The sequence below is a fragment of the Pedobacter miscanthi genome (assembly GCF_003315595.1).
Classification (GTDB): Bacteria; Bacteroidota; Bacteroidia; order Sphingobacteriales; family Sphingobacteriaceae; genus Pedobacter; species Pedobacter miscanthi.
In genome coordinates this window covers 230,687-288,357 of sequence record NZ_QNQU01000003.1, presented here as the reverse complement: position 1 = coordinate 288,357, position 57,671 = coordinate 230,687, and the positions used below count along the sequence as shown (strand labels likewise).

The 57,671-nt window shown below is 39.0% G+C and carries 45 protein-coding genes (2 of these 45 running past the window's edge); 13 read left to right on the top strand and 32 right to left on the bottom strand.

Going from position 1 to position 57,671, the window contains the following annotated elements:
• From DRW42_RS04980 to DRW42_RS04945, 8 genes are all read right to left on the bottom strand, one after another.
• Positions 1 to 174, bottom strand: partial view of a cytochrome c oxidase subunit II gene (locus tag DRW42_RS04980; protein ID WP_113947723.1) — the start only. 1,059 nt of this gene lie to the left of the window's left edge; 174 of the gene's 1,233 nt are visible here — the first part of the coding sequence; the start codon lies at positions 172 to 174; the stop codon falls past the left edge of the window.
• 69 nt (positions 175 to 243) lie between these two features.
• Complete coding sequence (locus DRW42_RS04975) at positions 244 to 1,464, bottom strand: quinol:cytochrome C oxidoreductase (protein ID WP_113947722.1); 1,221 nt, start codon at positions 1,462 to 1,464, stop codon at positions 244 to 246.
• 16 nt (positions 1,465 to 1,480) lie between these two features.
• Entirely contained in the window at positions 1,481 to 2,086 is a 606-nt protein-coding gene (locus DRW42_RS04970) for a c-type cytochrome (protein ID WP_113947721.1), read from the bottom strand.
• Positions 2,058 to 2,594 carry a DUF3341 domain-containing protein gene (locus DRW42_RS04965; RefSeq protein WP_113947720.1) on the bottom strand — a complete coding sequence of 179 codons (537 nt, stop codon included), beginning with the start codon at positions 2,592 to 2,594 and terminating at the stop codon, positions 2,058 to 2,060. The genes DRW42_RS04970 and DRW42_RS04965 overlap by 29 nt, the downstream gene beginning before the upstream one ends.
• 2 nt (positions 2,595 to 2,596) lie before the next feature.
• Complete coding sequence (gene nrfD / locus DRW42_RS04960; protein WP_113947719.1) at positions 2,597 to 4,069, bottom strand: NrfD/PsrC family molybdoenzyme membrane anchor subunit; 1,473 nt, start codon at positions 4,067 to 4,069, stop codon at positions 2,597 to 2,599.
• 26 nt (positions 4,070 to 4,095) lie between these two features.
• Positions 4,096 to 7,137, bottom strand: coding sequence for a TAT-variant-translocated molybdopterin oxidoreductase (locus tag DRW42_RS04955; protein ID WP_113947718.1), 3,042 nt, complete (start codon positions 7,135 to 7,137; stop codon positions 4,096 to 4,098).
• 48 nt (positions 7,138 to 7,185) lie between these two features.
• Positions 7,186 to 8,484 carry a c-type cytochrome gene (locus DRW42_RS04950; protein WP_113947806.1) on the bottom strand — a complete coding sequence of 433 codons (1,299 nt, stop codon included), beginning with the start codon at positions 8,482 to 8,484 and terminating at the stop codon, positions 7,186 to 7,188.
• A gap of 255 nt (positions 8,485 to 8,739) precedes the next feature.
• Positions 8,740 to 9,720, bottom strand: coding sequence for a deoxyhypusine synthase family protein (locus DRW42_RS04945; protein WP_113947717.1), 981 nt, complete (start codon positions 9,718 to 9,720; stop codon positions 8,740 to 8,742).
• A gap of 665 nt (positions 9,721 to 10,385) precedes the next feature.
• On the opposite strand from DRW42_RS04945, the gene DRW42_RS04940 reads away from it, so the two are divergent.
• The gene (locus DRW42_RS04940; protein ID WP_113947716.1) at positions 10,386 to 11,516 is read left to right on the top strand and encodes a BamA/TamA family outer membrane protein; all 1,131 of its coding nucleotides are present in this window, start codon (positions 10,386 to 10,388) and stop codon (positions 11,514 to 11,516) included.
• Between the two features lie 263 nt (positions 11,517 to 11,779).
• Here DRW42_RS04940 and DRW42_RS04935 read toward each other — a convergent pair whose 3' ends face one another.
• The 6 genes from DRW42_RS04935 to DRW42_RS04910 all read right to left on the bottom strand — a co-directional run bounded on the left by DRW42_RS04935 (position 11,780) and on the right by DRW42_RS04910 (position 20,350).
• On the bottom strand, positions 11,780 to 14,155 hold the full coding sequence (locus DRW42_RS04935) for an outer membrane beta-barrel protein (RefSeq protein ID WP_113947715.1): 2,376 nt from the start codon (positions 14,153 to 14,155) through the stop codon (positions 11,780 to 11,782).
• The gene (locus DRW42_RS04930) at positions 14,156 to 16,330 is read right to left on the bottom strand and encodes a M56 family metallopeptidase (protein ID WP_113947714.1); all 2,175 of its coding nucleotides are present in this window, start codon (positions 16,328 to 16,330) and stop codon (positions 14,156 to 14,158) included. It lies immediately after the preceding gene.
• Between the two features lie 12 nt (positions 16,331 to 16,342).
• Positions 16,343 to 17,902, bottom strand: coding sequence for an N-acetylmuramoyl-L-alanine amidase (locus DRW42_RS04925; RefSeq protein ID WP_113947713.1), 1,560 nt, complete (start codon positions 17,900 to 17,902; stop codon positions 16,343 to 16,345).
• Positions 17,899 to 18,267: a BlaI/MecI/CopY family transcriptional regulator gene (locus DRW42_RS04920; protein ID WP_113947712.1), complete on the bottom strand. Its 369-nt coding sequence runs from the start codon at positions 18,265 to 18,267 to the stop codon at positions 17,899 to 17,901. Before DRW42_RS04920 ends, DRW42_RS04925 begins: the two co-directional genes overlap by 4 nt.
• Before the next feature lie 624 nt (positions 18,268 to 18,891).
• Complete coding sequence (locus tag DRW42_RS04915; protein WP_113947711.1) at positions 18,892 to 19,563, bottom strand: DUF1345 domain-containing protein; 672 nt, start codon at positions 19,561 to 19,563, stop codon at positions 18,892 to 18,894.
• A gap of 4 nt (positions 19,564 to 19,567) precedes the next feature.
• Positions 19,568 to 20,350: an O-methyltransferase gene (locus tag DRW42_RS04910; protein WP_113947710.1), complete on the bottom strand. Its 783-nt coding sequence runs from the start codon at positions 20,348 to 20,350 to the stop codon at positions 19,568 to 19,570.
• 44 nt (positions 20,351 to 20,394) lie between these two features.
• Here DRW42_RS04910 and DRW42_RS04905 point away from each other — a divergent pair, with 44 nt between their 5' ends.
• The gene (locus DRW42_RS04905; RefSeq protein WP_113947709.1) at positions 20,395 to 21,258 is read left to right on the top strand and encodes a transglutaminase-like domain-containing protein; all 864 of its coding nucleotides are present in this window, start codon (positions 20,395 to 20,397) and stop codon (positions 21,256 to 21,258) included.
• A gap of 82 nt (positions 21,259 to 21,340) precedes the next feature.
• On the top strand, positions 21,341 to 22,393 hold the full coding sequence (locus DRW42_RS04900) for a glycoside hydrolase family 18 protein (protein WP_244215188.1): 1,053 nt from the start codon (positions 21,341 to 21,343) through the stop codon (positions 22,391 to 22,393).
• Positions 22,394 to 22,495: 102 nt separating this feature from the next.
• Here the strand turns inward: DRW42_RS04900 and DRW42_RS04895 are convergent, their stop codons facing one another.
• The 3 genes from DRW42_RS04895 to DRW42_RS04885 all read right to left on the bottom strand — a co-directional run bounded on the left by DRW42_RS04895 (position 22,496) and on the right by DRW42_RS04885 (position 31,765).
• The gene (locus DRW42_RS04895; RefSeq protein WP_113947707.1) at positions 22,496 to 24,193 is read right to left on the bottom strand and encodes a RagB/SusD family nutrient uptake outer membrane protein; all 1,698 of its coding nucleotides are present in this window, start codon (positions 24,191 to 24,193) and stop codon (positions 22,496 to 22,498) included.
• A gap of 22 nt (positions 24,194 to 24,215) precedes the next feature.
• Entirely contained in the window at positions 24,216 to 27,317 is a 3,102-nt protein-coding gene (locus tag DRW42_RS04890) for a SusC/RagA family TonB-linked outer membrane protein (RefSeq protein ID WP_113947706.1), read from the bottom strand.
• Positions 27,318 to 27,775: 458 nt separating this feature from the next.
• The gene (locus tag DRW42_RS04885; RefSeq protein WP_244215187.1) at positions 27,776 to 31,765 is read right to left on the bottom strand and encodes a hybrid sensor histidine kinase/response regulator transcription factor; all 3,990 of its coding nucleotides are present in this window, start codon (positions 31,763 to 31,765) and stop codon (positions 27,776 to 27,778) included.
• A gap of 236 nt (positions 31,766 to 32,001) precedes the next feature.
• Here DRW42_RS04885 and DRW42_RS04880 point away from each other — a divergent pair, with 236 nt between their 5' ends.
• Complete coding sequence (locus DRW42_RS04880; RefSeq protein ID WP_113947805.1) at positions 32,002 to 32,985, top strand: glycoside hydrolase family 43 protein; 984 nt, start codon at positions 32,002 to 32,004, stop codon at positions 32,983 to 32,985.
• Positions 32,986 to 33,056: 71 nt separating this feature from the next.
• Here DRW42_RS04880 and DRW42_RS04875 read toward each other — a convergent pair whose 3' ends face one another.
• From DRW42_RS04875 to DRW42_RS04845, 7 genes are all read right to left on the bottom strand, one after another.
• Positions 33,057 to 33,548 (bottom strand): CAP domain-containing protein, encoded by a 492-nt coding sequence (locus DRW42_RS04875; RefSeq protein WP_113947704.1) that lies wholly within the window; start codon positions 33,546 to 33,548, stop codon positions 33,057 to 33,059.
• Between the two features lie 69 nt (positions 33,549 to 33,617).
• Positions 33,618 to 34,451, bottom strand: coding sequence for a LamG domain-containing protein (locus DRW42_RS04870; protein WP_113947703.1), 834 nt, complete (start codon positions 34,449 to 34,451; stop codon positions 33,618 to 33,620).
• 275 nt (positions 34,452 to 34,726) lie between these two features.
• Positions 34,727 to 35,569: a DUF4595 domain-containing protein gene (locus tag DRW42_RS04865; protein WP_113947702.1), complete on the bottom strand. Its 843-nt coding sequence runs from the start codon at positions 35,567 to 35,569 to the stop codon at positions 34,727 to 34,729.
• Between the two features lie 38 nt (positions 35,570 to 35,607).
• The gene (locus tag DRW42_RS04860) at positions 35,608 to 36,489 is read right to left on the bottom strand and encodes an alpha/beta hydrolase (protein ID WP_244215186.1); all 882 of its coding nucleotides are present in this window, start codon (positions 36,487 to 36,489) and stop codon (positions 35,608 to 35,610) included.
• 29 nt (positions 36,490 to 36,518) lie between these two features.
• Positions 36,519 to 37,037 carry a hypothetical protein gene (locus DRW42_RS04855; RefSeq protein WP_113947700.1) on the bottom strand — a complete coding sequence of 173 codons (519 nt, stop codon included), beginning with the start codon at positions 37,035 to 37,037 and terminating at the stop codon, positions 36,519 to 36,521.
• Between the two features lie 29 nt (positions 37,038 to 37,066).
• Positions 37,067 to 38,141, bottom strand: a protein-coding gene (gene prfB, locus DRW42_RS04850) for a peptide chain release factor 2 (RefSeq protein ID WP_113947699.1) whose coding sequence is annotated in 2 segments (ribosomal slippage) — positions 37,067 to 38,080 and positions 38,082 to 38,141 — 1,074 coding nt in all. Because the reading frame shifts where the segments join, the coding sequence is not laid out codon by codon here.
• A gap of 272 nt (positions 38,142 to 38,413) precedes the next feature.
• Entirely contained in the window at positions 38,414 to 39,718 is a 1,305-nt protein-coding gene (locus DRW42_RS04845; protein WP_113947698.1) for an amidohydrolase, read from the bottom strand.
• Positions 39,719 to 40,013: 295 nt separating this feature from the next.
• On the opposite strand from DRW42_RS04845, the gene pgi reads away from it, so the two are divergent.
• The 7 genes from pgi (at position 40,014) to DRW42_RS04805 (ending at position 48,053) form a co-directional block, all read left to right on the top strand.
• Entirely contained in the window at positions 40,014 to 41,660 is a 1,647-nt protein-coding gene (gene pgi, locus DRW42_RS04840; RefSeq protein WP_113947697.1) for a glucose-6-phosphate isomerase, read from the top strand.
• 178 nt (positions 41,661 to 41,838) lie between these two features.
• A complete protein-coding gene (locus DRW42_RS04835; protein WP_113947696.1) occupies positions 41,839 to 43,152 on the top strand; it encodes a M16 family metallopeptidase in 1,314 nt (437 codons plus the stop codon).
• Positions 43,153 to 43,185: 33 nt separating this feature from the next.
• A complete protein-coding gene (locus DRW42_RS04830; RefSeq protein ID WP_113947695.1) occupies positions 43,186 to 45,267 on the top strand; it encodes an insulinase family protein in 2,082 nt (693 codons plus the stop codon).
• A 378-nt stretch (positions 45,268 to 45,645) separates the two neighbouring features.
• Positions 45,646 to 46,017 (top strand): hypothetical protein, encoded by a 372-nt coding sequence (locus tag DRW42_RS04820; RefSeq protein WP_113947693.1) that lies wholly within the window; start codon positions 45,646 to 45,648, stop codon positions 46,015 to 46,017.
• 48 nt (positions 46,018 to 46,065) lie between these two features.
• On the top strand, positions 46,066 to 46,608 hold the full coding sequence (locus tag DRW42_RS04815) for a YceI family protein (protein WP_113947692.1): 543 nt from the start codon (positions 46,066 to 46,068) through the stop codon (positions 46,606 to 46,608).
• A gap of 5 nt (positions 46,609 to 46,613) precedes the next feature.
• Positions 46,614 to 47,561: a DUF5777 family beta-barrel protein gene (locus tag DRW42_RS04810; protein ID WP_113947691.1), complete on the top strand. Its 948-nt coding sequence runs from the start codon at positions 46,614 to 46,616 to the stop codon at positions 47,559 to 47,561.
• 36 nt (positions 47,562 to 47,597) lie between these two features.
• Positions 47,598 to 48,053, top strand: coding sequence for a QcrA and Rieske domain-containing protein (locus DRW42_RS04805; protein ID WP_113947690.1), 456 nt, complete (start codon positions 47,598 to 47,600; stop codon positions 48,051 to 48,053).
• A 62-nt stretch (positions 48,054 to 48,115) separates the two neighbouring features.
• On the opposite strand, the gene DRW42_RS04800 is transcribed toward DRW42_RS04805, so the two are convergent.
• Genes DRW42_RS04800 through DRW42_RS04790 form a run of 3 tightly spaced genes read right to left on the bottom strand, consistent with a single transcriptional unit; the run spans position 48,116 to position 51,349 of the window.
• Entirely contained in the window at positions 48,116 to 49,258 is a 1,143-nt protein-coding gene (locus tag DRW42_RS04800; RefSeq protein ID WP_113947689.1) for an ABC transporter permease, read from the bottom strand.
• Positions 49,258 to 50,394 (bottom strand): glycosyltransferase family 2 protein, encoded by a 1,137-nt coding sequence (locus DRW42_RS04795; RefSeq protein ID WP_113947688.1) that lies wholly within the window; start codon positions 50,392 to 50,394, stop codon positions 49,258 to 49,260. Before DRW42_RS04795 ends, DRW42_RS04800 begins: the two co-directional genes overlap by 1 nt.
• Entirely contained in the window at positions 50,372 to 51,349 is a 978-nt protein-coding gene (locus tag DRW42_RS04790) for a lysylphosphatidylglycerol synthase domain-containing protein (RefSeq protein ID WP_113947687.1), read from the bottom strand. Before DRW42_RS04790 ends, DRW42_RS04795 begins: the two co-directional genes overlap by 23 nt.
• Positions 51,350 to 51,390: 41 nt before the next feature.
• On the opposite strand from DRW42_RS04790, the gene ruvC reads away from it, so the two are divergent.
• Positions 51,391 to 51,987 carry a crossover junction endodeoxyribonuclease RuvC gene (gene ruvC / locus DRW42_RS04785; protein ID WP_113947804.1) on the top strand — a complete coding sequence of 199 codons (597 nt, stop codon included), beginning with the start codon at positions 51,391 to 51,393 and terminating at the stop codon, positions 51,985 to 51,987.
• Between the two features lie 164 nt (positions 51,988 to 52,151).
• Here the strand turns inward: ruvC and DRW42_RS04780 are convergent, their stop codons facing one another.
• From DRW42_RS04780 to DRW42_RS04770, 3 genes are all read right to left on the bottom strand, one after another.
• A complete protein-coding gene (locus DRW42_RS04780; protein ID WP_113947686.1) occupies positions 52,152 to 53,045 on the bottom strand; it encodes a DUF4349 domain-containing protein in 894 nt (297 codons plus the stop codon).
• A gap of 687 nt (positions 53,046 to 53,732) precedes the next feature.
• Positions 53,733 to 53,951: a hypothetical protein gene (locus DRW42_RS04775; protein ID WP_113947685.1), complete on the bottom strand. Its 219-nt coding sequence runs from the start codon at positions 53,949 to 53,951 to the stop codon at positions 53,733 to 53,735.
• Between the two features lie 57 nt (positions 53,952 to 54,008).
• Positions 54,009 to 54,773: a 5'-nucleotidase, lipoprotein e(P4) family gene (locus DRW42_RS04770; protein WP_113947684.1), complete on the bottom strand. Its 765-nt coding sequence runs from the start codon at positions 54,771 to 54,773 to the stop codon at positions 54,009 to 54,011.
• Between the two features lie 200 nt (positions 54,774 to 54,973).
• Between DRW42_RS04770 and DRW42_RS04765 the strand changes: the two genes are divergently transcribed.
• Positions 54,974 to 55,681, top strand: coding sequence for a hypothetical protein (locus tag DRW42_RS04765; protein WP_113947683.1), 708 nt, complete (start codon positions 54,974 to 54,976; stop codon positions 55,679 to 55,681).
• A gap of 47 nt (positions 55,682 to 55,728) precedes the next feature.
• Here DRW42_RS04765 and DRW42_RS04760 read toward each other — a convergent pair whose 3' ends face one another.
• A complete protein-coding gene (locus DRW42_RS04760) occupies positions 55,729 to 56,856 on the bottom strand; it encodes an ATP-binding protein (protein WP_113947682.1) in 1,128 nt (375 codons plus the stop codon).
• A gap of 205 nt (positions 56,857 to 57,061) precedes the next feature.
• Positions 57,062 to 57,671: the 3' portion of an ATP synthase F1 subunit gamma gene (gene atpG / locus DRW42_RS04755; protein WP_113947681.1), read on the bottom strand. 284 nt of this gene lie beyond the right edge of the window; 610 of the gene's 894 nt are visible here — the last part of the coding sequence; its start codon lies beyond the right edge, outside the window; it ends in the stop codon at positions 57,062 to 57,064.

Here is a 57,671-nt window from a genome sequence, read left to right as displayed (position 1 = left end):
AAAAACCAGAATATAAAATATTACCGATTTATAAACCTCGCCCATATCAACCTTAGGTGCCGCGGCAGCACCTGCTGCTGCATCTTGCGCAAATACGCTAGTGTTTGCAAAAGCAGTAATCAATACTGCTAAAGCTGCGGTCGTTTTATTCGTTATAAACTTTCTTAAACTCATTTTCTTAAAAGTAGTACGCTGTACTGCTAATTATAATAATAATCAAATATTTGCTCTATCTTATCACCACTACAATTGATGATGCAAACTTTCTTGTAATAATGGGTGGTTCTTTGCTATCAGTGGTTTTTTGCTCAATGCTGTTAAAACCGTAAAGGTAAACAATCCAACGAAACCCAGTGCAGTACCAATTTCAATAATACCGAAACCATTATGTGCTTCTACCGTTCCAGGCATAATCATCTGGTAGTAATCTACCCAGTGACCTAACAATACTACGATAGCCACAAATAATAGTTTGGCATCTGTTCTTTTGTTATCCCTGTCCATTAATAATAATACCGGCGCTAAGAAGTTCATTGCAAGGTTTAAGAAAAACCAGAACTTGTAATATTCAAAGCGTTTGTAGAAGTATACAGTTTCTTCAGGCATGTTTGCATAGTAAATCAATAAGAACTGGGCAAACCATACGTATGTCCAGAAGATAGAGAAACCAAAGATAAACTGACCTAAGTTGTGCAAGTGGCTGTTGTTAACCCATTGCATATAACCTGCTCTTCTTAATAAAATGATGATAATGGCAATAGTAGCTAAACTGCTCACCCACATTGCTGCGAAGTTATACCAACCGAACATGGTTGAGAACCAGTGCGCTTCTAACGACATGATCGTATCAAAAGCAAATACAGGTGTAGTAAAACCGTAAATTACCAGGAAGATACAAGCATTTTTAAAGCTTTTTCTGTATGAATTTAAACCACCAGCTAAATCTTCGTTATAAGAAAACTTAACAAACATGATCGAAAATATACTGTAGATACCTAAGAACACTACCTGGCGACCTAAGAAAAACGGCACATTTAAGAATACCGATTTACCAGCAATGATGGCATCATAGTTAGGGCTGTTCTGATCGGTTAATCCGTCAGCATGCCAGTGGTGATAAAGGTTGTGCGTATACAAACCAGCGGCTACAACTACAAAAAGTATTGCTGCTGCTATAGGCAATGTTTTTGCCATAGCTTGTGGTACACGTAAAATTGATGCAGACCAACCTGCCTGAGCTACATATTGAACAGCTAGGAAAAATGTACCCGACATACATACGCATGCAAAGTAATATGCCATAAGCAACAGGTTGGCAAAAGTACGCTCGTGCATCACTTTATCACCAGCTAAGAAACCATAAAGAATAGCAGCGGCACCTAAAGCGATACCAACTATACTTAATGTTTTTACTTTACCTGTAAACTCAAACTGTTCACTAAAATTAATATTGTGAGTTCCCATTTATATTCTGCTTTACTTATTGTTGTTTTTGTAATTCCTGAACATACATCACCACTTTCCAACGATCAATTGGTGTGATTTGCGAAGCATGCGAACCCATGTTATTTACACCGTAGGTAATGGTATGGTAGATTTTACCGGCCGTAAGTGCTTTCATCTCTCCCCCTCTTGATGAACTTCCTGAGAAGTACGAAGGTACGCCACTAAATTTCTCAATTTTAACCAAATGTCCTTGTCCGTCTCCTTTTTCTCCGTGGCACGGGCTACAGAAAACTTTGAACAGGTGCTGTCCCTGGGCTAAATTGATTGTATCTACAGGTAAAGGGTTAACCATGCTTACACCTGCAGCTTCGTATCCTTCTTTTGTGTTAGGAAACTCATCATACTCGGTAAAACCTACCGGTTTTGTATGTGCAGGTGGCAACTGTGCAGTTTTACCATCTTTAAAATTCTTGTTTGGCTGATCCGGATTGTAAGCAATCGGATCATACATGTTTCTGGCATATTCCAAGCCAGTACTGCGTTTATCTTTACAAGCAGAAAAGGTAGCTGCAAAAGCGATAGCTAAAAACGCCGTGTAAACAAATTTATTCTTATTCATAGCTAATGTACTTCCTTTCATTATACTTTACTTCTAAAGCACCTGCATCTTTTAATAAACCATCAATTACAGTATGTGCTACATTGTCTTTCGCATCCACTGCGATTACAAAGCGGTCATCGGTAGCCCTTAAATCCATCACGCGTGGTGCTCTTCCCGGAAATAAGTGTGTAGATGCATAGTAAGTTAACACCATACCGAAAGCACAGAATAATACTGTAAGCTCGAACATTATCGGAATAAAATCCGGCAATGCAAATGATGGTTTACCACCTATGTTTACTCTCCAATCGATTACTGCGCAGAAATAAATCAAAGCGAATGCACAGCAGGTACCGGTAATACCAAAGCAAAATGCCGCGATATCGATCCTTGATCTTTTAATTCCCAATTTGGCTTCTATTCCGTGTATAGGCATTGGAGTATATACATCATAAATGCTGATGTTATTTTCCTGAAGTTTTTCGATGCCGTGCATCATTTCATCAGGATCGCCAAAGCTGCCTAAAATATATTTGATATCACTCATTGTTATATTTTTGCGTAATCTTCTTGTTTAACACTATCAAATTTCTCTAAAGACTCTATGTACTCAGCTACATATTCTTTATTCTCATGTCCTTCTTTAATCTGCTTCATTTTGGCTTGCTCACTTGCAGATTTCAATAATAATTTAACCTCTGCGATAGCGATTGATGGCAATACCCTTAAGAACAATAAGAATAAAGTAAAGAACAATCCGATTGAACCTACGAATACACTGATATCAACCCAGGTTGGATAAAACATTGCCCAACTTGAAGGAATATAATCGCGGTGTAATGAAGTAACGATAATTACGAAACGCTCGAACCACATACCCACGTTTACCACGATTGATAAAATCCAGGTAGCTTTGATGCTTAAACGGATCTTTTTGAACCATAATAACTGTGGAGAGATTACGTTACAAGTCATCATCATCCAGTATGCCCACCAGTACGGACCGGTTGAACGGTTAACGAATGCGTATGATTCGTATTCAGAACCTGAATACCAGGCGATGAAAAACTCTGTTAAGTAAGCCACACCTACGATTGATCCGGTTAAGATGATGATTTTGTTCATCGACTCGATGTGGAACATGGTGATGTAATTCTCAAGGCCTAATACTTTACGTGCAACCAATAATAAGGTTAATACCATCGCAAAGCCTGAGAAGATCGCCCCAGCCACAAAGTATGGAGGGAAGATGGTAGTGTGCCATCCAGGAATTACCGATGTTGCAAAGTCCATTGATACAATGGTGTGTACCGAAAGTACAAGTGGTGTAGAGATACCGGCTAAGATTAACGACACCGCTTCGAAACGTTGCCATGTTTTAACACTTCCACTCCATCCAAAAGAGAAGATAGAATAGATTTTTCTACGTGTGCCCACTGCACGGTCGCGGATGGTAGCAATATCTGGCAATAAACCTGTGTACCAGAATAATAATGATACAGAGAAGTATGTAGAGATTGCAAACATATCCCACACCAATGGTGAGTTAAAGTTTACCCAAAGTGATCCGAACTGGTTTGGCAAAGGTAAAACCCAATAAGCTAACCACGGACGGCCCATGTGAGATACTACGTAAGTTGCGGCACAGATTACGGCGAAAATCGTCATCGCCTCTGCCGAACGGTTAATAGAGTTACGCCAGTTCTGACGGAAGAGTAATAATACTGCCGAAATTAGTGTTCCGGCGTGACCGATACCTACCCACCATACGAAACCGGTGATATCCCAAGCCCAACCTACTGTTTTATTTAAACCCCATGATCCGATACCGTTCCAGAAGGTGTAGCTTACCGCAACCACCCAAAGTAAAGCACCTAATGAAGCAAAGGTGAAACCAATCCACCAAGCCTTGTTTGGCTTGTTCTCTACCGGCATTAAAATATCATCCGTAATTTTTGCATACGTAATGTTATCGCCGGTAATTAATGGTTCTCTAAGTATTGATTCGTTATGTCCTGACATAATTTGTATTTTCTTTATGCTAAAGCTTACGCTTGTACTTTTGTATCTGTATTTCTAATTTTAGTCATATATCCGATACCTGGTTTCACATTGATTTCTTCCAATACGTAGTAGATACGCTCAGAACGCAATGCTTTTGAAACTTCTGAATTAGGATCGTTTGAATCACCAAATATGATTGCATTTGCTGAACAAGCCTCTTGACAAGCCATTTTAATATCGCCATCTTTTAATGGACGTTTTTCCATTTTAGCCTGTAATTTGCCACCCTGGATACGTTGGATACACATAGAGCATTTCTCCATAACACCACGCGAACGTGTAGTTACATCAGGATTTAATACCAGTTGGGTAAACTCGTTATTTAAATAGTTATCGAAACGCGAATCGTTCCAGTAATTGAACCAGTTGAAACGACGTACTTTGTACGGACAGTTGTTTGCACAGTAACGTGTACCTACGCAACGGTTGTAAGCCATGTGGTTTAAACCATCAGAAGAATGTACCGTAGCCAATACCGGACAAACTGTTTCGCAAGGCGCGTGATCACAGTGTTGACATAACATTGGTTGGTGAACCACAGAAACATGATCCAGATCTTCTAACTTGGCAATTTCTTTTTCTTTGGTTACGTCACCTGCAGGTGTTTCGTAGCTGTAGTAACGGTCGATACGGATCCAGTGCATCTCACGACGACGGCGAACCTCGTCACGGCCTACAACCGGAATGTTGTTTTCTACGTTACAGGCAACAATACAAGAACCACAACCTGTACAGGCATTCAGATCGATTGCCATTACCCAGTTGTTACCTGGTTTTTCGTACTGATCCCAAAGATCGTAATCTTTATGCTCGCCTTTTTCGTTACCTGCTCCAGGATTTTTTAAGAACTCTTTGAAAGTAGCTTCTTTAATCACTGCACGGCCCTCGAAAGAGTGGTGAGTTTGTGTTTGAGCCAATTCATAATAACCACCTGTTGGGGTAATGGTTACATTGCTGGCATATTGCATGGTTCCGTTTACAAAAGAAATGAAAGGGAATGCATTTTTACCTACATTATCTCCCGCTTTACCAACTTTGGTACGGCCATAACCTAAAGCGATGGAAGCTGTTCCCTGTGCTTGTCCTGGCTGGATTAACACTGGCAGATCTACTGAATATCCGTTGGCACCTTTAACAGTTACCACATCAAATTCTTTTACTTTAAATTTCTCTGCAGTTTTAGGTGCAAGGGCAACAAAGTTATCCCAAGTTACTTTCGATACCGGATCAGGTAATTCCTGTAAAAATGCGTTGTTTGCATTTTTACCATCACGCATCGGTACGTTTTCGTAAACCTGTAATTCTAACTGATCGCCACCTTTAGCTAAAGCTTTGCTGCTGGTGCTGATTGAAGTAGCAACAGCATCTAATGATAAAGTGAAACTGTAAGCTGCAGGAGTTTTAGCAGCTAAAGTAATTACACCTTTTTCTAAAACTTCGTTCCATTTTAAGCCAGCTGCCGGTAATACTTTTGCTTCCCAGTTGCTGCGTACAAACTGATAGTAATCTTTAACAGGAGCATCAGCCCAGGTTAATAAACTCTCTTCTGCCTGACGGCTATTGAAAACAGGATTAATGGTTGGCTGTACGATAGAATAATATCCCTCGTAAGCGTTTGCATCTCCCCATGATTCTAAATAATTGTGGTTAATTGCGATAACATCACAAAGCGTTGCAGTTTCATCAGCACGGTCTGAGAATGAAATCTTAGCAGGTACTTTAGCTAATGCATCCGTAAATGCTTTTGCATTTGCAGCATCGTAAGCAGGGTTACTATTCAAGAATAAAACAGCACCAACTTCGCCACGGCTCATTTCAGCAACTAAACCGTTAAATTCGGCATCGTTACCAGCATATAAGTGACTAACGTTATCTAAATCGATAGTAGTACCATAACTGCCGATAGCGGCGTTAATGGCATTTACCAAAATCTGAGTAGAAACATCGTTCGAACCGCAAACTACAAGGCCTTTACCTTTATTCTGCAACAATTCTTTAGCCGCCAGTTTAATTACTTTATCAGCTGTAGTATTGTTACCTAAAGTTCCGCCAGGTAAAGAAGCACCGGTAATTGCATTGTATAAAGCAATTAAAGCAGGACCTTCTTCCGATAATTTAACCGGAACACGGGTATCTGCATTGGTACCAGTTAAGCTCATTCCACTTTCGAACTGAATGTGGCGGCTCATTTTTTTATTTTCTAACGATTTATAGTTACGGTTAGCAGTGTATTGAGCAGTAAATTCTTCACCACTGATCCATGTACCTAAGAAATCGGCACTGAAACTTACAATTAAATCAGCCTTATCGAAATTGTATTTTGGTAAAACGGCTTTACCGAAACTATTCTGATTGGCCTGGATAATACCGGTGTAAGAAACGGCATCGTACTGAACTAATTTAGCAGCAGGATACTTAACCGCAAACTGTGCAATTACTGCATTTGTTGACGGACTGTTTACTGTTGATGATACAATACGGATTTTCTTTCCACCTGCCTGTGCTTTTGCCAACTCGCCTTTTACAAAGCTGTCGATTTTTGCCCAGGTAGTTTCTTCAACCTGTCCGCCTTTTACAGTAGCAGGTGCTTTTAGTTTAGACACGTCATATAAATCCAACACCGAGGCTTGTGCCCTGGCATCAGTACCGCAGTTAAACTGACCCGCATTCGGGTTTGGTTCAATTTTAATCGGACGTCCCTCTCTTGTTTTCACCAATATACTCTGGCCGTTGAAGCTGGATGTATAGAAGTTAGGAATACCCGGAGTTACTTCTTCAGGTTTTACCAGATAAGGGATAGATTTTTTTAACGGTGTACTTTGGCAGGCAGCTAATGTAACGGCACCTAATCCAAAACCTAACGCCTTTAAAAAGTCGCGGCGTGGGGTAACGGTACTTAACCCTGCTTCATTTAAAACATCTTCTATTGGAAGTGGCTCGGCGAATTCGTTTTTGTTATTTTTAACAAAATCGGGTGTATTGTTATACTCCTCTAAGCCTTTCCAGTATTTTTTATTGCTTTCCATTTAAGCTATATTACTGTTTATCGAACGTTCTTACTAAACTCTAATCTATTAATAGTGGCATTTACCACACTCTAAACCACCCAATAAAGCTGGTGTGATTTTCTCGCCTTTTTTAATCTTCTCGTGCGCTTCGATAACCTTAGCGTAGAAAGCATTGTTTTTCTGACCAGAAATATCTGTTTCTTTATGGCAGTTAATACACCATTTCATGGTTAACGGAGAATATTGATAAATTTCTTCCATTGTATTAACCGGACCGTGACAAGCGAAACATACAGGTTCGTTTGGTTGTAATCCTTTTGCTTTACGGATTGCATCTTCGGCAACAACTACGTGCTGAGAGTGGTTGAAGTAAGCAAAATCAGGTAGATTGTGTACACGTACCCACTCCATTGGTTTCGCTTTGCTCTCATCATATTTCTGTGTTTCAGGATCGTAACCCAAAGAAGCATAGATTTTTTTGATCTCCGGAGAAATCTCACCATCATATTTATCACGTGCCTGTACCGCTTTGTGGCAGTTCATACAAACGTTTAATGATGGGATGGTTGCATTTTTAGATTTGAATGCACCGTTGTGGCAATACTGACAATCGATCTGATTGATACCAGCATGCAATTCGTGCGAGAATTTAATTGGCTGAACTGGTTGATAGCCGGTGTGAACACCAGTTTCCCACATGCCCATCCAACCGAATGAACCTAAGCAGATGATCAAACACAAGATAAAGAACATAACGAACTTCTTGTTTTTGAACATTTTGCGCACACCAACTTTTAATGGCACATCTTCTTCGATTTCGATACCTTGTTTCTGCAGGATCAAACGCTCCAGCAATTTAGAAGCACGACCCAAGATTACCAGGATTACGATCGCTAATACTACAATAGCAACGATACCCGCAATTGATAAACCTGAAGTACCGCTATCCTGAGCACCGGTTTTAGGTGCATTCGGATCTACAGCAGCTTTTGGCTCACCTTCTTTAATGTATGCTAAGATATCTTTTACTTTTGCCTCATCTAACTCAGGGAAGGTAGTCATAGCTACTTTACCGTTATCGTTAAATAATTTAACAGCAGCAGGATCTCCGGCAGCAATCATAGCTGCGTTGTTCGGGATCCATTTTAACAGGAACGCTTCAGGGTGACGATCGCTTACTCCTTCTAATGCCGGACCAACAACTTTGTGATCTAACGCATGGCACGAAGAACATTTTGCTTTGAAAAGCGTTCTTCCCTCTTTAGCATCCTGCGCATTTACGGTAGAAACCGCTATTACGGAAATTGCTGAAAATACGAATAACGACTTCCAAACGCTTTTTAAAATCATCGAGATATCTCTCATAATGAACACTTTATACTTATTTAATTTACTTTTTGTTGTGAAATTGATGATTGAACCCAGATAGCCCCACCAAAACTTGAACAAAAGTATAACTTATTAATAAATCCCATGACATAATAGTGACTGGAAATACAATTTATAATCATTCTAAACAAATGTCGTTTCAAGCCATTCAGAGCATAAAAATGCCCATTTTTGATATAAAATCTCAAATGGGCATACCAGAAACCAATTTGGTTTATTAAAATGTTATGATTATTGTTTTAATATCCAGGCAAACATTAACGGTGCTACAATTGTTGCATCACTTTCTACGATAAACTTAGGCGTGTGGATATCCAGCTTGCCCCAGGTAATCTTTTCGTTCGGTACCGCACCAGAATATGAGCCATACGAAGTGGTCGAATCAGAGATCTGGCAGAAATAACTCCAGAAAGGAATATTCTCCATTTCCATATCCTGATATAACATCGGTACCACACAGATCGGGAAATCGCCGGCAATACCACCACCAATCTGGAAGAAGCCGATTCCTTTACCACCACTGTTTGCGATATACCAATCGGCCAGCCAACCCATGTATTCGATACCGCTTTTCATGGTGGTTGCCTTTAACTCTTGTTTCATTACATAAGAAGCAAAGATGTTACCCATGGTAGAATCTTCCCATCCCGGAACAACAATTGGCAAATTCTTTTCTGCCGCAGCAAGCATCCATGAGTTTTTCGGGTCGATTTCGTAGTATTGTTTTAAATCGCCACTCAAAAGCATTTTGTACATAAACTCGTGCGGAAAATATCTTTCACCGGCATCATCCGCATCTTTCCAGATTTTGTGGATGTGTTTCTGCAAACGGCGGAAAGCTTCTTCTTCAGGAATACAGGTATCGGTAACACGGTTATAATGGTTTTCTAAAAGATCCCACTCATCCTGCGGACTTAAATCGCGGTAGTTCGGTACACGTTTATAATGTGAGTGTGCAACCAGGTTCATAATATCCTCTTCAAGGTTGGCACCAGTACAAGAAATAATAGCCACTTTATCCTGGCGGATCATCTCTGCAAGTGAAATACCCAATTCTGCAGTACTCATTGCACCGGCAAGTGTGATCATCATTTTACCACCCTCATCTAAATGCGTTTCGTAACCTTTAGCAGCATCCATCATTGCCGCAGCATTAAAATGGAGGTAATTACGCTCCATAAACTGAGATATTGGTCCTCTTGTATTGCTCATTTCGTTTTGTATTGTTTGCCGCAAAAATAGGTATTTAGGCCGAAAGGTAAAAGCGTAATTGCGTTTAGCGTTTGGAGCATGGTGTTTCGCGCATGGAGCTGAGGGCATAGCGCCAATTAAGCAGAACAAATTATTACTGTATAACTTCGCGATCGTCATCCTGAATTTATTTCATGATCTTTCATGCAGAACAGTCATGAATATCTATTTTTATTTGAAAAGCAGTTACAGTAGCATTTATTAAAGGTAGTCCGGCTTTCCGGTACAAGTCCGCACTCGTACCTCGCTTTCGGGCTTTCCCTTTCAATCCGGTTTAGATGGCGGCAGGCATTGCTTCGAATCCTAGCGATCGTCATCTCGACTGAAGCGCAGCGGAACGGAGAGATCTAAATCAATATCGTTCCCGGGGTAGATCTCTCGGCTACGTTACACCACGCTCGAGATGACGGTTTGGGTGTATGGGAGTCGCTAGCGCAATTAACCTCCTGAGCGTAGTCGAAGGATAAACAATTAACAGATTAACCAATAATACAGTTCTCAATTAGCAGTTTATAGTTAACAATTAAGCAATCCGATAATAAAACAATATCAAGCCTTACGCTCACCAATCAACAAATGACCAGTGAACCAATAAACTATTACTAAATTTCCTTTTCTTTGCGGTAATGAAAAAATATTATCTAATTATTTTACTTGCTTTTGTTTCTGGAAGTTCTTTTGCACAGATGAAACTAATCAGGAAGATGCTCTCCAACGAAAAAGATACTACCCGTAAAGCCAGTTTTTTACCATTGCCGGCTTTTGGCTATAGTCAGGAAACCGGATTTGAATTTGGTGTTGGCGCCATTTATTCATTTTATATCGATCGTAAAGACACGCTGAACCGCAGTTCCAATTTCGCCTTAAACACCACCTATTCCACTAAAAAAACAGCTAATTTTATGCTGAAAGGTGATATGTGGACAAAAGGGAACAAATACCACTTTATTGGTGATATCCGTTTCAAAAACCAGCCATTTAATTTTTATGGCATCGGCAACAATGCTAAAAAGGTAGATGAGGATAAATTAGACCAAAGGGTTTTTAAAACACTTTTTGATGCCGAAATGAACACCTTGCCCAAAGCCTACACCGGTATTTCGCTAGGTTTTGAGAATTATAACTTCATTGATAAAGTACCCGGAGGCATTTACAGCACCAATCCACAGATTTTGGATAAAGACGGTGGATCAGTAGCCTGGATCGGTGCATCTCAGAGTTATGATACCCGCAACAGTAATAACTACCCAACAAAAGGTTTCTTTGGTAGGGCAACCTATCAATACGCACCCGATTTTTTTGGAGGCGAAAGCTTTAATGGCTCACAGATTAAACTAGACCTTCGCGGTTTTTTTAGTCTGGCACCCAAAGTGGTATTAGGAGTACAGGGAATATTTTATACCATCCAAAGTAAAAGCACGCCATTTTATTTATTGCAGCAACTGGGTAACGACCAAATGATGCGTGGTTATTACAGCGGCCGCTACCGCGACGAGAACCTGATGGCTGCACAGGCAGAACTCCGCTACCGTTTTATGAATCGCTTTGGCATTGTGGCTTTTGCCGGAACAGGTAAAGTATTTGCAAACGGCCAGTTTAATGGCGATGGATTAAAACCAAACTTTGGTGTAGGTGGCCGCTACTTTTTCGATCCGGCTAAAGGATTAAGCGTTCGTTTGGATTATGGTATAGGCGAAAAATTACCAAACGAAAAACGCCAGGCAGGATTTTACATCAGTTTAGCGGAAGCGTTTTAGAAGGACGGATGATGTAAGAGGGAAAAGGGATAATGGATTTAACTCGATCATCCATTCATTTTGTCATTCTGAGCGTAGTCGAAGAATCCTTAACCACAGATATACACAAATCAACTTAGATAACTTTATTGCCACGGAGGCACAGAAAGCACAAAGAATAACTCCAAATTAGAATACTACCTAAGTTTATCACCAACGCCCCTCTCCCCCATCATCCATCTCACATCTTCCATCATACATTTTCCATCATCCATCTTCCATCCCTAATTATTCCTCCTCCGCTCCTCTTCATTGCCCGGCTTCCGCTCCTGTTGTTTAATCTTTTCGTTTCCAAAATTGTAACGGAAGGTAATCCGCAGCTGACGGCTATCGTAATAATTATTATATTCCTGTCTGATATTGTTCACCAGACTACTAAAACGATATCTTTTTGTTTTTAAAACATCGCTGGCGGTAATGGCCAGTTGTATTTTCTTATTAAGCAATAAAGTTTTGATACCCAGATCGAGGTTATACTGATTTTTATTCTTATTCAGCCCCTCCGTTGTTGGAAACTGGTACCAGAAACTTACCTCGCCCAAAATGGTTTTCGATGGGTTAAATACAAACTGGTTCAGCGTAGAAAAATAAGCGCCAAATCCTTGTAAACTGCCCAGTGTTTGGGGGATGCCGGAATGGGATGAATTATAAAAAATATCCAGCTGATTGATGCTTTCCCAACCCTTCACAACATTAAGCGTAATGGAATTACTCAGTTGATAATGATATCCTGTTATAAAGTTAACCGGCTTGGCCGCCTGAACGTTTGTTGCAGCATCAATAAAATTCACATCATTAAATCCGTTTGTGGTTTTGCTGAAAGACAGTGAAGTGCTATATATATTATAGGTATGCGAAAGTTCGATATTATCGTTATAAGAGGGCTGTAAGAACGGATTGCCTTCGGCATAGACATACTGATTGCTATACCAACGGAAAGGATTCAGTTTACGGTAAGGAGGACGGTTAATGCGGCGGCCATAGTTTAGTGAAAAAGTATTTTTAGCATTTCCCCTGTAAACAATATACAAAGTTGGAAAAAGCCGGAAATATTCATTTTTATTCTCTTCATTAACTGATATTCCGTCAATTTGTGTATACTCTCCCCTTAATCCCGCCTGGAAATCCCATTTTTTTAACGTTTTGTTGAAATTTACATAAATTGCCTGCGTATTTTCGTGATAATTGAAAACATTGCTTTGCGTTGTATCAATTTTATAAATATTGTTACGGGATTTATAAAAAGCAAGATCACTCCGATTACTGATAAAGCTCAGTTTCGCCCCTGCAGATAATTTAAAGATTTTATAAGGAAGATCTACATCTGCCTTTAAAGTATATAAATCGATACTTTGTTTACTAGTAGAGAGGTATTCAGCAAAAGAATCGGGAATCATATCCCCATTTTGAAAATAACTGCTTTTGTTGAAAAACCGGTTTTTATCGTCGCTGTATTTAAACCAATCGCCATTAATGCTTAATTGTTTTCCGGCAGAATCCAAATTCTGTTTCAAATAAATATTTGCAGCATGGTAATTCGATCGGATTTTAGCGTTCGCATCAGAATTGAGCACCGAATCTAAATCCTTCCTCTGGTTGTAAACTTGCGTTTTAATGTTTTCTTCCGAATGAAAATTGGTTAGTCCGCCATTATAGGATAAACCCAACAAGGTACTGTTGGAAGATTGATAATCAATGCCCACCTGTCCGCTGGGTACTGTTCTGAAATTACGGTCTTTATTTACAATATTCCAGGTTTGCGCGGGATAAAAAACGTTGCTTTGCTCAAATGGAACAACAGATCCTTTTCTGATATTAAAATTCGAAGAAAGTGTAATTTTGTTTTTCCGGTAACTTAAATTTCCGCCTCCAGATGTGGTGAAATGGCTGGCTTGTGTTGCAGCTAAATTGACCGAACCTTTAAAACCTTCGGCAGTTATATTTTTGAGTACAATATTGATTAAGCCGTTATTTCCCTGTGCATCATATTTTGACGGTGGGTTAGTAATGACCTCAATTTTAGCAATGTTATCAGATGAAACCGACTTTAAATAATTCGCAAGTTCATCAACTGATAAGGGCACCAGTTTATCATTGATCATCACATTAACGCCACCTTTGCCTACCAGCGAAACCTGATCATTTAAAACCCTAACCCCGGGCACTTTCGAAAGCAGTTCTAATGCATCTGTTCCGATGGCAGAAACACTATTTTCTACATTAAAAACTGTGCGGTCGATTTTTCTTTCGATCAGCGCTTTTTTAGCATTTACCTCAACTTCGTTTAAACTTTTAACGTTTTCCTGTAGTTGAAAATCGATTATCGTATCCCGGTTTAAAGTCAATGATCGATTTAGGTTCTTAAAATCGATCGCCGAAAAAACAATTGAATATCTGCCAGCAGGAAGCTTATTAAAATAGTATCTCCCCAAACTATCGGTTTGAGTATAATTTACCGTATGGTTAGCACCAGAAATTTTAACCGTAATAAAAGGCAAAACCTTGGCATTTTCATCAGTTATCTTACCCGAAAGATTAAACTGTGCTTTAGATGATAACACAGAGAAAAATGCAATCAGGAAAAAAAGAGATCTGAACATTTAACGGTTTAAATCTGCGCCAAATAATTTCGCTTTTTTCGTTTTTACATCAAAAGATAAGCTATCTGCTTTCACTTTATTATCACCCGAACTCATGGTTGCATCATTCACGAGTACGGTATTGGTATTTTTATTGTAAACAATTTTAGATCCTGATAACTTGATCTCATTATAGAATAACCTTGCATTTCCGAATAAAGATACAACAGATTTATCTTTGCTCATTTTTACCGAATCGTTAGCTACATATTCTACTTTATTATCCAGTTTCGATAATAAATCCTTTTCGCGCCTTATTTCCTGCAAATCCTTCCTAATCTTGCCACTACCATTTTCTGCTGTATAGCTCCCTTTGTTCAGGTCGAAATTGAATAGAGTTGACTTCATTGTTGCTTTTCCATCCAAACTTCTAAGCGTGCCATTTTTGGCCATTACTTTATTGTTGACTTGATCGAACGCTACATATTCTGCTTCCAACCTGCAATTGAATAGTTCCATTACCGCATTATCCATATAAGAGATTTTATTTCTCACATCACCTTTTATTCTTGAAAACGAAATAATTTTTGGTATAGCCGTTTCTGAAACCTCAACAGGTTTATTTTTTACAGCAGTCGTTTTCTGCTTACCATCGCTGAAATAAAAACGATTATAAAGTGCCTCATTTTTGATCAGGTATTTTTTAGGCTGAGCATACAGCACAATCATTTTATCGGTGGTATAGGTATTTCCCGACACCAATTTTTCGCCGATAAATTTAACCAGCACCTCGTCTCCTACCTTTAAGTTTTTATCTGTAATATTCTGTGCTTTAATATTTAAATTGATCGTAAATAAACCATCATTTAAAACAATTTTTTCGATCTTACCATTTTCCGATTTTTGTATGGATTTGATTTTGGATGAAGCAGAACGCGCTTTATTAGCTTCGTATATAAAGGCATGTTTTTCTATCTTTTGCTCATAAATCAATGTCCCATTCGAAGTGGTAATCTTTGTTGGAAAGTAAATGGGTTTATCCGTTTGTGCTATTACCTTACCACTTTTATCCGTCTTTTTAAAATTAATAGCTTTGGCTGTTATGTAAGCCGCAAGCTCATCGCCGATCTTAATTTTATCTTTAAAACCGGTTGCATCAATAAGATAAACCTTGCCATCGCTCAACAAATCGAAAGTATAACCACCAATAACGCCCTTTTCTATTTTGATTACTTTTCCTTTTAAAGTTCCTTCATAAAAATCTTTCGAAGGTTTGCCCTGATCTTTTATATTCTGTGCATAAACCACCTGAACAGCGAATAGCCAAAACAATCCCAGGGCAACAGGCAGGGCAAGTAAGTACATTAATTTTTTCATGTTTTCAGATTTTGAGTGAAACAACATTTTAATCCGGGCTTTAACCGGGCTTTTAACAAAATTGTGGATCAGCGGCATATCGCTTTTACTGATGGCCAGTTTCAATAAAAGACCGGCATACATCTGGCTTCCAAAATCGCCTGAGGTAATTTCGTCTGCCTCATATTCGTGTACCTGTTCCAGAGCCTTATCATACAGGTAAACTATCGGATTAAACCATAAGATGGATTTAAAAACCATCAGAATAATTTTATCTACAGAATGGTATTGCTTTGCATGTACCTGTTCGTGCCTGAGCAGAACGGATAAATCGGCTGCATTTAAAGCATCACCATCTATAAATACATAGTTAAAGAAGGAGCAGTTGGTAAAGCCCTTGGTTTTCGGTACCAGCTTTAAGCCATCGTTATTTTTGGTATATCCCCTTGTATGTTTAAGCAAGCTAAATAACCGATACAAGCAGATGAGCAATAAAAGTGAAGCAACACCAACATAGGCATACGAAACCGTTGCCGACCAATCTACCTGAGAGGTAACCTGGGGATCATACATTATCATTACAGGTTGAATAAGCTGAACCGGCCCGGGATTTATTGGTTTTATTTCAGGTATTTCTGTATAAGCTTCCGTATTTACCGCTACCACTTCACGTTTTACCTCAAACTGTAACGCCGGAATAATAAAACTTAGCAACAGCGTAGCCAAAAGGTAAAACCGGTTAATTTTAAAGAAAGTCAGTTTTCTTAAAACCAGCAGGTAAAATCCGAAAAACAATACCGTGCAGGCAGTAACTTTAAGTAAATAGATTAAGCTTTCCATAGTTTAAATTAATTAGCATCCACGTTTTGAGAATCGTACAAAACCATCCAGGATCAGGTTGCTTATCCTTCGGATATTCTTTTCCTGATTAATATAATCCAGAGTTTTAGCATCCGAAACGTTTCCCATTTCGATTAAAATTGCCGGCACTTTCGATTCTCTTAGTAATAGAAGACTTGCATCTTTTAAAGATTCCTTTACGGCTAAGCCATTTTGTTGTTTTAGCTCGCTTAGAATGCCAGCGCCTAATTCTTCATTAATCCTGATGTTAGGATTAAGTTTAGAAACATAAACCTCTATCCCACTAAAAGGTGCCTCAGCAGCAGGAGATGCAGTATTGTGATGAATGGAAATAAATGCTGTTGCACCCTGTTTTGGCAAGCGATCGCGAAGGGATAAAAATTGATCGTTTTTTCTTGTTAAGATCACCTTAATCCCCCTCCTGGCAGCTTCTTCAGCAAGTATTTTTACCGCCCTTAAATTCAGGTCTTTTTCCTTTTGCCCATTAAACGCTGTAGAAGCATCATCTTTTCCGCCATGTCCGGCATCAATAATCAATGCTGGCTCTACCTCCTTAAAAGCAGCCCTTTCATTTGGGTTAACTTTTATGCTGCTGTTTAAATAATTTATAGCGTACACATCGGGCTTTTTTGGTGCATCGGCCGAAGGTTGATTTTGGCCGGTTGTTTTCTCCACTACAACTTCTTTTCGGTTGATAAAAGCCATACAACAGATTAATAAAACCGGTAATATTGCTACATAAGCAAGCTTTTTTGATTTTAGATTGGGTTCTTTATACATCATCATGATCCTGTTTTTTAGTGGGAGTTTACTAAAACTATTGACGGCTAAATTGTTAGCAGGCATGGCCAGGTTTAAAAGCAGCGAAGCATATTCCTTTTTATCTGCAAGCTTAGCGGTTTGCCGGTCGGCCAGAAATTCGTGGTTATGATCAATTGCATTGCGCCAGAAATAAATGACTGGATTAAACCAAAGGACGGCGGTTATTAAATTGACCAAAAGTTTATCAACGGCATGCAATTGCTCCACATGTACTGATTCGTGCTTGATTACCAAATTTCTTTGATCTGTTTGCAAGGAAGAATCGACAATAATCCGGTTAAAAAATGAACAGTTTTTAATAGTCGATTGCCCATCAACCAAAATTATTGCACCATTCACTTCTAAAGTATGTTTATGCAGTTGTATCCTGATCCTCAGCATCATCAAAAGCATCCTACCAACAAGAATGGATAAAATGCCAAAGTAAGTATAAAGCAAAAGCTGGTTCCAGTTTATGGTATTGTTAATGGCTTTTCCACCATCTACGTAATCCTGTTCTGCAAAACCGCCGTTGCTATACCCAATTTTCAAAGGAACCTGCTGATTGGTCATTAAAACCTCATGCCTGTTTTCGATAGTTATTGCCGGGATACTAAAACTAAATACCAGCATCAGTAAAAGATAAACACGGTTAAGATTAAAAAAAGTGAGTTTGGCCAGTAATAACCGATAAACAGCAAAAAATATCAGTGTACAGGCCGAAACCTTTAACAAATAGATTAAAATCATGATTTCGAACCCTGGTTAATGATCTTTTTTATTTCTTCTATATCTTTTTCACTTAGTTTTTCTTCTTTTACCATAAATGATAAGAGACTGGTTGGAGAATTATCAAAATAACCTGAAAACAATTTGGAGAAGGTAGTTTTGGCGTATTCATCTTTACCAATGGCCGGATAGTATTCGTAAGTTTTGCCATAAGCCTTATAGTTAACATAACCTTTTTTCTCCAACAACCTAACAATCGACGAGATGGTATTGTACGGAGGCTTGGGTTCGTCATCCAGCTCATCGATAATATCTTTTACAAATGCCTTTTGCAGTTTCCATAAAACCTGCATAATACGTTCTTCTGCTTTGGTTAATTCTTCCATACCCAAATCTATAACTTACTTTTCAGTTTTACAACTACAAAACAAGTTATATTACTGAAAAATCAGTTTAAAAACGTAATTAACTGAATATCAATTAAATAAAATCATTACATTGTTAATTTAAAGATCCTTAACCGTATTCAGGAAGACAAAGAAAAGAATGGAATGATAGATCTCTCCACGGCGGTGGAGATGACGGTTTTGTTTGGAATGACAGAAAGCGTGTTTTGGAAATGATTGTGCAGTGGTACTTGGCAATTGTAGTCCTGCCATTCGCTTTATCCGATTTTACATCGGGATGCCCGCTGCTGTCAGGTTTATGATGAAAGGTCTGCTCCCAGCAGGGTGCCAAAGGTGCCTAACTGTTGTTAATAAACCCGATTGGAGTGGTAGCTGCCGGTTTCACGCCGGCACTACAAACGGAATGCGGGACTGAAAACCGCCAAAAGAACAGAACTGTAGGTTTTCAAAAAAAATAATTGTTAGAGAAAAATATAAAAGCACTCCTCATGCATATTAAAGATCCTTCACTGCGTTCAGGATGACAAAAGGGAAGAATGGCATGATAGATCTCTCCGCTCCACTGCGTTCCGGTCGAGAGGACGACCCCGTGTAAAACGATAATTAGTTACTCAACCCAGCAATGGCATTGATGGTTAAGGCTACAATTACTGTGTTAAAAATAAATGCGATTAAACTGTGTAAAAGCGAAAGCCGCCTGATTTTACGATCTGAGATTTCTACATCCGAAACCTGAAAAGTCATGCCGAGCACAAACGAAAAATAGGCAAAATCGATAAAATCAGGCTCATCATCACCCGGAAATTCCAATCCGGAGCCTTTTTTATCCTTATTACCATCCTGGTCATCCCCATAGTACAGGTGTGCATAACGCATACTAAAGGTGGTATGTACCAAAAACCACGATAAGAACATACCGGCAATGGCCACAATCAGATCGAGCGGTTCGATATCTTTATTAATTAACAGCAAAACCACCGCAAGCAGCCCTGCAAAGGTTGAAACCAGTACAATGGCAAAAATTTCGCCACGGGTTTCATCCTGCATCCTGGCCTTAAGGTGTGTTTCGGCAACAGAGGTATGAAAAAACATGTACCAGTGCAAACTGATCAGGATTAAACAAAATACATCCCAACCGAACATAATATGAGCCAGCACACTCATTTCGATAAAAAGTGAAACCAGGTAAACTACGATCCCCGAAAACAGACTGATCAGCAGGATAAACAATGCTGATTTTTTTTGAATACCTGCTAATTCCGGTTCAACTTTCATGTTCTTAAAATTTAAGCTTAAAGTGTTCTTTTGCCTGCCCTTTTTTAAAATAAACCAGTCCGATCCAGAACAAATCTACCGTAACGGTAACATCAGGATGGTTTTTAATTTCTGCCCAGGCTTCTTTCATGCCCTGACTCCAATAAATATCGTCAAAAATCAGCAATGAATTTTCATTTACTTTTGGCAGGCACCATTTAAAGTAATTCAGGGTAGCATCTTTGCGGTGGTTACCATCAATATAAACGAAATCCAAACTGGGTTGCTTCGCAATAATATCGGGCAAAATCAGGTCGAAATTACCTACATGAAGCTCAATATTATCAAGCTTTAAATCTTCAAAATTCTTTTTTGCCACTTCGGCGGTTTGCGGACAACCTTCTATGGTAATAATTTCGGTTTCAGGATCTGTTTTGGCCAGGTAAGCTGTGGTAATCCCCAAGCAGGTCCCCAGTTCTATAGCACTTTTAGGTTTGGTGTTTTTTGCCAAACGGTAAATGAGTTTGGCCAGGCGTGGACTTTTTAATGCATTTTTCGCAATCTGACTTACCTTTTTGGTACGGTTTTTATTCAGGTGAGAACCCGCTCCAAGGTCTGTAACGGTGATTATGGAATCGTCATTAAAAAGTTTTTTTCGCTGGTCTTCTATATTTTTGTATTCAGATTTGTCGGTAAAATCGTAAATTACCTCATCAGCTAACTTGTACACGAACGGCGAATGCGTTCCATGTCGGCTTTTTGCTGTTAAACGGTGTTTCAGGTAATCAGTAATAAATTGAAATAACATAATATTGCAAAAGTAATTAAACACCGCAAACGTATGTATGTTTTATGGAAAATAACGCAGAGATAAGTGCTTTAGTAAAATTATTGGATGATCCGGATGAGGAAGTGTTCCACCATGTAGAGCAAAAACTGCTTGAATATGGTGGCGAGGTTGTCCACTTTTTAGAAAATGCCTGGGAACAATCATTTGATGGTTTGTTACAGGAACGTATTGAAAATATTGTTCACCAGATACAGTTTAAAACCGTTAAGGAAGATTTAAATTTATGGTATTTAAGTGGTGCTTTCGATTTATTGCAGGGTGCATTGATTATTAACCGCTATCAGTACCCTGACCTGGATGAGCAGAAAGTAATTAACCAGATTGAAGAAATTAAACGCGATATCTGGTTGGGCCTGCAATATGAAATGAGTTCGGTTGAAAAAGTGAAACTGATTAACCATGTGCTTTACCAGCAATATGGTTTCGGGGGAAATACTAAAAACCATCACGATCCACAAAATTCTTATTTAAACCAGGTTCTGGAAAGTAAAAAAGGCAACCAGATCTCTCTGGCCATTATTTATTCTACTTTGGCACAAAAGCTTGATTTACCTGTGTATGGCATTAACCTGCCGCAGCACTTTATTTTAGGCTATATTGATGACAGCCGGCAGGAAGGGACAGAATACGGCGTACTTTTTTACATCAATGCTTTTAACCGTGGCAATATTTTCGGCAAACATGATGTAGATCAGTTTTTGCGCCAGCTTAACTTAGAAGCTTTACCCGAATATTACAGGCCATGCAGCAATACCGACATTATCCGCCGCGTAATAAGAAACCTGATTTCGGCTTACGAAAATGCCGGCGCAACAGATAAAGTAGCCGAACTAAATGAACTACAGGATATTATTGCCGAAAAATAGTTGATCCCAGCTTATGTATAAAAAAACGCTTATTCCACCTGCTGTTCTGCTCCGCATAACGGTTATAATTTTGTTGTCGATTTTGAGCATTCAGTTAAAAGCTCAGAAAACAGTTAAACCCAATGTTATTGCCTATTACTCGGGCCATAATTCGGTGATAGATAGCTTTCCGATCGAAAAATTAAGTCATTTGATTTATAGTTTCGGGCATTTAAAAGGTGATAGTTTAAATATTAAATCGGCAAAAGATTCGGCCCTGATTACCAAAATGGTTGAACTAAAAAAACGTAATCCCGATTTAAAGGTAATGATTGCCCTTGGCGGCTGGAGTGGTTGCGCACCATGTTCGGAAGTTTTCAGCCGTGCAGACGGAAGGAAAACCTTTGCCAAAACCACAAAAGAAATCCTTGACTTTTTCCACGCCGATGGTATCGATCTTGACTGGGAATATCCGGCAGTGGTGGGCTATCCCGGACATCGGTATACATTGGATGATAAACATAATTTTACTTTACTGGTAAAAGAACTCCGCCAAAAGCTGGGTAAAAAAGCCGAAATCAGTTTCGCGGCAGGTGGCACTAAAAACTGTATCGATTCTTGCTTCGAATGGGACAAGGTGATGCCATTGGTAAATCGCGTTAATTTGATGAGTTATGATCTGGTAAGTGGTTATGCGGTTAAAAGTGGTCACCATTCGCCGCTGTATTCTACCAGCGAGCAGGATTTATCAGGCGATTATGGCGTAAAAGCATTGATAAAATTAGGTGTACCCGCACAAAAAATAGCTTTAGGTGCCGCATTTTATGCCCGCATTTTCGAAAATAGCACCGATGCCAACCAGGGTTTGTATCAGCCAACCAAATTTCTTAGCGGGGTATCTTTCAAAAACTTTAAACAACAGTTTTCTACTGAAAATGGTTATAGTTATTATTGGGATGATACTGCCAAGGCGCCATATTATTACAATCCGCAGAAAAAATATCTGGCCACTTTTGATGATCCTAAATCGATCTCATTAAAAACCAGATATGTAATCGATCAAAAATTAAATGGTATCATGTTTTGGGAACTTACCGACGATGCCTATACGGACGGATTATTGGATGTGATCGATAAAACCATAAAGGGGATTTAAACTGTACTTCACCTTCATCTTTTTTAAATCGTAAAAAAGCGGCAGTTTTCTATCCGAAAACTGCCACCGATTAACAATTAAACCTGAGCGCACTATTTATGATCAATAACCCGGGTTTTGAACCAATAATTTATTCTGGCTGATAGCACTTTGTGGTATAGGGAGCAGGTAATTTTTACTGGCATCAAAAGTTCTCTGACCGCGTGGTGCATTAATAATTTTATACGTTTTGGTACTTCCTGATGCATCGACCAACATGGCATGCTCAGTCCGGTTTAAATTTACTTCAGCAATTTTCCACCTGATCAGGTCCCAATAGCGTTTATCCTCGAAAGCCAGTTCAACCCGTCTTTCTTTTCTGATTACAGTACGCATTTGATCCTGACTGAGGCCCGGATAAACAGCGCTGATCGTTGGAATACCTGCACGGTTTCTGATCAGATCTAAAGCGGCATATACAGAAGCGTCGGGACCAGCCGCTTCATTCTGGGCTTCGGCATAATTTAACAACACCTCAGCATAGCGGAAAAAATAATAATTCTGTCCGCTCGCACCAGATTGAAAAATGTTAACGGTGGTATCGAGCTTTTTGCGCATCGAATAACCTGTGTTTGTATTATCGTTAGCATCAGATAAATCGATGGTTTGATTTGCAGAAACACCGTTAAATTTACCTGTATAAGTATTGTATATCTGGCCTGCAAAGGTAGAACCATCGCATACGATAGATTTATAAAAACGCGGCTCACGGCTGGCATTTGGATTGGCCGGATCGTAACCTGAACCGCTTTCGTTTATTCCTAAACCATTGGCCATGGCATAATCATCCACCAGATCCTGTGTAGGGTTCATCCCACCCCATGAAAGTACGGTAGAACCGATACTCTGAGGCCCCTGATAGCCTATTACGTTGCTACCTTTAATTACAGCCAGATATTCGCGGTATAAAATACCTTCATTATTATTATTACCTGTTTGCAAAAACAATTCATCATATTTTGGATACAGGCTATAACCTAAAGCCATTACCTTTTTTGCGTCGGCAGCCGCAGCAGCCCAGCGGCTAAGGTCATTTGAAGGGTTATTCTGTTTACTCGCATAAAACAATTCTACCCAGCTTTTTAAGGTCAGTGCAGCGCCAAGGGTAATCCGGCCATGACCAGAGTTACCATTATTTGTGGGCAATGTCTTTATTGCTGCATCCAAATCTGCGATTATAAATTTATAGGTATCATCAAAACTGGCCCTCGGATGGTTTACATCAGCATCTGTTGCGGTATTATCAGGTTTACTGATCAATGGAATACCACCATACAACATCCACAAATAATGATAATTAAAGGCCCGAAAAAAATAGGCTTCACCCAAACGTTTATCTTTATAGGCTTGAGATAATGCCGGAGCATCTGCTACATTGGTAATATAGATATTGGTTTTTCTGATATTCCGATATAAATTATTCCAGTACATCCATTGTCCACCCGGGCCATTCCAGTTGATCCCTAATTCAGCAGTAGGTGTTAAAGTATTTAAGGTTCGCATGGCATTGGCTGTTGTGGTCCAGTTAAAACCGCACATCGAGTTATCAGACCAATTTTCTATGGGGTCGAACACACCATTATAGAGATCGGGGAGGGTGCCATAAATATCATTTAAGAAAAGGTCGGCGGTTGATTCAGAAGCCCAGGTAGTTTCGTTGGATACTGCCGAAAGATTTTCTACATTAAGCGAATCGTCGCGTTTGCAGGCGTTTAACATGGCAAACAGCCCGAATATTAAAGTAATTTTAACTAATTTCATCGTATTTATGTTTTATAATCGATTAAAATTGTGCGTTTAAACCAATTGTAATTGATCTCATCGTCGGAAAATAACCTCCTCTGTTGTTGCTGATTTCGGGATCGAAGTTTTCTAAAGGTGTCCAGGTAATCAAATTCTGACCTGATACATAGATTTTGGTTAAACTCATGCCAATTTTTTTAGAAACAAGCGAGGGCAATGTATAACTGAAATTCCCGGTTCTAAGCCTCAAATAAGCGGTGCTGCGCTGCCACCAGGATGAGGTTTGCATATTATTATTGGCTGGTGAACTGGTTATTCTCGGACTTGCCGCATTAGGATTATCGGGTGTCCAATAATCGATTGCCGTGATTGGAGCACTTCTGCCGTTAAAGAAAGGCCAAACCGCATCCTGACCTAGTTGTATGCTTTTTTGTGCCGCTCCCTGAAATAAAAGAGATAACTGGAAATTTTTATAGGTAATGGTTGGTGAAAAACCATAAACTATTGCCGGATAATTTGGCTTTCCGATCTCTACCTGGTCATCTACATCTATTTTGCCGTTTCCATTGGTATCCTGATAACGCAGGTCTCCGGGATGAACGGTTCCCCATGGCTGAGTAGCGATCCCAGGTTTTAAATTACCCGATCCATCAAAATCTGCAGCGGTGAAATATCCGAGCGCCTGATAACCAAACTGGGTATCTAATGCCCTGCCTGTTTTTCTCCTGTTAGGATTGTTAAAGGTATCGTTGGTTTCAAATACCTGTTCCAATTTGTTTTTAGCATAGGTGAAATTGCCATCAATAGCGATATTAAGGTCTTTTGCCGGGCTAAAATTAGTTCCGATGCTAAATTCAAATCCCTTATTACTCATGGCACCAGCATTTACCTGCGAAATACCGATACCATATTCTACAGGCACTGTTAAATTAGGCGTAACCAGCATATTATTTCTTTTTTCCGAGAAATAATCAAATTCGAAGGTAAAAAGACCTTTCAGAATACTGGTTTCAATAGCTATATCCATTTTTTTGGCCTTTTCCCAGGTAATATTAGGATTGGCCTGGGTATTTTCGAATAAACCCTGCGTGCCCAATCCACCCAATATAGCCGCATTGCCATAAATACTATAGGCAGACTGGTATTGGAAAGGACTACCGGCCAACTGACCTGATATGCCGTAAGATGCTCTTAGTTTTAAGTTGCTCAGCCAGGTGATGTTTTTCATGAAACTTTCTTCAGACAAGCGCCAACCCACAGAAACTGCAGGAAAAAACCCAAAACGATGTCCTGGTGCAAAGTAATAGTGACCATCGTAACGGCCACCAGCCTCAAACAGGTACTTATTATCATAAGCATAGGTGGCCCTGTATACCAAAGAACGTTGTTTGGTTTGCCCCGAACTTCCATCGTTCGATAAATCTGTGGCTACACTGCTGCCTGCAAATAATTCGGGAATGGGAACATTATAATTATTTCTACCGGCACTAAATGCTAAAGATTTACTATTTCTCAGTTCGAATACCAATAAGCCCGTAACAGCACTTTTGCCAAAATTGTTGGCATAATTTACGTATCCCTGGTAGGTAAAAGCCTGGGTTTGGTGATATTCTTCAGAAAAGGAAGGCAGCGTTGTAGGCGTAAACTTTTCATATACCAGTGGCCTTTGGGTTAAATTAAGTGTATAATAGGAATAAGGTTTATTCCATGAACGCCTAAAACTCTGGATAATGCTCGATCCCCGGTTAGGATTGTCATTAGTGTTACTATAAGGATCGGTAGGGTTAAAATCATAAGCAGCAACAGCCTTTACACTCAAACCTTTTAGGGGCAGTTTCTGCTCGATAGAAAACTGACTTAATAAAACATTGCCCGTAATTTTCTGGTAACTTTCATTATCATAAAACCTGGCATAAGTTTTTGTATGTAAGCCATTGCTATACACCAAAGCTTCCTGAGGATCGTTCGGTCTGATAATAGCCATGGAGTTAAAGGCATCAGTAGTGTTCAAACCATCAGCCGTAAGGTTACGGTCTTCAACACGGCCATTTAAAGCAAGCTCTACCTTAGTGGTTTTAGTAGCTTCTACCTGTAAATTACCCGAAACGTTATAACGTTTATAATTTAGGTTCGGCAATGCGCCATCCTGATAATAATAACCCAAACCCATTGCATAGGTTACTTTATCCGAACCTCCTGAGAGTGATAAGCTATGACTGGATTGTAAAGTATTTGTTTTAAGGATATCTCTAAAAGCATTCGTATTTGGATAAGCATCAGGGTCGCTTCCATCCTGATATTTTCTCAGTTCATCGGCAGTATATGGAGGAGTAAGTCCATCATTTACCGCTGCTGCATTTTTCATCGTGGCAAACTGATAAGAATTAACCAGTTCGGTAATTACCGTTGGAGACTGCCAGCCTACCCAACCGTCGTAACTTAATTTTGGAGTACCAATTTTACCGCGTTTGGTGGTCACCAAAATTACACCATTAGCACCTGCCAAGCCATAAGGTGCAACCGCAGCTGCATCCTTTAGCAAGGTAATCGATTCAATATCAGACGGATTTAGCTGGTTGTAATTTCGGGGAATACCATCAACAATATAAAGAGCCTGTTGGTTACCGGTTGTTGCAGCTCCCCTGATCCTGATAGTAGCCGCATCGTTACCGGCCTGGCCACTGGGCTGGGTAAATATTACGCCGGGTGCCCTGCCTGCCAAAACGCTTGATAAATCGCCAACAGGCTGTTTGGCAATAGCATCACCTTTTATGGTGGAAATTGCTGCGGTTAAAGAAGCTTTTTTCGCTGTACCATAACCCACAACCACTACCTCATCTAACTTGGTATGATCATCCTCTAAAATTACCATACCAACATCACCACTTTGGGTAAAGTTGATTTCTTTGGTTACAAAACCGCTGTAAGAAATAGTTAAAGTACCTGCAGAAGTAGCGTTGATCTTAAACTCCCCTGTTTTATTGGTTATTGTAGCAACATTTGTACCCTTTAACCGTATGGTTGCCCCTTCTAAGGGCAATTTATTTGTATCTACAACTTTTCCACTCAGCAAAATGCCCGTTTGGGCAAACGTGTAAGCGGCCAAAAGCAGTAGAATACTTAAAAAGTAAATTTTCTTCATTTTGTTATCATTTAGTTTGGTTGGTTTAATTATTTAGAGATTCTACCCTCACTTATCGTTTTAAGGAACTGATATCCCCTTACTTTATTTCCGGTTATTGCAGGCAGGAATATGGCAGGTTCTGAACGGTGTTTTTAAACTAAAAACCACAGTGAGCATACGGGTGCCGGAAAAATAAGCGTAGTGAGATTTTAGGACTGCTGAAAAGCTTTGCAGTGATACCTGTTTTCATAAAGTGTTAAATTTGGTTATTTGCTGATCGTAAAACTGATAGCGCCATTACAGATAAGCGCTATCTTGTCTAAAATACTTTACAAATAAGCAAACAAAAAGAAAAGCAGAGGTGGTACAAATTGATATTAAAAGGGGTCAAATTCTTATATTTTATTCCTTTTAGGGCTAAAAAACAGGTTTTTATATCTATTTGTTGAAATTTCAGCAGCGAATAAACATACAAATTAGTTTGAGCCGTTGGTTATTGATTGCAGATTGGGATTAAGCTTACCTTTGTATTTTTTTACGTAAGCGGAAGGGTTAAGGCCAAATACTTTTTTAAACTGGGTACGGAAATGTTTAATATCATTTATACCTACCTGAAAGGCAACCTCGTTAATATTGGCATCGCTGGTTAACAATATTACTGCTGCGCGGCGCAAACGGATATAGCGGATAAAAGCGTTAATCGATAATCCGGAAATACGTTTGATTTTCCGGTACAAACCCGAATGGCTGAGGCCCGTTTCGTAAGCCAATGCATTAATGGATAATTCGCTGTCGTTAATGTGTTTTTCTACAAATTTAATGCATTGATCTAAAAAGGAACTAAAATCGGCAGGCACTTTGCCCGGACTATTATTCAGCGTAATGGTATCAAGAAAATATTTTTGAAGTTTACTCCGGTTTTTAAGGATATTTTCAATACGGGCCAACAAAAGTTTATTTTCAAACGGCTTTGTAATGTAATCATCCGCCCCGCATTCTATCCCTGTTAATTTAGAATCGGCCGATGTTGTAGCAGTTAACAATATTACCGGAATATGCTCTAATGCGCTGTCACTTTTAACATGCTGGCAAAGCTCCACACCGTTCATGTTTTTCATAAAAATATCAGAAATCACCAGGTCGGGTATACATTCTTTAATTATCTGCAAACCACTTGAACCGTCCTCTGCTACTTTAACAGTATATTGATCCTGAAGTAATCTTTTAAGGTAATCCCTGATTTCCTGATCATCATCAACCACCACGATTGTTTTTTTGTCGGTTACGAAACTGGCTGAAGTTAGCTGAAAATCGATGATTGCAGCATTTTCTTTTTCTTCTACTACTTCACCATCAAAAACCAGGCTGGATAAATCAGGTTTAGCAGGTGGGGCATCTACAAGCGTTCCGATTTCTATATGGGCCAATCCTTTTTTAAGTGTAAGGGTAAAAATGGTCTGCCTGTTTTCACGCAGGTAAGAAACCCGACCCTGATGTGCAGATACAAGCTCTTTTACCAGGTATAACCCGATACCAAACCCCGATCCGGTAAATTTATTTTCAGCCTGGAAATATTTGTCGAATATTTTTCCGGTATTTTCATCTGATATGCCTTCCCCGCTATCTATAACCTTAACCGCTACTTCTGTTTCGAGTTCAACTACTTCAAGCCAGATCTCACCATTTACCGGTGTATACTTAAAGGCATTTGAAAGCAGGTTAAAAATGCAGATTTCTATTTTTTCGTAGTCTACATATAAAATAAGATTGGGATTATGGGAAATGAAGTGGTAGTTTATATTTTTTGAAGATGCAGCCCCCTCGAAACATTTAAATACCTCTTCACATAAGGCGTGAAAATTAACTGGGTAGATTTTTTGTTTCTGACTTTCATTTTCCAGTTTTCTAAAGCCCAGTAACTGATCGATTAAATTTAACAAACGCTTAGAATTCCTCAACATGGTATTCAGTTCCCTTTTTACATCCAACTGGTCGAAATTTTCGAGCAGTTCTTTAATCGGGTTGATAATGAGGGTGAGGGGCGTTCTAAACTCATGCGATATATTGGTAAAAAAAGTGAGTTTTTTCTCATTAAGTTCTTTTTCCTGTTTTACCTGGAGTTTAGCAAAATCGACTTCATAAGCCATGCGGATCTGCCGCGAACGGTACCGGATATAGACATAAATTAACCCGCTTATACAAGCAAGATAAAAAAGATAGGCCCACCAGGTACGGTAAAATGGAGGCATTACCACAATGGTTAACAAGGTTGTGGTATTATCGGCAATATTTCCCTGCTCACCAAGCCTAACCTTAAAGTAATAAGTACCCTCAGCCAAACGGTTATACACCGCACCTGTATTTTTATTATTTAAACTCCAGGTTTTATCCCATCCCTGTAGATAATATGCGTAAGACCAGCCGGTTTGGTTGGCATATTTTGGCGAAATAAAATTTAATGCCACCGTGGCTTCATTATAGGGTATTTTTATGGCTAAAATCTTATCTGCGGTTTTTCCGGTAATGTACTGCTGTTGTTCGGCAATAGGTAGGTTATTAATCGTAATATCGGTTAAATAGATATTGCGGTGCTTCTTATAATCTTTAAAATGGCCCGGATTGATCATATTTAAACCTTTTATACTCCCGTATGCCATTTCGCCCGAACTGAGATTTAGGGCTGCGTTATATGAAAGTTCGTTACTGAGCAGGCCTGTTTCTGCATTAACCGTTTTAAACCTGTTGGTTGAGGGATTATATATAGATATCCCTCCCAACGTGCTGATCCACAAATTGGCCTGTTTATCTTCGATTATTTTTAGCACGGCATTATTTGCCAGGCCTTCGGTTTCTGTATAGCGGGTAAAACTATGCTTTTGTGTATCAAACAGCTGTAATCCTGCTCCTTCGGTAGCAATCCATAATTTTTGTTTTCCATTGCTCCGGATATCCCTTACAGCAAAACCAGTAAAAAAATATTGATGTGCTTTATTTACCCTATCCACCTTAATCAGGGCATGATACGTTCCGGCCCATAACTGACCAGTGGGATCTTCGAAAAAACAGAGGACATTAATGAGTTTAGGATCGAAACACAGCATTTTGTTCTTAGCAACATCATAAGTATATGTAGCACCATCTAAACAGGTTCCTATCCAAAGGGTATTTTTCTTATCGAGAAAGAGTTTCCAGGTATTACGGTCCTCCTTTCCTGTTTGGGGGTTAATACAGCTGTAATGCTCAAATCTGTTTTCAGAAGGATTATAGTGCAGCACACCGCCACCCCAGGTGGTTAACCAAACCTTTTCATCAGCAGTAGTCAGAATAGAAGTTACATAATTGCTCGTAATGGCCGGATTGGTTTTTGTGGTAAAATTTTTAACCTGGTGCGTTTTGAGGTTGAAATTACAAAGGCCATAACCATCGGTACCAATCCACAGGTTATGGTTTTTATCTTCGCTAAGCGAAAGAACCTCTTTATTAACCATTGCATTGGCCAGGCCCGGCAACTGTTTAAAGTTCCAGATGCCGGTTGCAGCAGGCTCTTCTATAATACCACCACGGCGAAGGGTGCCCACCCACATGCGGCCATCCCTATCATGAAAAACAGAAAAAATAGACTTACTCAAATTTTCTGCACCTATCTGAAAAACATGTTCTTCCGGCGGGTTTAAATCTGTGGTATTTTTTGTTAAAACGCCATCACCATCCGAAGCTATCCAAAGGATATTACCCCTGATGGAAAGATTAACAATGCGGTTTTTGCTGGCGTAAACCTGTTTTAATTTTTTATCGGTATAACAATAGAGGCCGTCATCATTGCCCAGCCAAAGTTTACCCTGCTGATCTATAGCCAATGCATTGTTATTGTTTAGCTGTTTATCAACCTGGTAAAGTACATTTTTTTTAAAATCGTAACTTAAAAAGCCAACGCTCCTGCCGGTGATCCACATCTCTTTTTTACTGATACCAATTGCCGATGTCTGAAAGTTATATTGCGGAGCAGATTTAGAGGTTATCAATGGAATTCTTTGTCCAATCAGTTCTCCTTTATTACATTTCAACAGGCCGTAGTTAGTGGTTGTAATAAAGATATTTCCATAACTGTCTATTTTAATGTCGGTAACATTCGATACAAGCTGTTTTACCTGATGCCCGTCATCAACACTTAAATGGTTAAAGGAATCGGAAATGGGGTCATAAACATTGGCGCCATGGCTGCTGCCAATCCATATCCTGCCTTCAGTATCTCCATTTATGCAAACAATCCAATTTCCATCAATTGAGTTGGGCTGGCTAAACTGATGGCGGTATACTTTAAAATCGTGTCCGTTGTAACGGTTTAATCCATCCTGTGTGCCCATCCACATAAAACCCGATTTATCCTGGTATATAGCATTAACCGAACTATTGGATAAACCCTGATCTACACCGATTAACTTTTCCAGCGTGGGCTGCTGGGCCATTAGTTTAATCGTTAAAATACAGCACAATAACAAAAGATAACGGCGCATAGTATTACAAAAATCTATTAGGTATCTATAAATTTACAAATTAAATTGTACGCCGTAAACAATTAATTTTAGCCACTGGTCCCAGAAATGCGATAATCAGCATTTGACCCTAAAGTAGACGAATTTACCCACTATTTATGATTATGCTTAATGCTATAATTGTAAGTTTTAAATCCTCAAATTATAACATGCGAAACTTACTCTTATTTCTTTTGCTGTTTTTACCAACTACCTTTTGTATCAGTCAACCCTACAAAGAAGCAGGATCTGCATTTAAAGATACCGATGGCAATCCGATCAATGCACATGGTGGAGGAGTTTTATATCACAATGGCACCTATTACTGGTATGGCGAAATAAAACGTGGCAAAACGCATAAAGTTCCGGGTTCTACCTGGGAAAACTACAGGGTTAATGCAGGCGGTGTTTCCTGTTATACATCAAATGACCTAAAAAAATGGAAATTTAGTGGCGTGGTATTACCTGCCAATAAAACAGATAAAACTAGCGACCTCCATATTTCTAAGGTAATTGAAAGGCCCAAGGTAATTTATAACAAAAAAACAAAGCAGTTTGTAATGTGGATGCACATCGATTCTGAAGATTATGCTTATGCGAGGTCGGGCGTAGCGGTGAGTAACTCGCCAACAGGTCCGTTTAAGTACCTGGGCAGTGAAAGACCCAATGGCAACATGGCACGCGATATGACTGTTTTTGTTGATGACGACGGCAAAGCCTATCATTTTTATTCTTCGGAGGAAAATGCCACAATGCATATTGCCCTTTTAACGGATGATTATTTAAAACATACCACAACAGACAAGCGAATCCTTATTGGGTTAAGCAGAGAAGCGCCAGCTGTATTTAAATATCAGAAGAAATATTACCTGATCAGCTCGGGATGTACAGGATGGTCGCCGAATGAGGCCAATTATGCAGTAGCTGATGATATATTGGGTGAATGGAAAGCTTATGGTAATCCCTGCCTTGGTAAAGATGCAGATAAAACCTATTATGCACAGAGTACTTTTGTACTTCCCATACCCGGTAAATCTGGTAAGTACATATTTATGGCCGACCAATGGAATAAACTGGATCTTGAAAAATCGAAATATTTATGGCTGCCCCTAACTATAAACTCCAGAGGAATTCCCGAAATCAAACCAAATTAAACATACTCTCTATCTAAACAATTAATGCCTCTTATCATACAGCATATTAATTTATGCTGTATGATTAATTTTTAGTGGCTGCCAAAGCTTACCACCCAGTAATTTTGTGCTTCACCTCCGCCGGCTTCGCTACTTATTGCATCCATCATGGCCTTACAATGGCTAATACTGGTTTTCCAGGCGGCAATTACCTGATTCGCATTGCCATAACCCCTGGCTAAATTTTCAGATATAAAAACACCTGTGTATCCTGCAGAAACTGCACGTTCATTTGGGCTTGTTCCTTCTGGTGATAAATGGTCAAAATAGTTTCTTTGGGCCATATCTTTTGCATGGGCAAGGGCAGCGTGCTGCAAAAAAATATTTAAGGTTAAATCGGGTACAGGCGGCATGTAATCGCTACCACAATTGCAACCGCTCTGCCTCAGCAGATTAATTTTATTAATGAGAAGGTTTAAGTCATTATCAGGCACAGGCAATGTTTCCTTTTTACATTGTATCATTAAAGCACAAAGTATTATCCCTGTAAAAGTGACCTTTATTTTAAGTAAATATTTTTCCATATCAATTTATACCACAAAAGGAGGTAGCTATTAAGCTACCCCCATTAATCCTTTTTTTAACTGCAGAAATTAAAATGCCCTCTCTCTTCCCATAGTAACATTTTTACCGGTATAAAAGGTATTTCCAGAAGGACCAGGCGAACCACTATCGCGTTCCATCTGTAAGTTAATGATTAACCACATTGGTTTATTTACGGCATTACTCATTGTATGTTTTGCTTTCCATACATTATCAATGTAATAATGACATTCTACATCAGTGGCGTTTATTTTATTGTACCAGCATTTATAATTATGGTACGAACCAGCATTAGAAACCGTTGTAAGGGTGTTTTCCCAGGCACCATCGTAAGTATTTTGCCAGTTCCTGCTATCGCCCTTAAATTCCATAATATCGCTTTCAGGTGGCCACGAATTTACACCGGTAATCCAGAATGCAGGCCATGTTCCCCTGGCTGTTGGCACGGCAAAATCGCCTGATATGGTATAACTTGGAAACTGATCGTTAATTAAAACCTGCTGCTTTGCATGACAGGTTCCTGAATAATACCAGATTGGAACATTGGTAAAACCATTAGCGGTACTGTTGCCTGGAGATGAAGATAAGCGCGTAGCTTTAATAGTCAATATATTGCTGCTTAAATAAATCTGGTTATGATTGGTACTGCTACCTACCATACGTGCAGTACCATTATGATCAGTACCCCAGGGATAATTGTAATTCCACTTAGCTTGAAAATTTGTATAATTGGCAAAAGATGTACCATCTATCAGGGTTTCCCACGCCTTCACTTTTCCATTTTCTGATTGAACTTCGTTTTTGCTCTGATCCTTTTTACAGGATATAAGTGCAGCAGACATGCATACAAACAGCATACACCATTTCATGGTTTGATTTCTCATTTTTCGATCTTGTTTAATATTTGGTTAGTATTTAGTTAATAATTGCCCTCGGCAAATCATTATTATCTAATGCTTCCGATAGGGCAATAAGCAAAGCTATCGAGCTATTTTTCAAAATCAGAGGGGAGAAATCGGATAAAAAGAGTGGTAAAATGGGACTTCCGGTGATTTATATGTAGAATATATTTTTGTGTTTTTAATACCTGGCAAAAAATGCATAACACAAAGAGCCTGATCATGGGTTATGACCAGGCTCTTTGCTTAAATTTAACCCGTTATTTACAGGTATAGCTTAATGCATATTTAGCACTGTAAGTTTCAGTAGTGGGAGCACCTCCAAATGGATAAAAAGTAGAAACATCTGAAAAATTAATGGACGTGGCATTGCCCTTTGCATCGTACTGCGAGGTAACGGTGATGATGTCGTCACTAAAAGGATCGCCGTTTTCATCAACAGTTTTGGATACACTTTTTATCAGCACATTTTTAGATTGTTTACCAAAATAACCACCGGGGAAATAATCAACATGGTAAGATAGAGGATCAGCTATTTCGTAGGTATTAACGGCAATTTCATTAGAATACAAATAAGTGGCTGTTTCGGTATAACGCAGATCTGCACTAACTGACACAGCTTTAACCAAATTCCCGTTAGCATAGGTTAGATCATCGGTAGTACTTAATTCTTTATTCAGATAATTTTTAACCTGTATTAAATAACCATCACTATTATAAGTATATTTTTTGGTATAATCATAATAAACTCCTCCAACCATAATTGTACCCGCACTTCCGCTTGATACGGCCCTCCCATTTTCGAGAATAATTTCGGCCATATAACCGCTCTCATCCACTGCAGTAATCTTATTGGTAGAATAAGTATAGGTATTAGTTTCGGAACCCGTAGTTGCTTTTGAAATTCTGCCCTGCGTATCGTAAGAAAAATTTACGGTATAGCTGTAATTACCTAAAAGGTCGAGATCTGCTTTTAAACTTGTTAGTTTACAACCATTGCCTTTAGCGAGAAGCTGTTCGTTCCAATTGATTTCCTTTTTGCAGCTGGCAATAGAAATGATAGCCACTAGCGCTACCATGGCCAATTTGATTATTCTTTGCATTAACTTAGAATTAAGAGGTTAAAATATCAGCAAAGATATTAAAATTTCTCTTTTTTCATCCAATCAGCCAGCAAGTTAAACCAATCTACATCCGAAGTTTTATTTATTAAACCGAAACCATGACCACCGTTTTCATAAAGATAGAGATCGGTATCTACCCCATGTTTCTTTAGTGCTTCATTCATCAGCACACTGTTTTCGTAAGGAACAGTTTTATCGTCCTTTGCATGCACCAAAAATGTTGGAGGTGTTTTTTTGGTTACATTTTTATTGGCAGAAAAATAGTGTTTGAGATCCTCTGGCGGATTTGGTCCCAATAGATTCTTCATCGTTCCGGTATGTACCGACTGTTCAAAGCTGATAACAGGATAAATCAATGCACCGAAATTTGGCTTTAAATCTATTTTTTCAGGATTGGCAATTTTTAAATCGTTATAATGGACAATTAAGGTTGAGGCAAAATGCCCACCGGCTGAAAAGCCCATAATCCCGATTTTGTTGGTTTTAATACCGTATTTTTTGGCATTTTTTCTGACAAGATATATTGCCTGCTGCGCATCCTGCAAAGGGCCGTAAGTTTTATCAATCATGATTGCGTCACTTGGCAGGCGGTATTTCAATACAAAAGCGGTAACTCCGATGGCATTAAATCTCTTGGCTACATCAGTTCCTTCATGACTAAAAGCGAGGCCACTGTATCCTCCGCCCGGGCAGATAATTACTGCCGTTCCTGTAGCGATATTTTTAGGTGCCTCGAAAACCGTAAATCTAGGTACCGATACTTTGGTTACGCTTAGTGTACCGTTTGAGCGGACTTCGGTATTTTCTATATAATCTGAAGGAGTTGGTTTTGCCCCAGGGATTTCGCCTGAATAAATTGGGATTATTTCTTGCGCTTTTGCTGTAACTAAAAATGACATTAATGCTAGGATTAAAATGGCCTTCATATTTATCTGCTTTCTTTTTTGTTAGTTCTAAGATAATATAATAATGACTTATATTCTTCAGCTGTCATTAAGTTAATTGGGATAAAAAAAGGCGTTTGCATTATCAAATTTGTTATGCTGATATAGTTGTCATAAACTTTGAACGATGTGAGGATATTCCATTTTGCAAAAGACCGGTAATTATCGGTAATGCCTTCGATGCCTTCATCGGTGATTATAATCTTACGCGTGTTTGAATGAAATGCCAGATTCGAAGTAGTTTCAAATCTGGTCCAAAAGCTCTGTTTTGTCCTTAACAGTCTAATAAAAGCAGATAAAGCAACAACCCAACAAAAAATTAATGCAGTTAAGTCTAGCTCTTCATTCTTTACAATGTAGTGCAGATAACCATAAGTAATAATTCCCAGCATAGAAAAGATCAATGAAACAAGCTTAAGCCTCTTACTAAAGGTTTTCCAAATTAACTGGTTTGCTTCTAACAAGCTTTTTTTTAAGTTGTGGTCTTCAATGACGATATTCATACGTTACTTCTCCTAATAAGGGTTGTTGGCTAAAACTCCATTAAATAAGCTTTTAAAAAATCGTTGATATCACCATTTAAAACTGCATCGGGGTTTGAGGTTTGATAATTGGTACGGTGATCTTTCACACGCCTGTCATCAAGCACATAACTCCTGATCTGCGAACCCCATTCAATTTTCTTTTTCGATCCTTCAATAAGGGCGGTAGCTTCGTTACGTTTCCGTTCTTCAATTTCGTATAACTGCGACTTCAATAAACGGATGGCGTTTTCTTTATTCTGCAACTGCGATCTCGACTCCTGGTTTTTAATAATAATGCCTGATGGTTTGTGATATAAACGCACTGCAGTTTCTACCTTGTTTACATTTTGTCCACCGGCACCGCCAGCCCTAAAAGTTTCGAATTCTATATCGGCAGGGTTAATGTCAATTTCTATCGTATCATCAACCAATGGGTAAACATATACCGAAGCAAAAGAAGTATGCCTGCGGGCATTCGAATCGAACGGAGAGATCCGTACCAACCGGTGTACGCCATTTTCGCCCTTAAGATAACCGTAAGAGAAATCGCCATCGAATTGGAGCGTTACCGATTTTATACCTGCAACTTCTCCTTCCTGACTATCCTGTTCGGTAATTTTATAGCCGTTTTTCTCACCCCACATCATGTACATGCGCATAAGCATATAAGCCCAATCGCAGCTTTCTGTTCCACCGGCCCCGGCTGTAATCTGTAATACTGCCGAAAGCTGGTCTTCTTTACTACGGAGCATATTTTTAAGTTCCAGCTCTTCTACAGCAGTTTTGCCAATTTCAAACTGGTCTTTTAATTCTGCTTCCGAAGCATCGCCTGATTGGAAAAACTCAAACATCACTGCGGTATCTTCTACAGCATTGTTGGTTTGATTAAAACCTTCAGTCCATTTTTTCTTTGAACTGATTTCGGCAAGAATTTTTTCTGCTTTTTTTGGATCGTCCCAGAAATCGGGCGCCATTGTTAATTTTTCTTCTTCGCGAATGGCGTAAAGTAGCTCATCAACGTCAAAGATACCTCCTCAGCGACGTTACCCTGTCCCTTAAATCCTGAATTTGTTCTTTGGTCATGCAACAAATATATAAAATTAAAGCTCCCGTTTGCATAAGGTGATATGGTAAAATGACCACGCGATCGTCATTTCGAGCGCAGTGCAACGCAATCGGGAACCACGAAGTGCTCTGCGAAGCAAAATCTATCGAGATAGATCTCTCCCTGCCCGAAGCAGGCGGGCATTAAGCTATGCTCCAGTTGAGATGATTGCTTTTATTTCAGATCCCGCATGCAAACAATTGAACCAGTGAACAAATGACCAATAAACCAATGACTAATGAACTACCACCTATTTCTTCATCGACATGTAATCCAGCGTAAGGTTAGATAGCAATTTAACGCCCAGTACAAAACCACTTTCATCGAGATAAAAATCTGGCGTATGGTGCGAGGGAGCCTTTAAAGGATCCTTACCTTTGGGCATCCCTCCTAAAAATACAAATAAGCCAGGTACTTTTTCCTGAAAGAAAGAAAAATCTTCGGCACCGGTAACAGGAGGTTTCAATTTCACATGATCTGCTCCCGCAGTAGCCTGCATACTCGGCAGCATTTTTTCGGTAAGCGTTATATTATTGAAGGTAACGGGGTAGTGATTGCTGTAAGGGATTTTTACTTCTGCAATTGCACCACCTGCCTCTGCTGTTTTGGTTACGATTGTTTTAATCCGCTCGATAAACATGGCCTCATCTTCTTTACTGAAATTGCGCACTGTGCCCAGCATCTCAACCTTTTCGGGGATAATATTAGAACGTACACCACCGTTAATGGCCCCTATGGTAACTACCCCCGGATTTTCGGTCACGTTTAAGTTTCTGCTTACGATGGTTTGCAGGCTATTGATGATCTGTGCCGAAATCACCACGGGATCGATACTGCTCCATGGATAAGCACCATGTGCCTGTCTGCCGGTAACCGTAATTTTCATATCGTTTACCGCAGCCATGGTTCCACCCGGGCGGTAAGTTACATTGCCAACCTCGGTTTGGGAATTAATATGCAGACCAAAAATTACATCAACTTTTGGGTTCTCCAGTACACCTTCTTTTATCATCAATGCTGCACCACCTTCATCGCCGGCAGGCACTCCTTCTTCGGCAGGCTGAAAAATGAATTTGACTGTTCCCTGAATGTCTTTTTGCATAGAAGCCAGCACTTCTGCAACGCCCATCAAAATGGCCACATGGCTATCGTGTCCGCAGGCATGCATTACACCAACTTCCTGTCCGTTATACTGTGTTTTCACTTTCGAAGCAAATGGTACATCTACCCTTTCGGTTACAGGTAAACCATCCATATCAGCACGCAGGGCCACTACCGGACCGGCTTTACCACCTTTCAAAATCCCTACAACACCGGTTTTGGCCACACCTGTTGTTACTTTTATGCCCAACAATTCGAGGTGTTTTGCAATAATGTCCGCTGTTCTTACCTCGGTATTGCCCAGTTCGGGGTGTTCATGAAAATCGCGTCTCCAGCTAATTACTTTCTGTTCAATGGCATCAGCTTTTTTGGAAACTTCTGCCCGTAAAGGCGATTTCTGCGCAAAGGCATTTAGTCCCAGAAGGGAAAAACCAATCAGGTATATTTTCTTCATAAAATGGTTATTTAGTTTAGGTTCGGTAATTTAAACAATTTTAGATTGAATCTAGCCACCTACAAGCTAGTGATTCAATTTAACGAATTTTTTTAAAGCAAGTTTCAACGAAATGCTCCCTTTCAACCTTTCTAAACATCGCTGTAGAATTGAAAGATCAAAATAATTAAAGCTAAAAGCAATATTATACTAATTCGCGATATTTATACCGGATTAAAAATTCTTAACGTTTTTTGAACATTAAAAAGACCGTTTTAAATTTTTGCTTTATTACTTTTACAAAAAAACAAAGATTATGTTACCTAAAATAAATTTTACAGAAACAGAGGCTTACAAATATTTAGCCGATCATTTTATAGATATTAATCAAAAAAGCATTAAGGACCTTTTTGCTGAAGATGCAGATCGTTTCAATAAGTTTTCTGTTTTTTTTGAGGATATTTTATTGGATTACAGTAAAAACCGCATCAGTGATGAAACACTGGCTTTGTTGATCCAACTGGCAAGGGAATGTAAGTTGGACGAGGCCATCAAATCGATGTACAATGGCGATAAAATCAACGAAACGGAAGATCGTTCGGTACTGCACATTGCCTTACGTAATTTAAGCAATACGCCGGTTTTGGTTGATGGCAAGGATGTAATGCCTGAAGTAAATGCGGTACTGGCTAAAATGGAGAAATTTAGCAACAGCATTATCAGCGGCGATTGGAAAGGTTATACCGGCAAAGTCATCACTGATATTGTAAACATTGGCATTGGTGGTTCTGATTTAGGACCGGTAATGGTTACGGAAGCTTTAAAACATTATAAAAACCACCTGAATATTCACTTCGTTTCCAATATTGACGGTACACACATCGCAGAAACATTAGCAGGTCTAAATGCCGAAACCACTTTATTTTTAGTGGCATCGAAAACATTTACTACGCAGGAAACCATGACGAATGCGCACTCTGCACGTACCTGGTTTTTAGAAAAAGGCGGTAAAGAAGACGATATTGCCAAACACTTTGCGGCGTTATCTACCAACGCGAAGGATGTTTCTGCCTTTGGTATCGATACGGAAAACATGTTCGAGTTTTGGGACTGGGTTGGCGGCCGTTATTCGCTATGGAGCGCTATCGGTTTATCCATCTCGTTAAGTATCGGTTTCGATAACTTTAAACAATTGCTTGCCGGTGCACACGCAACCGACGAGCATTTTAAAACTGCCGAATTCGAAAACAATTTACCCGTAATTTTAGGCTTACTAGGCGTTTGGTATATTAATTTCTATAATGCCGAAACACAGGTTATTTTACCTTACGACCAATACATGCATCGTTTTGCAGCTTATTTCCAACAGGGAGATATGGAAAGTAACGGTAAACATGTGGATAGAAACGGAAATGAAGTTGATTACGAAACCGGACCGATTATCTGGGGCGAGCCGGGCACAAATGGCCAGCATGCTTTTTACCAGTTAATTCACCAGGGAACCAGGATTATCCCTGCCGATTTTATTGCTCCGGCACAGAGTTTAAATCCATTGGGCGATCACCATCCGATTTTGCTATCTAATTTCTTTGCGCAAACCGAAGCTTTAATGAACGGCAAAACCGAAGAAGAAGTTACTGCTGAATTGAAAAAAGAAGGTAAATCGGATGCAGAAATTCAAAAAATCGCACCATTTAAAGTTTTTGAAGGCAACCGCCCAACAAACTCTATCTTATTGAAAAAAGTAACACCTTATACTTTGGGCAGTTTGGTAGCCATTTATGAGCACAAAATATTTGTTCAGGGTGTGATCTGGAATATTTTTAGTTTCGACCAATGGGGAGTTGAACTGGGCAAGCAACTGGCAAAAAAAATCCTTCCAGAATTGGCTGGAAGCGAAAAAGTGTCGAGTCACGACAGTTCAACAAACGGTCTGATCAATCAGTACAAAGATTGGAGATAGTTTTTTATCATATTTTTAAAAAAAGCGGATTTAATATCCGCTTTTTTTGTTTAAAACAATATCTTCGTACATCCTTAGTTCTTGTACCGCTCAAAAAAATCCCAAATTAACTTATTTATCAGAAGATAATCATTTGCCTTCGCATCTGATTTTTCGCTTTTTAAACCAAATTAACTAAATGAAAAAAAGAATTCTTTTTGCTTTGGCTATTTTATGCTTCAGCTTAAGTGCTTCCGCTCAAAAGGTACAGTTTACCGAATTTGACCTCGATAATGGACTGCACGTTATTTTGCACCAGGATAAAACTGCCCCGGTAGTTGCCGTTTCGGTGATGTACCACGTTGGATCAAAAGACGAAGAAACCCAACGTACCGGTTTTGCTCACTTTTTCGAACATTTATTGTTCGAAGGCTCAAATAACATTAAACGTGGCGATTTCTTTAAGCTGGTGAGCAGTAACGGTGGCCAGAACAATGCGAATACTACGTATGACCGCACTTTTTATTTTGAAATTTTTCCATCAAATCAGTTAGAATTAGGCTTATGGCTGGAAAGTGAAAGAATGTTACACCCGGTTATTAACGAAGTTGGTGTAAAAACGCAAAACGAAGTAGTAAAAGAGGAAAAACGTTTACGTATCGACAATGCACCTTATGGAAAATTTACTGAAAAAATCTTCTCTCATTTGTTTGATGGCCATCCTTACCGCTGGCAGCCTATAGGTTCGATGGAACATTTAGATGCAGCAAAATTAGACGAGTTTATTGCTTTCTTCAAAAAGTATTATGCACCCAATAATGCTGTTCTAACCATTGTCGGTGATCTGGATATCGATAAAACCAAAGCTTTGGTAAAATCATACTTTGCCGAAGTACCTAAAGGTGCACCTATTGTACGTAAAGATGTCAAATTACCAGAAATTACCAAAGAAATTATCGATACCGCTTACGATGCCAACATCCAGATCCCTGCAATTTTTGCTGCTTACCGCGTACCGGGTATGAAAACCAGAGAAAGCAAAGTTTTAGGAATGATCAGTTCTATTCTTTCAGAAGGTGGAAGCTCGAGGTTAAGCACTAAAATGGTCGACCAGAAGAAAACCGCATTACAGGTTGCCGCCTTTAACTATTCGTTAGAAGATTATGGTGCTTATATTACCCTGGCATTACCTAATAAAAATACCCCGCTAAATGATCTGTTAAAAGATATTGATGAAGAAGTTTTACGCCTTCAAACTGATCTGATCAGTGAAAGTGATTATAAGAAACTACAAAACAAGTTCGAAAACAATTATGTAAGTGCAAACAGTAAAATGATTGGAATTGCAGAAAACCTGGCAGATGGTTATACTTTCCATGATAAGGATACAAATGATATCAACAAGGAATTAGAGGTAATCAGATCCATTACACGTGAAGAAATCAGGGATGTTGCGAAAAAATACCTGAACAAAAACCAGAGAGTTGTATTGTATTACTTACCTAAAAAATAAGCAGACCGCTTTTTCATTTTAATAATTAAAAACATGAAGAAATTATTTATTATAGCTGCAGTTTCCTTATTTACCCAAGGTATTTCAGCACAAACCATAGATCGTAGTCATAAACCAAAACCTGGTCCCGCACCAGTTATTACCATTGGCGACCCAGTTATCTATAAAATGGCCAATGGCATCACCGTTTTAGTGGTCGAAAACCATAAATTGCCACAAGTCTCTGCCAGTTACAGTATCGATGCCGGCCCGATTACAGAAGGTGCAAAAGCAGGTACAATAGGTTTAATGGGCAGTATGCTTAACGAAGGTACAACAACTAAAACAAAAGCTCAGTTTGATGAAGCTGTTGACCAATTGGGTGCCAAAGTAAGAGCAGGTGCAAGTGGTGGTGCAGTATCGGCCTTAACACGTTATTTTCCAGAGGCATTTAATTTAATGGCCGAAAGTATCCGCAAACCAGCTTTTCCGGCCGAATCTTTCGAGAAATTGAAATCCAAAACAATTACCGGTTTAAAATCCTACGAAAAAAGTGCAAAAGCCATCTCGGCACGTGTAGTAAATGCTTTGGCTTATGGCAAAAACCATCCTAACGGAGAATTCGAAACAAAAACTTCGATTAACGCCACTACTTTGGCGGATGTTAAGGCTGCTTATCAAAAGTACATTACTCCATCAAGAGGTTATTTAACTTTTGTTGGTGATATAAAACCCGAAGCCGCAAAAGCTTTGGCCGAAAAAGCATTTGGCGATTGGAAAGGCAGCACATTAACGCTACCAGTATTGGCCAAAGTTGCTAATCCCGCTAAAACAGAAGTTGATATCATCAATGTTAGTAATGCCGTTCAGTCTGAAATTACAGTGGTTAACTTAATCGACCTGCCAATGAGCAGTCCGGATTATTTCCCGGTTTTATTGGCCAATCAGATTTTAGGTGGTGGTTCTGAGTCCAGATTGTTCAACAACCTGCGCGAAAAACACGGTTTTACCTATGGTGCATATTCGAACACCGGTTCTGGCCGTTTTCAAACAGAATTTTCTGCCAATGCAGCCGTTAGAAACGAGAAAGTTGATAGCGCAGTAGTAGAATTTTTGAACGAAATCAATATCATCCGTACCACAAAGGTTACCGCAGATGAATTACAAAATGCTAAAAACCTGTTTAACGGATCATTTGCATTAGGCTTAGAAAATCCTGAACGTACGGCAGCTTTTGCCAGTAATATCCTGATTAACGGCTTGCCAAAAGATTTTTACCGTACCTATTTACAAAAAGTAAATGCGGTAACAACTGATGACATTTTAAGGGTAGCTAAAAAATATTACAACCATGATAACACCCGGATTGTTATCGTAGGAAAAATAGATGCGTTTGGCGTCGGCCTGGTACAAAAGGGGTTTAAAACACAGGTTTTTGATAGCTTCGCCAATCCTGTTAAACCGCTTGAAGTGACACTTGCTCCCCCACCGCCAGTACCGGCACAAATTATCAGCAACTACATTAAAGCCATTGGCGGTGAAGAAGCCATCAAAAAAATAACTTCGTTACAACAAACCGGCGAAATGGAAGTACAAGGGCAGAAACTGGCGGTTAACATCAAAAACATGGCTCCAAATTTAAGCAGCATGGAAATGACTACCATGGGACAGACTTTTGTAAAACAAGTTTATAATGGCAAAACTGGCTACTCGATGCAAATGGGGCAAAAAGCCGAATTAACCGGTGATGACCTCGCCGAAAAGAAAGACGATAAGGGTTATGGTACCCAATTGTATTACGCAACCGACGGAACTAAAATCGAATCGGCAGGCACAGCAAAAGTAGGTACTGCAGACGCATTTAAGCTCAATATCACTTCACCATCAGGCAAGAAGAAAACTGAGTATTATGATGCAAAATCGGGTTTACTTTTAAAAGAAGAAAGTACAAGCAAAAAAGGTACCGTCGAAATGAGTCAGTCAACTGAATATTCGAATTACAAAAAAGTTGGTGAGGTATTGTTTCCTTTTACTTTAACACAATCTGTTTCTACCCCACAGGGTTCGCAGGAATTTTCGATAGTGATTAAAGACATTAAAATTAATCCACCGCTAAAAGCTGAGGATTTCAATTAGAATTTAAACAGAATTTAATGCTGAAGCCGTTCCGATGTAAAATCGGAACGGCTTTTTTTATGTTTTTTTCTTCCAAAGGCAACCAATTCTCAAAAGCCTACGTATCGACTAAGATTTTGATAAAAACATCATCTAAAAATCAACGCCATGATAAAAAGCGTGAAGATTTTTAAGTGAACAAAACATAAATCCTAAAAAAACCGGACATGACAGCAAAAAACCAGGTTATTGCAATTTTATTTGCCGTTTTTCTGATCATGTTATACATATCAGCAAAAGCAGGAGATAATTCAAGTCTAAACTCAACAGTAATGGCCACCAAGTAAATAAATTCATAAAAATCAATTAAATGTCTACCCAATCCATTAAAAATTACTTATGAAAAAACAGATTTCCTTTTTTTTATTAGCAACTTTTGCCGTGTTACTTTTTGCCTGCTCTAAAAGACAGGCAGAAGAATTAAAACCAACGGTACCCACAGGCCCAAATGGTCCAACACCTGTAACCACTGCCAACGTAACCTATACCAATTTCGCAGGCGCACTTTTCCAAACTAAATGTAATAGCTGCCATGGCCCGAATGGTGCACTTAAATCAATCTGGTTATTTAATGGTCTGGCTTCTGTTAAGAACGATACCCGTGTAGCCAATAGCGTATTGGTTACGAAAACGATGCCTAAAGGAGGCACCTTAACGGTAAGCGAAAGAGAACTGCTGCAGGCATGGTTTGATAAAGGCATGCCAGAATAACCCATTGAAATTAACGCCGGTTTTATTAAGGACTTAAATACATTACAGATGCAAAAATTATTTTTCACATTAACAGCCCTGTTTTTATGCACAGGCATAAAGGCTCAGATCTGGGTAAGCAAAAGCGTTAATTCTTCTTTCTTTTCTTCAACACCTGTAGAAGATATTGATGCACAAAGCAAAACAGGTGCTTCGGCCATTAACACCAAAACCAACGATATTATTTTCAAGATTAATAATACTTCCTTTCAGTTTAAGAAAAAACTGATGCAAGAGCATTTTAACGAAAATTATATGGAGAGCGATAAATTTCCCACTTCTGATTTTAAAGGAAAAATTGTAGAACAGATCGACTTTTCGAAACCAGGCACCTATCCAATTACAGTTAAAGGAAACCTGCAGATCCATGGGGTAACGAAAGAATACACAGCAAAAGGATCGTTGGTGATTACCGGCGATGAAGCGAAGGCAAGCTCTGCCTTTAATGTAAAACTGGCCGATCATGATATTAAAATCCCTACAATCGTTTTTAAGCAGATTGCAGAAACCATACAGGTAAAAATGACCGCTATTTATCAACCCAAAAAATAAAATTTATGAAATTTCATCTAAAATCTCTTTTATACCTATCTGTTACGCTCCTGCCAACCCTGGCTTTTGCCCAGGATTCGCTCGAAAAAGCATTGCAGATGCCCACTGAAAAAAAGAATGTACAAGCTACTTTTAAGGCCACCAAACTGATTAACATCCAAACCAATGAAACCATTTACAAAAATGAACTGGACTTTAGGGTAGATCACCGTTTTGGCGATATTGCAGGTAGTGCAGGCGGTATCAAAAACTTTTTCGGACTGGATCAATCGACTGATATCCGTATCGGTTTTGAATACGGGATCAGCGACAGACTTTCGGTAGGGCTATCAAGGGCAAAAGGCGCCGGTGTGGTAACCCAGCTTTACGAAGGGAATTTAAAATACCGTTTACTAGAGCAAACTGCTGATGATAAGATACCAGTTGCCGTAACATTATTTGGTAGCACAACCATTTCGGCGGCAAAAGCTTCAACCGACCCTACCGCCGCAAATGCATTCAGCGAGTTTCAGGACCGCTTAACATACGTGGTGCAGGCCGTAATTGCCCGCAAATTTAATTCGAACTTCTCGGTGCTGGTAATGCCATCGTATGTACACCGTAACTTTACTGTTTTTGGTGATCAGAACGACATGCTTGCACTTTCAGTGGGCGGCCGTATCAAAATTACCAAACGCATGGCTTTTGTGGCCGATTACACCATCCCATTCAGGGATAAAAACAAAGAAGCTTATCTGGAAAGCACGCTGGGAACGCAGTATTACAAAACACTTGGTGCCGGATTGGAGTTTGAAACCGGTGGACATATTTTTCACCTCAATTTCACCAATGCCACCGCAATACAGGAATCGCAGTTTATTACCGATACGAATACTTCTTGGCTTAAAGGACAATACCGTTGGGGCTTTAGTATAGCACGAAGGTTTTCTTTTGATAAGAAAAAAGCAAAGTAAACCAAATTCAACCAAAAATAAACCAACAAAATAATTATGGAACGTAACGAATTTCTTAAATCATTAGGCCTTGGCGTAGCCATGGTATGTACCGGGGCCTGTTTTTCGGCCTGTGGCAAAAAAAGTGATTCACCTGAACCCAGCAAACCAAATGGCGGCGGTGGTGTACCCTCAGGTACTACAGCAAGTGTAGATCTGGGTACGCAGTTATTAGCGGTAGGTTCATCAGTTGTGGTAAACAGTATTCTGTTTATCCGTACTGCCGCCGGTAATGCAACTACCTCATTTGCAGCTACGCAGGCTATATGCCCACATCAGGGTGGTGCGTTAAGTTTTATCCAGGCCAGCAATTATATCCAATGTGGATTGCATAGTTCGAGATACAGTACTTCGGGAAGTATTTTGGCACAACCAAATGATGGTGGCACCACAAGCGCTTTAAAAGTTTATCCACTTACGGTTTCAGGCAATACGCTAACCGCAACGGCTTAGAATTTTGTTTTTTTAGGGTTGAGCAGTATCGTAATGGGTACTGCTTTTTTATTGAAAGATTTTTAAATGCTTACATTCTGTCCCTTTACATCAAAAGCATCGCGTAAGCCAATGGCCAGCACATTAAAAGCATAAACTGTAAGCATAATGGCTACGCCAGGCAAAACAGCCAAATAAGCGGCATCCATAATAATATAACCATAATGTTCTTTAATCATGCTTCCCCAGCTAGGCATAGGTGGTTGCGCACCAAAGCCTAAAAAGCTTAGTCCGGTTTCGAGCAATATGGCCGAAGCAAAATTAGATGAGGCTACAACCAAAATAGGTCCGGCGATATTTGGTAGAATGTGTTTGATGATGGTTCTCGCTGTGCTAAAACCTAATGCCCGCGCTGCTTCTACAAACTCCACTTCTTTTAAAGCCATTACCTGCCCGCGTACCAACCGGGCTACATCTACCCAGGTTGATAAACCAACAGCAATAAATATTTGCCAGAATCCCTTACCGAGCGCAAACGAAATGGCAATAACCAGTAAAAGCGATGGCAACGACCAAACCACATTCATAAACCAACTAATGGCAGCATCTATCCTTCCGCCAAAATAACCTGCAATAGCACCTAAACTTACCCCGATAAAAAGAGAAATGAGAACGGCCATTAAACCCACCGATAATGAAACGCGTATGCCCAAAATTAACCGGCTTAATAAATCGCGACCATAAATATCAGTTCCAAGAATATAGGTTTGCTTATAGATATTGTTTTTCTCAAAAAGTACTTGCCGGGAATCAGCTTTTGAGGGTAAAACACAATCGGGACATAAATCTTTTAAGGCATATTTGGTTTCTTTGGCTTTTTCATCATCTCCAATATATTCCTGCACAAAAACAGCATCACCTTTTATTTTGTACGAGGTAATCGGGATACTTTTAAAAGCTGGTGTCTGCCCATTGAGCATCCTTTCGAAAAAGTTCACTTTTTCAACCTTAGGGTTCCGGCTGATGATTAAAAAAGTAAAGGTGCTTCCGGGCTTCTTTTTATTTAACTGGAGCGTTTGCACGTTTGCATTCGGAGAATGATCGGGCATAATTAAATAGCCCAAAATGCCCATCAGCATTAACAACAGGATAAAGACTAACCCACCGAATGCCAGTTTATTCCGTTTAAACTTTATCCATACTTTTTTTGATGGGCTATTATCCATTATCTAACCATTCTGCCTTTCCAATTGTATTTTCCGCTGTTTCCGGCAATGCCGATGTACACCATGTAAATGACATGCAACACATTTAAAACAGGTATTAAAATGAGTAAACTACGCCTTTTGGCAAAGCCGGTTACATCCCATAAAAATAAGGTTTCTAAAACCATTTTAAACAACAGTTGATAGAAAACAAGCGTTAAAAAGCTCGGAATAAACAATCCCGTTATAAAGTTTGACAGTATGCTGAGATTGAAGATCCAGATGAGTACCCCCAGAACAATAATGGCTTTATTTTTATAACGGGTACTTTTAGAAGCCCAGCGTTTACGCTGCTGGATAAAGGCACCCAACGTTTCCTTTGCATGGGTATATACAATGGCCTCCCTGTTTTTCAAAAAACCAATATGATCAGGATATTTAGCGGCAATTTTGTGCAGTAACAATTCATCATCGCCTGATGCCAGGTCGTCAATCCCCTGAAAGCCGCCAACCTCATAGAAAGTTTTCTTTTCATAGGCTAAATTGGCACCATTACAGGTAGATGGTTTCTGGTTCCCGATTGTAGAGGCACCCAAACCGATCAGATACAAAAATTCTAAAGATTGTAAACGTTCGAAAAAGCTTTTCTCCTGAAAATAAGCAACCGGCGAAGAAATCATTTTATAGTTTTTCTCTTCGTATAGGTTAACAATAGTAGCCAGCCAATCTGGTCCCATTCGGCAATCGGCATCTGTGGTAATAATCAGGTCGCCAGAGCAGGTTCCAATAGCCGTTTGTATTGCTTTTTTCTTGTAAGAGTTTAATGCCCGGTCTTCATTTAACTTAATCAGTTTTACATTGCGGTCGGCATAACTTAACACAATTTCTGCGGTTTTATCGGTAGAGTGGTCATCGATTATGATCATCTCCGTTAAGGCCTTAGGATATTGCTGTGCAATCAGGTCATCAATTGTTTTGTTGATATTCGCTTCCTCGTCCCTTGCGGCAACTATTATTGAAACTTTGGTTTTTGGATCTGATTTTTCGGGGTTAAAATAAATCAACCTATGCCATCCCCTGATAAAATAAAGGACTAAAAAACCATAGATTAAGGTTAAAGCAGCGGAAAATAGACTAATTAGATTTAAGATTTCCAAAAAAATTGAGTTTAAAAACGAAATAAGTGCCTAAGATAGCAGGAATTATGATATTTATGAGCCAAATACTGGCAGTACATGCGATAACCGCCACGTGTTGATCGGTTACATGCTTAAAAAGCTCAACAGCGGTAACACTTCTGATGCCTACATCAAAAAGATCAAGCGAAGGCAATGCCGATTGCACTAAAAAGAGCAAACAGGTCATCATCACAATATCAGCATAACGTAATCCGGGCACCAGCCAAATAAAGAGAATAAAATATTGCGAACTGAATACCAGGTAACGGGCAAAACAGTAGGTAATGATTTTCAATAATTCCCTTTTCCGGTAACGGGCTAAAATGCTGTAAAATTTCTTGTATTTCCTGGTAAATTTAAAGGATAATAAAATCCCGTTCAACCACCGGATGTTAAAGTAAAAGATCAGGAAAAAAAGACTAAAAATCACCGCAAAAAATACAACTGCAATAAACAGCACCTGATTTATAGGAATAAAGCGGTATACAAAAAAGCAGGCTGCGATGGCACCGAAAACATTGGTTAAAACCAATTGACCGATACTGCCCACACTCATGGCCACTATCCCCACTATTCTCCGTCTTGGCGAGAGGAAAAAAACCCTGCCTCCGTATTCCCCCAACCTATTGGGCGTAAAAATAGCCAATGTTAAGCCACAAAAAACAGATTCGATGGCCCTGTAAAAACTAATGGGTTCGATGTGGCTCATCAGGTATTTCCATTTTCCGGCTTCCAGGAACCAGTTTACCAGCATCAGTATGACTACAATGCCAATTACAGTAATAATTTCTGTATGGGGGATGTCTTTTAATAGTGCGCTAAAATCGCGGAGGTTTTTATTGGCGATGAGTTTATGGTAAATAAACCAAAAGGCAAATAGTACAATTGCTACTTTGATAAAAAGTGATAATATTTTTTTGTGCTTGCCTGTCAAGATTATCTTTTTAGTTTGCAAATATGCTTAATATTGCTGTAATGTTGAACGAAAAAAAGGAACGGGTAATTATGGGCATCGATCCAGGCACTGCGGTGATGGGTTATGGCGTAATTTTAGAGAAGGGAAATAAAACGGAATTGATTAGTTTAGGGGTGGTTAAAATGACCCATTTAGACGATCCTTTTCTTAAACTTCAACGGATATTCGAAAAAACGGTGGTGCTGATGGAACAATATAAACCCGACGTACTCGCTATCGAAGCACCTTTTTATGGTAAAAACATCCAGGTACTACTAAAATTGGGGCGGGCGCAGGGCATTGCTATTGCCGCTGCATTATCCAGAAATGTACCCGTAACCGAATATTCCCCACGTAAAATCAAACAATCCATTACAGGCAGCGGAAACGCGACCAAAGAGCAGGTAGCAGCCATGTTGCAGCGCCTATTAAACTTTAAAGAAACACCCGAGTTTTTAGATGCTACTGATGGCTTAGCCGTTGCGGTTTGCCATTCTTTCCAAAAAATTACAGCTGGCGGAAAATCCAAAACCTATTCGGGCTGGGAATCTTTCGTGAGCGATAATAAAACCAAGGTAACTGGAGTTAAAAAAGCGAATACCAAACTCAAAGGTTAATTTACAATTTAATTCGTTATTGCGAACCGAAGCGTTGGGATTAAGCAAAGGTGTGAAGCAATCTTTTATTAGAAAACAAAAATGGTCCGTGCGGACACGAACCATCGAATACGAATTTTGTTTTTGAGAATGGTCCGTGCAGACACGGACCATGGGGCAGAAATTTATACCTGATTATTTTCGATCAGGTTTTTGGTTGCCAGGTCTCTGGCCAATTTATCTTTTCTGATGAAATGCCTGATCACAAAAAACACTACAACGCCAATCAAAATTAACATCCAGAGGTTAGAAACAGCAATAATTATTTCTTTAAAAATCGTCCACCCGTTTACAATACCTAGCCACAACCTGTTTATAAATGGCGGACGGTAATCGTACAGGTTATCATTGCCAACAACCATTGTTTTAACTGTATTGTCCTGATAAAAATTAAGTGTAATGGTGCTAAACTTTACACGGCTATCGATTCGTATATTATCGATTCGTTTATCCACGTAATCATCTTTGATGTAAAGCGAAGATTCTACGTTGGCACTCTTTTTAGAGGCTACTTTATTGATCTTTTCAATGGCATCAATCCGGTTCTGTGCCTTTAGCTTATTTGATAAATATGCAATGCTCTGATCGTCCATTTTCATCGATTGATGATCAACAAAAACTGCCATTTTTGCGATGGTGTTTGTAAATTCATCCAGTTTATCGGATGGTACTTTCGCTATCAGGTAACCTTGTGTTCTGTAAGAAGTAATTTCTTTTAGCGAATCGGTTGATTGTTTAACCTTATCAGTTTCCTGTATGGTGCTTTCGATTGAGAATTCGGCAACCGTGCCGCCTTCGGCCTTGATGGTTTTGCTAAGTTGTTCTTTCGTTTTCTGAACATCTTTTACCCTAAACCGCATATCGGCAGTTTTGATTATTTTTTCTGTTAGTGTGCTATCTGAGATTTCCTTATTTAACTCATTCGACTCAACAACATCGGCACTTGCGTATTTTTTGTTTTCACTTTGGCAGCCAAAAATTGTTAAAACTATGGCTATAGCAATAATATTCCTTTTCATGATTGTGTGGTTCTAAATAAAAAATCATTTTAAATATTTGCTTCAAATGGCCATCAGAAGTTCAGCCCCTCTGGTTAGTTTTAACGCTGTATTTACTCTTAATACAAGAATTGTATTTAGGTAACCCAACGTTGAATTTGAAGTGCTGAGGTGGGAGTTTGGAGTAGTTACTTTAACCTTGCAGGTTTTAAAACGGCGCATCCCTCAATAGGCAATTAAAAATATACAATACGAATTACCTCTGCTAGGTTAAAATAGAAAAGCTTAAAGAATAATTTTTTCAGAAAATGTATGGTTCTGTTTTAATGGCAGAAGGCAGTCCCGCTATCCCTCCAAGTCCTCACTCGTACCTCGCTCCGGGCTTTTCGTTCTATCGGGTTTATTTAACAAAGCTGGTGATTCTTGGTATTTAAAAGAACCCGATTAAACCCGTGAGGTTAAAACGGTGGGTTTTGCGTTAGGGATTGTAAGGGTTTAGTACCGACCCTTCATCGGTACCGGAGCGAAGCGCAGCCCTGTAAAGCCCGACCTTTGCGAAGCTTAGGTAACGCCCAAATAAATCGGAAGTTGATAATCTACAGTTTTCGACTTTAAGTTTTTTTTCCAAACCTGTCAGGTTTGGGCAGTAAACAAAAAAGCCGTCCCGATGTGGTATCGGGACGGCTTTATATCTTAATAGCAAATTGTTTATGCGTCTAATATTTTGAATACACCTTTGATGGAAATAATCGCACCGATGAACAAAACAATCCATGACGCCAATGATACCTGCCATGAATCGTAAGCGAAACGAGCATAAGTACCGATCATGCAAACCACTACACCAAAAATTATCAATTTATAAATTCCTGGCTGGTTAGCCGCTTTCATACTTTCTGTATTGTGCTTTAATTCGTTGTTCTCCATAATATTTATTTTTATGATGCTGCAAAAGTAATACTTATTGCTGAATAATTATAAAACTTAATAACTTTTTAATCTTTCTAAACGCTGTTTTGCTTTATCCTGATCGTTAAGCTTTTCGCCCTTGTACAAAGACTTTTCCCAATCGCCGTACATGGGGTTTGGCAGCACGATATATTTTGTGCCAAACAACTGCTGGTTACTGTTTACCTGCTCGAAAGTATTCTTCTGTTCGCGGTAGAAAATATTGCTGAAATCGCTTAGATTATCACCGCAAAGCATTAAAATATTGTGTGTTTCCGTTATTTTTTGCCTGCGGGGTTCTTTATCGGATGTTCCTTTCGAAACCACTAAATGCGCATCATCGGCAAAAGGGAAACCAAAGTGTTGCAGGTTTTTTAATGTAGCTGCATAATCCTTTTCATCACGATTGCTCACGTAAAAGGTTTCAATGTTTTTTGATGCCGCAAATTTTAAAAAAGCCAGTGCTCCCGGTACAGTATCGGCTTGGGCTAAGCTCGTCCATGCTGTCCAGTCTGCTGGTAAATAACTTTGCCCTTTTTTGATTTCATGCCCCTGAAAGGCCGAATTATCCAAAACCGTTTCGTCTATATCAACAATCACACAGTTTGGTTTTTTGCTGGTATCGGCCCATAGAGCTTCTTTTAATGATAAACGGGCGAAATTATAAGCCTGGAAACATAATGCACGGTACTCGCCCGAGTTTTGCTGCCACAGTACTGCATTGGTATAATCCCTTGCAGGGTTTTGGGCTTGAACAAAAAAAGGAGCAAACAATAAAATGCTGAGGATGTATTTTTTCATAATGTGATATTACCCTGCAAAGATATTAAAACCGATAACTAACCGGCCCTTAAAATTTCAGTAAAAAATAGAACAAAACATATTTTCGTAAAACAATAATTACAGATCAGTATCTATAATCAGGATAAATTTTTATCAATTAAGATTTTAGTTAGAAAAAATAATTATTTTTGGGCACACACAAATAAAACCAATTTAATATGAAATCTAAAAGCTTACTCGGGGTAGCTATTGCCCTGTTTTTTCTTGCCGCCTGCAAGAAAGAGAATCCGATTATTGAATCTCCGATAGTTATCGAAAAAGAAGACCCTTTGGAATATGCGCATGATAGTATTTCTTACAGCATCGATGGGATCACTCATAAGGTATCTAAATACTCCAGTTTCTACAGTGCCGAAAATAGACAACCATACTCAAAAGTAGATTCAATTGTTAAAAGCACTTATTATATATCCGGTATCAAAGATTCAGTTTTATATACAAGGAAATATGGCATCTCCAATAACGGACAAAATGTTAATGTAATATTTATTAAAACCTATAAGAAAGCATTGATGTTACAATCACTGGTTTTGAGGCCAAAAGATATTATGGATTTGTTTACAGTTGGAACGAGAAATTACGCCCTTGATTATGAAAGAGATAATATACAAAATGGCATAGCAATAAACATTTCTGATGGATTTAAAACCTATGGTTCAGATTCGTTTAGAACACCCCCACAATTAAATGCTGATGCTCAGAAGAATTCAAAATTTGAAATTACAAGTTTAAAGAAATTAAAGTCTGGTACATATATTTTAGAAGCTAAATTTAATGCCAGGGTTTATAACGAAAAGAATGAGAGTAAAAACTTAGAAAATGGATATTTGAGACTGGTTATGGATAAATATGACCTGATCTTATAAAAAGAAAGCCCGTTCCTTAACAGAAACGGGCATTTTTATACTTAAAATCAGGTATTCAAAAAACTTCCCCTATCATTTTTTGATAGCAACAATGTTTCTGCATCGGGATAAGCCTGCGTAAAAGTAAGCGGGATTTTATTTTTCCCTCTTTCGCTCCATTTAAACTCCACGGCCAGAAATTTATCTTTTGTTTTTTCTATATAATCTATTTCCTGTTGCTGCGTGGTACGCCAAAAAAAACATTCGGCTTCCATCTGGTTCTGGTGTAAGAACTTTATCCGTTCGGCAATCATATAGTTTTCGAACAGTGCACCCACATCGTTTCTATTGGCCAAAGGACTGAAATTTCGCGTAATGGCATTTACAATACCTGTATCGTAGAAGTAAATTTTTTTATTCTTTTTGATCTCGTTGCGTACATTACCAGAAAAGGCAGGCAGGCTAAAAACCACGAAAGATTTTTCGAGTAAACTGATGTATTTATCAACGGTTTTCTGGTCGGCTTTTACCAGCTGTGCCAGTTCAGAAAAATTAACTTCGCTGCCCACCTGTAAGGCCAGGGCTTTTACAATCTTTTCGAACAATAAGGGCTTTTTAACATCTTCTAAAGTGAAAAGATCTTTATACAGATAACTATCAGCTAGTAATTTTAAATGTTCTTCTGCATTTTGTGGATCGTTGATAATTTCGGGATAAGAACCATAAATTAAACGTTGCTCCAACGATCGTTCTTCGGTTATAAAATCAGTATCGCTTACCAGTTCTGCATACGAAAAAGGCAAAAGCATCATCTCATATTTTCTACCCGTTAAAGGCTCGTTAATCTTGCCTGATAACTCAAATGCAGATGAGCCGGTAGCAATAACCTGAACAGGTTTAAAGCGATCTACAATGATTTTAATTAATAAACCTACATCATTTATACGTTGTGCCTCATCAATAAAAAGCACCTCGTATCCAGCGAGCAATTGTGCTATTTGTGCTGCATTGGGTTTTGCCAAAGTTTCCCTTACATCTGCATCATCTCCGTTTAGATATAATGTCTTTTTATCAACTTTTGCCAATAATTGTTCTACAAAGGTGGTTTTACCGGTTTGCCTTGGCCCGAAGATGATAAAGGCCTTCCCTTTAAAAAGCCTTGCAAAAGCATAATCCAACTGTTTACGAACTATCATAACTATTAATACCTATACAAAAGTATAATAATTTCGGAATACAATCCATAAAAAACATAATAATTTTGGATTACAATCCATAAATATTATAATAATTTTGGATTACAAAATTAATAGAGCACAAAAAAGCCCATTTCAATTAAGAAACAGGCTTTATATTTTTACAATCGTTACTGCAAACTCAAAACTGAGAACTGCAAATTAATTATCCGTTCAATGCTGCTGCACCACTTACAATTTCCGTTAACTCGGTTGTAATTGCGGCCTGACGTGCCTGGTTGTACGAAAGTTTTAAAGCTTTCAATAACTCACCCGCATTTTCAGTTGCTTTATCCATTGATGTCATACGTGCGCCATGCTCAGAAGCATGAGAATCCAACACTGCTTTGTACAACTGGATTTTGATTGATTTAGGGATCAGCTGTTCTACAATTTCTTCCTGAGAAGGCTCTAAAATATAATCAACATTTGTTGTTTTCTTATCTTTCAGATCAGCTGCTGTTTCTTCTGCTTTAGGCAAAGGCAACAATTGTTCAGTAGTGATAAACTGTACAGCTGCGTTTCTGAAACGGTTATAAACCACTTCTACTTTATCAAACTCACCTTTAATAAACCCGGCCATAATCGCATCCGTAATTTTGGTTACGTTTTCGAAAGTTAAGGCAGAAAACACCTCATTATTGTTTCCAATAACATTGTATTTACGTTTTTCGTAAAAATCCTGGGTTTTCTTACCGATAGAAATAATGCTTACATTCCCGTTTTTCAACTGTTCGCTATATTTCTCAGCAATTAAATTATTGGCCGCTTTAATT

Excerpts from the sequence above, each read along its gene's own strand:
- DRW42_RS04910 (WP_113947710.1), bottom strand. The coding sequence starts at position 20,350 with ATGTTATTTCAATTTATTACTGATTACCTGAAACACCGTTTAACAGCA.
- nrfD (WP_113947719.1), bottom strand. The coding sequence starts at position 4,069 with ATGTCAGGACATAACGAATCAATACTTAGAGAACCATTAATTACCGGC.
- DRW42_RS04815 (WP_113947692.1), top strand. The coding sequence starts at position 46,066 with ATGCAAAAATTATTTTTCACATTAACAGCCCTGTTTTTATGCACAGGC.
- DRW42_RS04870 (WP_113947703.1), bottom strand. The coding sequence starts at position 34,451 with ATGAGAAATCAAACCATGAAATGGTGTATGCTGTTTGTATGCATGTCT.
- DRW42_RS04875 (WP_113947704.1), bottom strand. The coding sequence starts at position 33,548 with ATGGAAAAATATTTACTTAAAATAAAGGTCACTTTTACAGGGATAATA.
- DRW42_RS04905 (WP_113947709.1), top strand. The coding sequence starts at position 20,395 with ATGGAAAATAACGCAGAGATAAGTGCTTTAGTAAAATTATTGGATGAT.
- DRW42_RS04880 (WP_113947805.1), top strand. The coding sequence starts at position 32,002 with ATGCGAAACTTACTCTTATTTCTTTTGCTGTTTTTACCAACTACCTTT.
- DRW42_RS04890 (WP_113947706.1), bottom strand. The coding sequence starts at position 27,317 with ATGAAGAAAATTTACTTTTTAAGTATTCTACTGCTTTTGGCCGCTTAC.
- DRW42_RS04775 (WP_113947685.1), bottom strand. The coding sequence starts at position 53,951 with ATGGAGAACAACGAATTAAAGCACAATACAGAAAGTATGAAAGCGGCT.
- DRW42_RS04780 (WP_113947686.1), bottom strand. The coding sequence starts at position 53,045 with ATGAAAAGGAATATTATTGCTATAGCCATAGTTTTAACAATTTTTGGC.
- DRW42_RS04820 (WP_113947693.1), top strand. The coding sequence starts at position 45,646 with ATGAAAAAACAGATTTCCTTTTTTTTATTAGCAACTTTTGCCGTGTTA.
- DRW42_RS04800 (WP_113947689.1), bottom strand. The coding sequence starts at position 49,258 with ATGGATAATAGCCCATCAAAAAAAGTATGGATAAAGTTTAAACGGAAT.
- DRW42_RS04860 (WP_244215186.1), bottom strand. The coding sequence starts at position 36,489 with ATGTCATTTTTAGTTACAGCAAAAGCGCAAGAAATAATCCCAATTTAT.
- DRW42_RS04915 (WP_113947711.1), bottom strand. The coding sequence starts at position 19,563 with ATGAAAGTTGAACCGGAATTAGCAGGTATTCAAAAAAAATCAGCATTG.
- DRW42_RS04855 (WP_113947700.1), bottom strand. The coding sequence starts at position 37,037 with ATGAATATCGTCATTGAAGACCACAACTTAAAAAAAAGCTTGTTAGAA.
- ruvC (WP_113947804.1), top strand. The coding sequence starts at position 51,391 with ATGTTGAACGAAAAAAAGGAACGGGTAATTATGGGCATCGATCCAGGC.
- DRW42_RS04765 (WP_113947683.1), top strand. The coding sequence starts at position 54,974 with ATGAAATCTAAAAGCTTACTCGGGGTAGCTATTGCCCTGTTTTTTCTT.
- DRW42_RS04940 (WP_113947716.1), top strand. The coding sequence starts at position 10,386 with ATGAAAAAATATTATCTAATTATTTTACTTGCTTTTGTTTCTGGAAGT.
- DRW42_RS04965 (WP_113947720.1), bottom strand. The coding sequence starts at position 2,594 with ATGAGTGATATCAAATATATTTTAGGCAGCTTTGGCGATCCTGATGAA.
- DRW42_RS04835 (WP_113947696.1), top strand. The coding sequence starts at position 41,839 with ATGAAAAAAAGAATTCTTTTTGCTTTGGCTATTTTATGCTTCAGCTTA.
- DRW42_RS04970 (WP_113947721.1), bottom strand. The coding sequence starts at position 2,086 with ATGAAAGGAAGTACATTAGCTATGAATAAGAATAAATTTGTTTACACG.
- DRW42_RS04865 (WP_113947702.1), bottom strand. The coding sequence starts at position 35,569 with ATGCAAAGAATAATCAAATTGGCCATGGTAGCGCTAGTGGCTATCATT.
- DRW42_RS04930 (WP_113947714.1), bottom strand. The coding sequence starts at position 16,330 with ATGGAAAGCTTAATCTATTTACTTAAAGTTACTGCCTGCACGGTATTG.
- DRW42_RS04845 (WP_113947698.1), bottom strand. The coding sequence starts at position 39,718 with ATGAAGAAAATATACCTGATTGGTTTTTCCCTTCTGGGACTAAATGCC.
- DRW42_RS04920 (WP_113947712.1), bottom strand. The coding sequence starts at position 18,267 with ATGGAAGAATTAACCAAAGCAGAAGAACGTATTATGCAGGTTTTATGG.
- DRW42_RS04925 (WP_113947713.1), bottom strand. The coding sequence starts at position 17,902 with ATGATTTTAATCTATTTGTTAAAGGTTTCGGCCTGTACACTGATATTT.
- DRW42_RS04935 (WP_113947715.1), bottom strand. The coding sequence starts at position 14,155 with ATGTTCAGATCTCTTTTTTTCCTGATTGCATTTTTCTCTGTGTTATCA.
- DRW42_RS04810 (WP_113947691.1), top strand. The coding sequence starts at position 46,614 with ATGAAATTTCATCTAAAATCTCTTTTATACCTATCTGTTACGCTCCTG.
- DRW42_RS04805 (WP_113947690.1), top strand. The coding sequence starts at position 47,598 with ATGGAACGTAACGAATTTCTTAAATCATTAGGCCTTGGCGTAGCCATG.
- DRW42_RS04770 (WP_113947684.1), bottom strand. The coding sequence starts at position 54,773 with ATGAAAAAATACATCCTCAGCATTTTATTGTTTGCTCCTTTTTTTGTT.
- DRW42_RS04885 (WP_244215187.1), bottom strand. The coding sequence starts at position 31,765 with ATGGCCCAGCAGCCCACGCTGGAAAAGTTAATCGGTGTAGATCAGGGT.
- DRW42_RS04950 (WP_113947806.1), bottom strand. The coding sequence starts at position 8,484 with ATGAGAGATATCTCGATGATTTTAAAAAGCGTTTGGAAGTCGTTATTC.
- pgi (WP_113947697.1), top strand. The coding sequence starts at position 40,014 with ATGTTACCTAAAATAAATTTTACAGAAACAGAGGCTTACAAATATTTA.
- DRW42_RS04945 (WP_113947717.1), bottom strand. The coding sequence starts at position 9,720 with ATGAGCAATACAAGAGGACCAATATCTCAGTTTATGGAGCGTAATTAC.
- DRW42_RS04955 (WP_113947718.1), bottom strand. The coding sequence starts at position 7,137 with ATGGAAAGCAATAAAAAATACTGGAAAGGCTTAGAGGAGTATAACAAT.
- DRW42_RS04830 (WP_113947695.1), top strand. The coding sequence starts at position 43,186 with ATGAAGAAATTATTTATTATAGCTGCAGTTTCCTTATTTACCCAAGGT.
- DRW42_RS04975 (WP_113947722.1), bottom strand. The coding sequence starts at position 1,464 with ATGGGAACTCACAATATTAATTTTAGTGAACAGTTTGAGTTTACAGGT.
- DRW42_RS04895 (WP_113947707.1), bottom strand. The coding sequence starts at position 24,193 with ATGAAATTAGTTAAAATTACTTTAATATTCGGGCTGTTTGCCATGTTA.
- DRW42_RS04760 (WP_113947682.1), bottom strand. The coding sequence starts at position 56,856 with ATGATAGTTCGTAAACAGTTGGATTATGCTTTTGCAAGGCTTTTTAAA.